The organism is Haloferax sp. Atlit-109R (assembly GCF_003665865.1).
In the GTDB taxonomy this organism is placed as follows: domain Archaea; phylum Halobacteriota; class Halobacteria; order Halobacteriales; family Haloferacaceae; genus Haloferax; species Haloferax volcanii.
In genome coordinates, this window is sequence record NZ_QPLO01000005.1 from 54,323 (window position 1) to 111,993 (window position 57,671).

Genomic DNA, 57,671 nt, shown 5'->3' on the forward strand with positions numbered 1-57,671 from the left:
ACTGTCGCGCTGGAGGCATTCACGAACCGAAAGCGAACCCGATCGCCCTCCGTTACGTCGAACGTCGGGGGGTTCTCGGGCAGTTTACCGTTGATCAAAAGCCCTTCGTATGGTGGTCGAACGTCTCCCATCATTCCACCCATTCCACCGCCACCCATCCCACCGTCCGACGGAAGACGGGGTTCTCTAGAGAGGTAATCGTCAAGCACGACGACATACTCGCGGTCGTACTCAACGTGTGGGTCTCGTTCTTCAACGATCAGGGGGCCGAGTAAGCCACGATCGAGTTGGAGTCCGACGTGGCTGTGGTAAAAATACGTTCCAGCGGGTTCGGCACGGAACTTGTATGTGAATGTATCACCGGAGGCAACCGGCTCTTGCGTCACGTTCGGGACACCGTCGACCGGATTCGCAACAGGAATCCCGTGCCAGTGAATCGTCGTCTCCTCCTGCAGGTCATTAGCCAGTTCTACGCTGAGCACGTCACCTTCCTGCACGCGCAACTCTGGGCCCGGATACTGTCCATCGTATAGCCACGTAGTCGTCGACGTATCCGAAGCTGGTCGAATGGTCCCAGATGTCGCAGTGAGGCTGACCGATGTATCTGGGTCAGCCGTGACAGTCGGACGGGGAGTCACCGCACGACCGCCACCATCGTCGGTGCCCGGTAGCGGACTGGCACACCCCGCAAGCGCTCCGAGAGTCGAGATCCCCGATAACTGGAGGATTTTACGGCGAGAAAGTCCCGAGGAGGTCATTGCCTTTGTTTTCGCGGTCAGCGAGTAAAGGCCTCGCGATGAGAGACATTCATACGAACATCCTCGTTCCGAGTTTAGTCGCGGCGATACGGTGAACAGTCACGGATTCCCGAGAATCCCCCGCTAGTTCGCCTGTTTCTGTTGTAAGTCGTCGCTCGGATAGATGCGATACGTTCGCCCTTGTCGCTCGCGGTACAGTAAGCCGCGCTTCTCGAGGGCACTCACCGTCTGACTGACCTTGCTTTTCGAGAAGTTCGAGCGATCCCGGAGTTCGATCTGTGTGATACCGGGCGACGAGAGGACCGGTTCGAGAATTCGGCGTTCATCATCCGGCAAGAGGTCCAATACGCGCGCCTGTGGCTGGGACTCCGGATTGATCTTTCCCTCTGATTGAACGGGCCCATCCTGCGATTCGATACTCTCCGAATCGGTTTGATTCGCCATGCCAGTCTGTGATCGATCGGTTCCCTCTGTGCTAGTGAACTCGTCTCGAACCACGAGATAGCCCCCACCAACGACAGCCGAGACAAGAAGCGTTCCGAGAACGTACAAGAGTGGGTTCGTTCCGTGAACCGCGCCCATCGACGTACCCATCATCGAGCCCATCTGCTCGAAGGCCTGCTGTTGCTGGTACGCTTGCCAGGTGAGCACACCACCGACGATGAGGACGGCAGCGACCAACGCACCGGCTACGGTATCGGCTCGCCGTCGATTCATCTTCTCCACCTCGATCCTCCGAGACACTTGCTCATATGTGTGAGTTCGTGAGACATTGCTGTACCAGTTTTGATTGGCCAACGCAATCACGGGGCTGGCAGCCCCGCAAATTCGATATCCCCAATCGATGTTCAATGGTGGTCATGATCCTGAGACGTTCCCGCCTCTGGGTGTTGATGGACGAATTCATCTGGGTCCTTTTCGAATGTCTCCTTACAGGTCTGCGAGCAGAAGTAGTACGTCTCGCCGTCGTGCGTCGCCGATGGCTCGCTATCGTCAGTCCGCATCCCACAGACAGGGTCGCGGTACTGGCCGGGCGCACCGAGACCGCGACGATAAACATACAGCAGGAACCCGGAGAGCGCGAACGCGATGAGGTTGAGATAGAACGTGTAGTTGAGTTTGAAGTACGTCTGCTCGGTCGCCGTCTCGCCGCCCGCCAGATCCGGAACGATTCCCAGCGCGTCGAACAGCAGCTCCATGAGGAAGCCGGTGAACGCCATCGTCACGAAAAAGACGCCGAGGATGTACAGCATGATCTTCCAGCCGTAGTACTTCCGGTAGACGTTCAGCACGGGGATCGTGATGAGGTCGGCGTAGACGAACGCGATGATCCCGGCGAAGCTGACGCCACCGCCCCACAGCGCGACGGCGAACGGGACGTTACCCATACTGCCAACGAAACTGAGGACGGCTATGGTGACACCCATAATTGCGTTCTCGGCGGTCACGAGCAGGCCGTCGCCCTGAATGAACAGCGTGTTCCACACCCACTGCGGGACGAAGACGATGACGAACCCAGAAATAAGGAAGCCAGCGACGATGTCCTTCCAGATCATCGACCACTCCTTGCGGTACTGATTCCCGACTTTGTACCAGCCACCCCACGACAACAACTCGTCACGCCACCCGCCGCGACTCGACGTCTCCTGGCGGTAGGTCTCCATACAGCCCTCCGAGCAGAATTTGAGCGTCTCACCGCCGTCAGTCGTGAGCGTGTACTCGTCTTTGCCTTCCATCCCGCAGGTCGGGTCTTCGGTGACGCCCGCCTCACGGTCGCGCTCGTTGAGCGTTTCTCGAACTTCGGCAAAGAGATTCTCGGGAAGCGTGAGGTGGACGATCACCGCCATCACGGCGATGAGGATGAGGCCACCCAGCAGTTCCGCTAGGAGGAACTCCCAGCCGAGCAGAATCAGAATCATCAGCCCGAGTTCTACGATCAGATTCGTCGACGCGAACATGAACGCGAGAAAGTTGACCGCGTGCGCCCCCTTCTTGAACAAACCTTTCCCGATGGCTACGGCACCGAAGCTGCACCCACTGCTCGCCGCCCCGAACGCAGTCGCCTTGGTGAGCCCGCTCAGATCACCGTCGCCCAGCACCTGTGCCATTCGCTCCTTGGAGACGTAGACCTGGACGAGACTCGTGATCGTGAGTCCCATAATGATCGCCCACGCCGCCGTCCAGAGGAACCCAACACCGATTCGGAGGGCTTCGAAGATGCCCTCGACCATCGTCACCTGCATAGATGTATCGTCGTACGGATCATCTTTTGCAGTTTTCCTTCAGATAGTTCAGGTTAGAGCCGTTGAGAGTGTGAATTCAAAAGATTAGCGGTGGGTGGAACACGCAGGTCGAAGGCACAACCGCATTGAATAGTTAGGACGTAGTATTACTTGAGACCCAAACTCACGGAGGGATCACAATATGCCGACAAATTCAGACGACACGCGACTTGTTACGCTCCTCCTCGTTATCATCGGCGCCGTATTCATCGTCCCACTGTTCTTCATGGGCTTCGGGATGATGGGATTCGGCCCAATGATAGGCGGGATGTGGGGCGGTCACATGTGGGGTGACGGGACGATGCCTGGCTGGATGTTCATCGTCGGCATCGTGATGCAGCTACTGTTCCTCGCTGCCCTCCTCGGCGGTGGCTACCTCATCTACCGTGCGATTACGGGAAGTGAGAGTAGCTCAGACCAAGCCCTCGAGGAGCTCCGGCTCGCCTACGCCCGCGGAGAGCTGACCGACGAGGAATACGAACAGCGACGCGAAGCACTCGAACGAGATACCTGATTTCCACCCGGGAAACTTGAACGATGACCGGATTCTCCGACCGCCGTCAAGAGTCAACGCATCTGCAGCTTCCACCGTGGCTCGACCGATACACGACGCTGGGACTGTACGGACTACTCGTCGGGACAGTCCTCTGTCTGGTCGCGTTCCTCACGAATCCTGTTCCCGACCCCTCGTTCCCGTGGGCGACGCTGCCCGAGTCTCTACGATTACCGATTACACAGCCCCGCATCGAGCACTGGCCAGTGACCTACACTATCGGCATCTGGCTGTGGGTTTTCTGCTTCCCCGCACTCTTCCTCGCCGGATACCGGCGATACGGTGACAGGAGCCGTGGGGCAGCAGTATGGCTCGTCGGGTTGCCGACCCTGGCGATGCTGGGCTGGACCACGTACTGCCGGTTCTTCTGGCCGAAACTCCATCCTCCGACTTGGAACGCCCCAGCCTACACGTTCGTTTGCTGGCTGTACTGTTCGACCTACGACGTGCTCTGGAGCAACACGGCATACACAATTGCGCTATTCGGCATCGTCGCGACGCTCCTCGTCGTGCGACACCAGGATACAGACCGATATGCCCTTCTCGGGTTCGGGTTCCTCGCACTTCCGCTCGGATTACCGGCCCTGCACGAAGGGTATCGACGGGTGACGCGAACCAAGAGCTGAGGAACTGTGACGGGTGGCTTTGCAGCTCTGCGGGGGACATCTGTGGGTGATAATGCGGACTGGTGATTGGCATCACTCAGTACAGCCCGAGGAAACGTTATCCGTGGGAGCCTCCTCAACACAAGTATGTCGACGACCGTCTCAACACCCGAAACAGACGAGACGTGTGCGTACTGTGAATCCCGAATCTTCGACCACGACCCCATCTGCGTCCGCGACTGCGATGATGACTGTGGCTCGCCCAAGTACTTCTGTAACTACGCCTGTCTCTCCGCATATATCGACGAAAACAACCTTACTACCGGCAATGCGTGTGAGTGGACTCCCGACGACACCAGCTGTTGCTGATCGGTCCGTTCGAAGCCTTCAGAGACCATTATTCACGGAATCCGAGTAACCGAAGCCCGTTCAGTGAAACGAGGACGGTGGACCCCTCGTGGCCGACCACGGCCAGCGGCAGGGGGATGCCTCGCAACAGAATCGTCCCAACCATCAGGGCGATCGCACCGAAGGCGATTGTGAGATTGACCGTCAACGTCCGGCGCGTCCTGCGACCGAGTCCGAGCACGTAGGGGATCTTCCCGATGTCGTCGCCCATCAAGACGACGTCAGCCGTTTCGAGGGCAACGTCGGTCCCGGCGCCACCCATCGCGATCCCGAGCGTCGCCGTCGCCAAAGCGGGTGCGTCGTTCACCCCGTCACCCACCATCGCCACGTTCTCGTATCGCTCAACCAGGTCTTCGATAGTTGCCACCTTCTCTTCCGGCAGCAGTTCCGCCTGTACCTCGTCGATACCGACTTCGTCGGCGATCTGCTGGGCGACACGTTCGTTGTCGCCGGTCAGCATAACGATGTGCTCCACACCGAGAGACCGGAGATCCTCGATCATCTCTGCAGCCCCCGGCCGGACCGTGTCGGTGAACGCAAGCCATCCCAGTACCGTGGCGTTGCCAGCGTGCTCGCGGGCGACAAGGACACTGGTCTTCCCCTCCGCCTCCAGGGTCCGAAGCCTGTCGAGACCGGGATCGAGTCCCTCGATCGCAGCGTCTTCGAGAACCGTCTCGACGTAACTCCGATTCCCGATGTGGATGGTTCCGTCGTCGACGTCGGCGCGCACGCCTTTCCCGGCCTCCGACTGAAACCGTCGCGCGTCGGGGACGTCGAGGGCGCGGGCTTCGGCTTCCGAGACGGTCGCACGAGCCAAGTGATGCTCCGAACGGGCCTGGACGGAGGCTGCGAGCGAGAGCAGTTCGTCGGACGTCAGTGACTCATCCGCGAGGCCATCCCGGACGAACACGTCCGTCAGCTGTGTCTCGCCCCGCGTGAGGGTGCCCGTTTTGTCGAATGCGACCGCGTCGATGTTCGCCGCCGCCTCGACGTGTTCGCCGCCCTTGAACAGGACGCCCTGCCGGCCGCCGGAGGCGATCGCCGACAGCACCGCTGCCGGCGTGGAAATGATGACCGCACACGGCGACGCAGCGACCATCAGGGTCATCGCGCGGTAGAACGTGCTGGTGAACTCGCTTCCAAGCGCGAGCGGGATGGCGATCGCCGCGATCGTGAGTCCGAACACGCCGAGGACGTACGGCTGCTCGAGACGGTCGATGAGCCGCTGTGTCGGCGCCTTCTCGCTCTGAGCACGCTCGACCATATGGATGAGACGGCTGATCGCCGACTCGTGGGCCTGCCGCGTGACCTCGATTTCGAGGCTGCCGCTCTCGTTGATCGTCCCCCCGAACACCTCGTCACCGGGTTCCTTCGGCACGGGGACGGACTCACCGGTGAGCGACGCCTGATCGACCGTCCCCTCGCCGGACGTGACGACGCCGTCGAGCGGGATTCTGTCGCCGGGACGAACGACGAACACGTCGCCCACGGCGACGTCGTCGATGGGAACGGTGACTTCCTCCCCGTCGCGTAGCACCTGCGCTTCGTCCGGTCGCATCTCGACGAGGGACTTGATCGCTCGGCGTGAGCGGCCGATGGCGTAGTGCTGGAGCGTATTTGAGAGCGAGAACAGGAAGAGGAGCATCGCGCCCTCGAACGGGGCGCCAATCGAGAGGGCACCGAGTGCCGCGACGATCATCAAGAGGTCGATGTCGACCGCACGGTGGCGCAGCGTCTCGACCGCGCCTTTGAGCCCGTACCAGCCACCGAAGACGTATGCGACGCCGTACCCGGCCCACATGAGAAGCTGAGGTCCTTCGAGCCACCCCGTCACCAGGCCGACGGCCATCCCGAGGAGGGTCAAGCCGACGAACACGGCCTCCTGCCTGAGTTCCGAGCGGGTACTCACCTCATCCGTTGCTGTCTCAGATTCGTCCTGAATCGACACGTGGCGGTCGCGGACAGCGTCTCGAATCGTTTCTTCTGAGATGACGCTCCCCTCGTAGGTGATCCGGGCGTCCCCTGTTCGAAACGAGACGTCGACATCGTGGACGCCGGAGAGACGCCTGAGATGTCGTTCAAGTGCCCGTGCTCCCGCGTCGCCCCGACCACCCCGTCGTTCAATGTGGATCGTACACGTCGAGAGAGATGGAGATTCAGTAACAGCCACGTTCTCGGTACCTATGAGTTGGTTTGATTTCACGTTTGAGGTGGGCCCACGAGCATTCATCCGATCCTAATCCCGGCACACGAGTCGAGGCTTTCATCCAATGATGGTTACCGGGATCTGTGCTCGGCGAGTGACTGTCTCGGCAACACTTCCGAGGAACGTCCGGTCTAGACCTGACCGACCGTGGCTCCCCATAACGATCTGGTCGATGCCGTTGTCGGCAGCGTAGTCGAGAATCTCACGCGCTGGTTTCCCGACTTCAGTGACTGTAGCAAGCACAATATCGTGGTCCGCCGCGAGATCCGTCGCAGTCGTGTGAATCTCGGTCGCCCGCTCTTGGGCGGTATCGTACCAGTCCTCTGCGACTGGCAAGCCACCGGCCTCTACATCGATTACCGAATCGATCGGGTTGATGACGTAAATGGTGGTAATCGTGGCGTTCGGAAAGGTCTCGAGTGCGTAAATGAGTGCACGCTCGGCAAGCGGGGAGCCGTCCAAGGCGACGAGAATGTTGTCAGGCATGCGATAGAGTTCGAGAGGTGTTGAGAAGAGTGTAGTGCCGAAAACTCGGCACTGGGAGTACCGTTAATTACCCATCAATTTCTGAGAGCGCCTCTGTTGCAACGTCACCGAGTTCTCCGGCCTCGATGTGCGAATATCGCTCCCGAACCATCTCCTCCGAGTTATCGAGATAGCGAGCCGCAACAGTGTACCCGAACGCCCGGACTAGCACCTCGCCCATTCCACGTCGACCACCGTGGGGCGCGAGATAGTCGTGTTTCGGATGAGCGATGTCGATCTCTGCAGCCTCTGAGAGCCGTTGGAGAATCGACCGTGCGCCGTCCGTCGTGATCGATGGCGGTCGGATATCTTCATCAAGCGCCAGCAGGAGGTCGCGAGCGTACTCCTCACGCCGCTCAGTAATTGCTTCTGGGCGTTCCCCTCGGTCGGCGAGATCATCCTGGACGAGCCCTGCGAGCGTCCGTTGGTCGAACGTCGGAAACACGGGCCAGCGCTCCGTCGGTGGGTCCATCAGCTGGCGATAGCTCCGTAGCGGCGAAATCACCGGGTCGGGGAGACTCGCAGCGTCCCATTGCTGTTTCTTCCGGTAGACGTCCATACTCCCGTCGTCGAGGGAGAGATCCTCCCAGCGGACGCCACGCCGTCGCGGATCGTTCGGATCGCGGACGAGTTCGCCGACGCGGACGGCGGTGTACGCTAGGACGAACACCAGCGCCCGGTCACGAGCCGCCTTCAGCGCCGCGTAGCGCGCTCGCTGCTTATCGATGGGGTCAATATCCTCCGAAAGTGTCGTGTACGCCTCGACGGCGTCGCGGGCCCGTTCGTCGACGTGGCGGGTGAGGGCGTGGCGCTGTTCGGACGTCCAGGCCTGTTGGTCGCCGGGCTTGCGGCCGTCGTCCTCTGGCAGCGGCGCCATCGCACTCGCTCGCTGCGCGTAGTGTGCCTCGAGATACCCTTCGTTGACGCACCAGCCACACCAGGCAGAGATATAGCGGTAATAGGTTTGTACCGTGTTCTGCTTGAGTCCCCGATCGCCCACGAGATGCCGGGCGTACTCCCGGAAGACGCGTTCATCGAGATCTTCGAAGGTGGGTTGGCGGTCGACGTCATCGGGGACGATCCCGGTCCAGTCGTCGCCGCGGTCGCCAGCGGCCCACTCGGCGAACCGCTCGAGCTCGCGTGCAGCGTTTCGTCGATAGTTCCCGCCGTCGCCACCGCGGCCTTTCCCCTTGTCCTGGAGGTAGCGCTCGAAGGAACTCGCGAGTGACTGATTAGTGCGTTCTCGAGGTGTCATGGTTCTTCGTTCGCGTACTGGTAAGTCGGACGGACGTCCTCGAGGAGCGCTTCGACGATTTCCCAGAGGATTAGGGAAGGAGTCTCGTATTCAAATGTGATCCCCCAGCGGTCCTCCGTATTGGCGGCAGAGTACTGGAAATGCGCCCGTCCGAGATCGGGATGGTCCTCGTCCTGGTGCCAGCCGGCGTGAAAGCCCGTGTTCGGATCGGTGTAGTTGATACGGAACCAATCGTGTGGGTCCTGTCGATACCACTTGACGGTCAGTTCCGGCGAATCAGGGCCCGTTGGGGGATTAAGGCGGGCTGGATCAAAAACCGCCCGCAGCTGCTTGGCCTCGATATCGTCAGGAACGTACTCGACGGCCGTGATCTGGGGGACACGGTCGAGGACGTCCCGCTTCAATTGGGCGTAGAGGTTCGCGTTCGGGTCACCACCTGGATGCGGGACAGACATCCGTTAGCTGCTGGCCTCGGCAGGCTCTGTCGTTGGAGCGAGGAAGTCCCATTCGCGGATGGCGAAGCCAACGATCTGGATACGCCGTTGAAGGTGCTCCCACTCGCGGGCGATTTCACGGCGCCGATCTTCCTCGTCACCGTCAAGGGATTCGTCAGCGAGCGTCCCGCGAAGCTGGTTCGGTGACTCGACGCCGAATTCGTCCTCCCAGTCGCGGATCTGCGTCTTCATATCGGCGAGACGGTCCGTAAGCTCCTCGACAGTGTGTCCGCTGTCTCGAAGGCGCATCGCCTCCTGCATCGCTTGGCGGCGATAATCAGGGTAATACGTCGTGTGAGTACCGCTTTCGTCACGGTGGAGGATGCCATCGTCGACGAGCCGATCGAGGACGCGCTTAGTTGGTTCGTGTGACCAGCCCGCTTCGGAGGCGATCCAGTTGGCCGTCTGTGGCTCCGACAGCTGCCGAGCAACCATCCGCACGCGGTCTTCACCCGTGGTCTGGCGTTCCATCAGGCCCTCGGAGTTCGATTCGTCTTCGGTCATACAACACCCTTCGGACTGTGTCTTAATATAGATTGAGGTCATTAGTCCTATATCGAATCCTCTTTTTCGCCATCGCCCTGATCTCAGCTGAGGGTAGCCAGAGCAAACTCGGAGCCCGGTCTTGGCGGCTCTACCCCGGGGGAAGCGCCGTCGTGAGGTGGTTACAGCATTCGTGCTTACCCGACGGCGGCGGGGTACTTCAAAGTGGTCGTGATTACGGGCATAATCAGGACCACTTATTGTATTCGACCCATCGAGAGAATTCGGGCATATAGAGTCTCCTAGCGCCGAAATTCCGCACTACAGGAAATTGTATATCGTATATTGCTATACAAAATTCCGGCCTCGCTCTGCGCGGCGTCACTCCCCACCGAGTTCCGAAAGCCGAGCCTGGATTTCCTCGGCATCCGCCTCAGAGAGCGCCTCTACACCGAACTGGACGAGTAGCGGGTAGAAGTGGCGGTTCTTCTTGAACTCGTCCTGGCCCGCCTTACGGAGCTTCAGCTGGGACTCGAGGTAAGTGTCCTCCATCTCGTCGAGGACATCGTCGGGAATGTAGATCGTCCGCCCATTCCACTCGTCCTTGATGTTCGTCTTCGTTTTGCTCGTTTCGTTCGTTTCACTCGTTGAAGTCGATTCGGTCGTTTCGGTCGATGAACTGGTTTCCACCGGTTCACTCACCTCACTCGTTTCGCTGGAATCAGCCTCGTCGTCCTCCTCTTTGTAGTTACCCTCGATGCCGGAAGCATCGCCCCAGCCGTCGGTCATGCTTCCACCTCCTCAGGTGTGGTCTTCTCAAACGTCTCGTCGAACAGGTCGGCAATCTCATTGAACAGATCGCGTGCATCCTCGACGCGCTGGTTCTCCTTGCCGAAGCCGAAGACGGACACCCCCTCGCCGATCGACTGGGAGAGGTCGGTCCGCTTCGGGATCTCGAACACCGGGAGAGAGTACGCCGACTTGATCTCCTCGATGGTGTCCCGGTGTTCAGCGTTCTGCTCGACACGGTTACAGACAATCGCGAGCCGATTGATGTCTCCGTACGCCTGTTCGAGGGAACTCAGTTGCTTTGCGAAAATCTGGAGGCTGTTGGCGTTGAGCTTCTCGGGAATGACGGGGATGACGACGTTACCGGTCGCGACGAGGGCGTTGTCAGTGAGGACGTTCAGGGATGGCGGCGTGTCGACAATGATGTAGTCGTAGTCCTTTTCGAGTTCGTCGAGAGTCATCTCCAACCGCTCGCGACTCTTCGGTGCCTCAAGCAGCGTCTGGATGTTCTTGTTGTTCGCGAGCTTCTCGCTCGCGGGGAGGATGTCAAATTCCTCGTGCTCGAGGATAATGTCGTTCACCGACTCCATCTGATCGAAGTCGAGGACGTCGAACAGCGTTGTACGGTCGGTATCGTAGTACAGATCGTTGTAGCCAAGCGAGCAGGTGAGCCCCCCGTGGTAGTCGATATCGACCAGGAGGACGTCGTGGCCTCGGGCAGCGAGTGCGCCGCCAGTATGAATGACGTCGGTTGTCTTCCCCGCGCCTCCCTTCTGATTCGCCACGGTGGTTCGTGCGGTGTTGGTGTCGGTCATTTCTTTCGTTTACCTCGTTGTGTTCGTTCCGTTCGTTTTGGTCGTTCTGTTCGTTTGGTTCGGTGAGGGTGTTTCACTCGGTGAGAGGAATACTACGATGTTAAAACCAATTGTTCGTTTCGCTCGTTGAGTCAAACACTATCGTTGCCATCAATGCATTCGTTCTATTCGTTACGTTCGTTTCACTCGTTCTGTTCATCGAATGGGAGCCGGCCAGGTCATCCTCAACCAGTTCGTTCCTCAGAATTCGTTCAATCCATTCATTTTTCTCGTTCTGTTCGTTTTGCTCGTTGAATTCGTTATAGTCGTTCCGCGTGTTTTCAGTGGGGATCTGGACTACCTTCGAAACAAGTGGGGAGATCGTGCTTTACGGCCAGTCGAGTAAGACTTTTAACTGTTACCGGATTATTGGTAACCACCAGATGTATGAGGTGCTCGACGACACGGCGGCACAGACTATCCTCGCCATCGAGAGTGGTGACTCCATCCGCCGTGTCGCCCAACACCTCCACACGCCCTACGAGACGGTGAGACAGGCCGTCAATCGGCTGGAAGACGCAGGGTACGTTTCCTATGACGACGGCCTCTCAGTCGTCGACGAGCGCGTACACGACGCAGCGCTCCAGCTCGTCGCTGCCAGCGCCGGCGTCAGTCCACCCTCCATCGAGGAAACGTACGTCATCCCACAGTTCGGTGACTGGCCGTTCGCGTTCACGCGGATCGACGCCGTCTACGTGTGGACTCAGGGCGGCTACCAGGTCGGTCGCGAGCCCGACGACTATCCATTGTTCCTCGCTGTTCGTGAGCAGGACGTCGACGCCTGGGAGACATTCTTCGAGTCCTTCGACCTCCCCACCGCATTCGAGCGACAGCCCCGAGACGAGTTGAACGGACCGCTGCAGATCGTCCTTGAGCCACGCGCGTCACTCGACATCGAGCACGTCGAAGGGTACCCGGTGATCCCGAGAGCAGAGACGATCGAGTACATGCGCGAAAACTACGCCCAGTTCCAGTCGGCGCTGGCGATGCTCGACCGGATGTACGAGGACCTCGACCTCGGCGTCACGTATCGAGAGACCGAACGGGCGCAGCCATGAGCTTCAACAACCGAAGTGACGCGCTCATCGAACTGCTCGAGGAACTCACCCGAGAGGGCCATGAGTACGTCCTTGTCGGCGGTTACGCTGTCTCAGCGTTCAATGCTCGCTTCTCAACGGACCTCGATATCGTCGTCGCCCCGGACTCCAAGGGTGACTTCGTCGAATTCCTCGAACGACAGGGATTCGAGGAAACGGACAGCCACGCAAAGGAGTGGTTCTACGACACCGAAGTGATCGAGTACGAGAAGCGGCTCACGCCGCAACAGCCGATCGGCTTCGATCTCTTGGTAAACGGTCTCGGGTGTCGCCAGACGGAGGCACAGTGGTCGTTCGATTACCTGTACGACCACAGCCACCAACAGGAGGTGAGCGGAGGCACAGTAACGACGACAGCCAGAGTCATCGATGGGGCAGTCCTCGTGGCGGCAAAGCTCCACAGCGGCCGGGAAACAGATCTTCGGGACGTCCTGGCAGTGGCAGAAGAGATCGACCTCGACGCTGTCACACCCCACTTGCGGCGAGGGGACAACAATGCGCTCCGGGAGCAGCTTGAGCGTGGTCTGGAGATATTGGAGAGCGACGAACTCAAGCACGGATTCCGGAGTGACTTCGGGGCCTCAGCTGTCGCAGAAGAAACAGTCACCGCTCTCCAAGAGTATCTGTCTGCACAGAGTGACCACCTGAGCTGAAGCGGTCGAGACCCTCTTGATGGGAAGTGAAGATAGGGCCCTTCAGCGGTGCTTGCAGTCAGTCAAAAAATTGGAGGGGCGGTGTCAGTCGACCGTCGCTAACACACGGACGTCCGTGGCTGAGTGTCGTTCCCGTTCAGTACGAGCACCGTGCTCGCGGAGGAACTCATCAATACGGTCGGCAAGGGACTCCGCATCCTCCCTATCGACGTGGACGATCAGCGTCGGACGCTCCTCATCGCTGTTCTCAATCACGAGCGAGACATCCTTGAATTCGTCCGGCTGTCTATACGCCTCGAACTCATCGGCGACCTGGTCGGCCAGGTCGTCGAGTACCTCAATCGGTTCCTTTGTCATAGATTTCATTTCGGCTTTGGAAGGTTGTGCCATCACGAACGGGTGGAGAAGGCGTGACTTGACTTTCAGAACCACCTCCATCAGACAAACGCGAACGGAGCCTTCTCACACCGATGGTTTACCGAGAAGAAGACCGATCCACAGAAGGGACAATGGGTTAGAGTGCTCGCGGATCGCTATCGACGATGCTCGCAAACGCGACATTCTCCTGAACTTGTTCAATTTCGACGGTTGGCTCGTCGCCGGGTTGAGCGCCGGCAACGATCACGACGTAGCCACGTTCGACCTTTGCGATACCATCGCCCTGATCGCCGACTGTCTCGATGGTCACATCACGTACTTCGCCTTCCTCCACGGGAGGTCCTGAGAAAGAATGGCTCGCAGTCTCACGAGAAGGTGCTCTCTGTGACTCCTGTTGTACTGACGACTCCGTCGAGACAGGAGATTCCAGAATCGCTACGCGATACGTTTCGTCAGCTGACAACGCTTCAAAGTCGATTTCACTCGATGGGACCTCCACTATGTACCTCCCATCCTGCTCTTTAATTGGAGCACTGAACAGAGAGCGAAGGGAGTTGGGAATTTCGACCATTGAGTTTCTAGTGCTCAGTACCCACGAGACAAGTAATTTAAACACTATGTGTTACCACTAGCTCTCGAAGAGCTGCCTTATCGAGAGGGGTAATATTGTGCCGAGTGCCATCATCGGTGTAGAAAATAGACGCAGTAACCGACCGATCAGGATATTGGTCGGCGACGACATGGTAGTAGATACTGAGCTGTTTCCGGTATTCATCTTCTGCGTGCGTTGTGAGATCGGTTTTGTAGTCGATGATCTCAACACGGTCAGATGTCACGTGGAGCAAGTCGATGATGCCGCCGATCGTTACTTTCTCGCCGTCGACGGTAAGCGGAAGGAACGCATCGATCTCGGCTCTCGTCTCACCCTCGAGTGAGTCGAGTAACGCCTTGACGTGCTCTTTGTCAGGGTTATCGCCGGTTTCGACTGCTTCACCGAGAACATACCGTTCCGCAAACTCGTGGACGTCTGACCCGAACTCCATTCCCCGGCCGCCGGTATTCCCTTCGAAGACTGCGTCATCGATGAAGGTGTGTGGTGAGTAGCTTGCCGGTCCATCAGGCTCCGGAATATCGACCGTGTAGGTCGAATGCTCGCCGGGTTCTGGGTCGAACGCAGATAGATCGGGGTCGATATCTTCGACATCAACGGGGAGTGAATCGAGGAACGAATTTGGGTCAGTACCGCCAGTCAAGACGAGGTGGCTCTCAGCACGCGTGACAGCCACATAGAGAAGCCGACGTTCCTCGTCGTAGTTCTGGGGGAGGCAGCGATTAAGAACGTCAGTCTTCCAGTCGTCGTAGACGTGTGGAACGCCGTGTGCGTCCTCTGAGTACACCTTCCGCTGACGGAGGCCAATCGGGTCGGTGTAGGCGATATCGCTTCCGCTGCCACCGGAAGACGGGAATTTGTTCGCGTTCATATTTGCGAGGATGACGATTGGGTATTCGAGCCCTTTCGTCGCGTGGATCGTTTGGACAGTCACCGCGTTCGTCCCAGCCCCGGCGTCGACGTCGTGTGTACTCCCATCAGCAATCGCCTCCTCGATGAATCGGATCAGCTCTCCACGGGTGAACGTCGTCGTCCCGTGAACCGACTGAATAGTGTCGAGAACGACGTCTGCGGTCGGGCCGGAATGGCCGTACTGTTCGAACACGCGTCGGGCGACGCCGCCGAACGTCTCTAGCTCTCGGAGATCCTTTCGGAAGGCGACCATGGCTTCGGGGTACGCCTCACGCTCGATGATCGCCTTCGCCTCGTCGATCGTGTAGCCAGCCTCTTCGAGGACGAGTGCCCACCCGCGTTCAGCGTCACGTTCGAGGATACGCAACCACGCTAACACCAGCTTCGCGGCGTCGGTCCGGAAGACCTCGATCCCACCCTCGTAGGCCATCGGCAGACCGAACTTACTCGCCGTATCGAGCAGATCCCGACCGAAATCGCGGGTTCGCGTCAACACAGCGATGTCGCCGTACTCCGGAGCGCGATACGTGCCGTCGTCGCCTTCGACGGCGTAATCATCGTTGTCGACGATTGCGTCGATCTTCGCGAGAATGGCCTCGTGTTCGTCCTCACTCGTGAGCGCCTCGATGTAGCTATCATCTCGGTCTGTATCGGCGATGAGTGGTGTTACCTGCTCGGAGATAGCCTCCACATCCAGCGATTCGTTCTTTGTCGCACAGGCAGTCAACGCGTGGGTAGAGAAGTCCAAGATGGACTGCGTCGAGCGGTAATTCCGCGTCAGTTGCTTGTCGTCGACCGGCGTGGTCGGGAACGTGACTCGATCTGCGTCCCGATTCAGCTCCGCGGCAAACCGTTCGAGCCGCTCGTCGAACTCGCGGATGTTGTCGACGTCTGCGTACTGGAAACTGTAGATGCTCTGTTTCCAGTCACCGACCACGCAGATGTTGTTCGTGCCGGCGAGCAGCAGCGTGAGTTTGAACTGGATCTCACTGGAGTCCTGGAACTCGTCGACCATCACGTACTCGTACCCCAGCTGCTCTCGGAGGTCGTGATCCTCACACAGAAGCACGAACGCGAACAGCTGAAGGAACCCGAAGTTCAAGTAGTTCCGCCGAAGCGCGAACTCAAGATAGGCGTGATATACGTCGTGGACGAACCGCTTGAGAGCCGTTCGGTCCTCCTCGAAGACGCGTATAGCGAGGTCCGCCGGGACTTGCTTGCCATCGCCGCGAATGTCCCACTTTGCGGGCGCCTCCGGGAGATACGTCTTGTCTTCACCATACTGATAGAGCTTCTTTCGAAGCTTCGATTGCTTGCTCCCGCCGTTCCGTGGTTCATTCCGGGCGGTGAACAGCGTCTCGAACGCCTCAAAGTCCCCATCGAGGTGTGACTCACTGTCACGGTACCAGCCATCCGCAGTGGGGAACACACCCTTTGCGGACAGTTCCTTGATCAGATCGAGTAGCTCCGACGTCTCCGACAGTGCCGTGAAGAACTCGTCATACTCTGGGTGATTATCGATGAACTGGCCGACGAACTCACGAAACAGCGCCTGTTCGATGATTTCGTCTTCGATAATCCGTGTCGAGCCAGTGATCGTCTCATCAATCCCGAGGGACATCGGTGCGTCGTGTCCGTATTCGTCGAGCAGGTCGTGTGACAGCGAGTGGAACGTTTGGATCGGCGCGTTCGCGAGTTCCCGCATCCCGTACTCGCTGTGACGCACAATCCGCTCTCGCATCTCCTCGGCCGCGTTGTTCGTAAAGGTCACCAACAGCACGTCTTCGGGATCGACGCCATCTTGGGCGACAATGTTTGCGTATCGCCGGGTAACGGTGAACGTCTTCCCGGTGCCAGCACCCGCGTCGACGAGATAGAGGCCATCAGTCGCCTCGATGAGGTCGCGTTGCTTCGGGTTCGGGTCGACGTCGCTCATTTTTCACCCTCTAAGAGAAGGTCACGATTGTCCACCCGTCGGTAGTTCGGCTCACCGGCGAGCCCCTCGATTGGGAACGCCTCGTCGCCAGTGCGGCGTCGATTGAGTTCCGTTAGTCGCTCGTCGACAAACGATTCGAACGCATCGAGATCACGTTTGAAGAATGCACCCTTCTGTCGGTCAACGATTGCTCGCATCACCTGCTTGCTCCCTGTTGTCACGTACTTGTACTCGCCAATCTGGGCTTCGAGCCGGTCAATCATCGTCTCTCCGAACTCCGATTCGATGAGTTCGTCGCTGTCGGTGGTCTCGACAAGCGGCGCAGCATCGAAGAGCGCGGCGTATGTCTGATAGTCGATCTTCGAGAGGATCTTCTGGCACTTCTGTGCCCCCTCCTCACGGAGATACTCGAAGAACTCCTCACGTTGCACGTGCTCGGTGAGCGATTCAGGGTAGTATGTTACAGTCGTCAACGCGTCGTCGATGTCGGCGTCGCCGGCGATCACGTCGTCGACGAGTTCGGTGACATAGAAGAAGGTGAACGAGAGTTGGTCACCCGGACGTTGTGATCGCCAATAGGAGAAATAGAGTGCTGCCTGAAAGTCAGGCTCGTCTGTCGGCTCGTCAATCGCTGCGTGTTTGACGATCGAGGTGGCGCTGCTCTCGCTACCGCTCTTGTAGTCAAGCAGATCTCGCTCCGACTGAACGAGATCGATCATTCCGTTGATGCCCAGTTCTTCATCAGTGAATCGGCGTTCAGTCACGGGGGAGTCGACATCCCGGTCGAAGTGAGCAGCGACGGCATTATCACCGCCACTGGACGGCGTCAGAAACGCGCCCTCGGTCGGCTGGTTCGCGTCAAAATATGAGACGATCGTTTCGAGGCTCGCACGATATTCAGTGCGCCGGGTCCGTTCGTCGACGGAGCGAACCAGCGGACGGACGTCCTCAAGCATGAGTTCGACGACCTCCGATAGTGTGTCTTCGCCAACCGCGTCCGGATGGTTGACGTAGAACTCCGCAAAGTCATGGAGTAGGTTTCCCTCGGTGAGATACGCCTTCTCCGGACCGTCGACGATCCGGCTGAAGTAGTAGTCCCGCGGTGAGTTCACGTAGGTGTTGAGACTCGACTTGCTGATCGTCTCGACCGGGTCGGAACTCACGCCGACGGGGTCGTTCTCGAACCCGTCACCAGCTCGTGCTGCGGATTGGATCTGATGACTTGTCGAACGCAGATCGGAGAACCGGTCGTACTCCGGTTCGAGGAGCTCTTCGAAGTACAGGCATGGCGTAACGGGTGATCCGCCGGTCGCGTCTTGGACGAGATAGTGTTGCTGGCTGCCGCTCTGTAACAGCAGCTGGAAGCTCTTGAGATTCCTTGTGAACTGGGCGTCCTGGTCGACCCACGGACGGCGTGGTGCCGAGTGGGTCCAGCGGTCGTCGAGCCCCAGGTAGAAGACAACCTCACGACCCACGTAGGACGCCGATTTCGCGTCGGCAAGCAGGACGCCGTCGTTTTCTCGGTCGACAGGGACCTCGTAGGTCTGGAGATAGAACGACAAATCGTCGAGGCGCGCTTCTGTAATAGATTCGTCGGCGATAGTGAGTGTCTCCAGTTCCTCGCGGAAGGCGTCAAGCGTGTCGTCGGCGTGGCGTTCAAACACTGAGAGCGCGTCCGAGAACGTGTACTCTTGGACATCGTGGCAGAAGTCGATTAGCCACTTAAGGTCTCCATCGTCAAGCTCGTGCAGTCGCTTGTCTGTGTCAGCGTCATCGACGTCGCAATCGAAAACCGTCAACAGCGACCGGATCTCGCTTATTCGGGTATCAGTCCCCCGGTGGGCGGTCCGGAGGAGGTGGAGGAACAACCGGTGTTCGCTGCGATCTGTGAACCCCGGCCCGCCGAAAAACGGGATATCGGCCGCTTCGAGCGCGGACTCGATAAGCGGTGAGTACTCGCTTTCCTGGTCGAGAACAATCCCGACGTTATCAGCGTTCTCGCCATCGACGGAATCGACGATGGTCTCGACGATCGCCGTCGGCGAATCGTGTATACGGAACGGCGGGAGCTCGAACTCGGTATCAGCGAAGAGGTCGACCGTGTCGTACTCGGCAGGCAGATACGCGCGTTCGAGTTGGGTGAGCATCGCCGGTTCGACGACGACCACGTCGAGATTCGAATCGATGGTCTCGTTTGTGAGCTTCATCGAGGCGGTCTCGAGTTCCGCGATTCGCTCCACAGCTCGTTCGGTGGCGTCGTCGACGTAGCCGTCGTACTCGAAAATAGCGTCGTGTGACCCTCGGTGTTCCCAACACTGGAGGATATTCCCAACAGCGTATGCACAGCGCTTCCAGGAGAAGTCCTCGTGATCAAGCATACCGAGGAAAGCGAGACGGTCCTCGGACTCTTGGCGCCGACCGACTGCAAGTCGGCGTGGTGGGATCGCGAACGGACCGAGATGCGAACGATCGAGGTGGCGGTTGAGAGCACTTGCAAGTGGCCCATCCGGAGTAATCACCCGGTCGTACGATTGAACCTCTTCGTAGAGTTGGCCTGGCGATTTGGCGCGGGGAAATGGCACGCACAGAGAAGGTCAGCGATGTCGGTTAAATCTTTGTCAGATGAGTTCGTGAACAGGTGAAGTATATACAGATTCTCCGTATCAAGATCCCGTTTGCTCGCCTTCTAAACAATTTCAAAGTCGTTTCCTATCTAGATGGCACCAACACGAGAGAAGTCACTTAGTGAACGCGAGTTTGAATTACTGTTAGAAGGGGCAGGACGTATCGACGAACCCGTTCAACGACTCGAATCGCGGGCTGCGATTCTAATCGGTGGACGTCTCGGACTAAGACCAGGTGAGACAACACATCTGAGTTCGTCGTGGATCGATCACGAGCGACAGATGATCCGCATTCCCGAGCACCACTCTTGCACCAAAGGAAGGGATGGTGGCCTCTGTGGTTATTGTCGTCAGGCAATCGAACAACGCCTACGACATAATCCAGATAGTAGATTCGAAGATTTTGCTGAATTGTATTGGCTTCCAAAAACAGAAGCGGCTGCCCGAACGGTACCATTTCATTTTTCGTATCGGGTTCGAGTTGCGATCGACCTCCTGATTACGGAACACGGTGGCTGGCCGTACTCCTTCTCCACATTACAACGAAGATTGAATACTGCCCTTGATCTCGCTCCGCGTCTTTCTAGAAACACCACTTCATTACACGGTCTTCGAGCGACTGCAGCCTCCTACCACGCCAGCAGAGGCTTAGACTTAGCAGCACTCCGAGCAATGTTTGGTTGGGAAGATATTGCTACAGCTCGGCAATATCTCAACGTAGACGGAGCGATGACTCGTCGGGCACTCAACAATATTCACTAATGCGAGTTGGTCAGTGAGCTGTATTCAGAATATGTGTTTCTATAGCTTCGGCCCTTCTTTTTTAAGTGTATTGTATTTCTCAAGCACCATGTCGAAGTAGTCTTCAGTCATTATTCGAGGGTTTGAGACCCTGTGGAAATCCTTAAGTACAAATTGAACTTCCATATGTTCTAGACCGTAAGCGTGGAATGCCGCTGCGTCAATTTCGGCCTGAATTTCACGCCTTGCTTCTTCAGTCGTTGCAGGATCAATTCCTCCGAGACGGTCGCGCATTTCGGCGAATTCATCACCGTAGCAACTCAGCTGAGCAGCCCGTTCTGAAATATAGTGGAACCAATTATCATCCTCAGAAATATCAGGCATCTGTGATTCTTTAAACTTATACATGACAATACCGGTGTCCACCTTAGTTCTAAGCAGGTAATCAAGCGGGATCGAGTTGAGAAGTCCGAGCTTAGCGAACAGTTCCTCGTCAGTGAACATCCGGGTATAGAAGTTATGAAGTGGGCTTTCTGAGAGTCCTTCCTCGTAGGGCTGAATCAGGTAGCTGGGGATAGTCAACAATGTGTTGTGACAAACGATGCCCTTCGGCAGTACCGAGGCTATGAGTGTCCGCTCATTAGTGGAGTTCGTAATTCGACGAATACCGATTCGATATTCAGTGGAATCCAGAAGTACGTCATTCTCGGTGAGTGGTTCCCCACGATGTTGCTCCAATAGGTCATTGACGAATCCTTTCTGAGAGCCCGTGCCATCAAACGCTTCATAGATAGCGGATTTGAGATCGCGAACAGTCTTCTCCCGCATTCGTTGCTTGGCACTTCGCTCTGGGTCGTCATCTTCTTCGACACTCCAAAATTCGGGTTCCTGTACGTCTGTTATGAATTCTGGAGTATGGGAATATTGATAAATATTCTTACCACCGTAGACAGGGTAATCGGCTTCGGACTTATCCACGAAACGGTCTGCATCACTCGTACGACGGAGTCCCTGATACGGCTCCATATATCCGGTCGGAGCGTCCTTTGGAGCGATGGGGGGGTTTTCGATAATCGATTCGAGAACACTGAGTTTCTGTTCGGACTCAATAAATGGGAAAATGCCAGCCTCTGGAGAGTACAATTCTAACACGTCCCGGGGGATGTGAATCGCCTGATTATCGAAATCATCAAATATTGAAAGGTCACCCTCCATATACTTCCCGGCGACTTGGTTCGTTGAACCACTGTTTTTGAAGACTACTACCCCGAATTTGTACTGGCCGTGAACCTGCTCAAATATTTCGTGATTCTCAAAGATCGTCAGTACGTCAAGGGTAGTGTTATTCAACAGGTGGGTTCGAAGGTCTTTGCCTGATGCTCCGTTGAAAACCGCGCCAGGGAGAATTTGAGCGACACGAGAGGAGTCACTAGCAAGCTTGAATACGCGCTCAAAAAATAGAGATGAAAGATCATTCGTACTGGGATTGACCCGCCCGTCAATTACAGGACGCTGTAGGTCATATGCAGGCGTGTTCTTGAAGTACTCTGCGCGAAGTTCCATTTCATCCTGGTATTCCTGCCACCCCTCAGCGATATCATCCTCTTCTAGAAGCTCTTCTTGGACTCTATCTTTGTCGTCGGGTAGTCGTGTTCGAAATGTCTCATCGTATTTAGAGAAATAGTCGTCACGAAGCGGCTTGATACGATCCCATGGAGGATTTCCGATGACAACATCGAATCCGCCATCTTCGTACACAGGGGCGAACTCCAACACCCAGTGAAATGGACTGAATTCCTGTAATTTCCCTTTATCAACTTCGTCAAGCCCCGCAGCGTGGAACTGGTCTAATACTTTCTCATTCAATTCCTGGCTATGAGAATCAACTAGCGATTCAGCAACCTGACGTGCATTTTGCGCCTCAGCAGTACTGGTGGCCTTTTGATGGCGTTTGATCGCGTTGATTACATCCTCATATAACTCCTGTACCCCAGTTCCGACACCACCGCCCCAATTGGTGAGGGATGCATCCCCGTCGTCAGTTACTTCTACTAAATTTGTGAACCCGACAAGAGAATTCCCTTGTCGGATATTGAAGTCAATGTTCGGCAGCGGCTCGACCTCATGTGGCTCATCCTCAAGATCTGCGACCATCGAGAGCCACAATCGGAGTTTACAGATCTCAACAGCCCCTTCATCAATGTCTACCCCGTAGAGATTATTCAGAATAACTGTCCGCTTCGCGTATAGCGAGGGCCCCCCCTGTCCTTTATTGACCTCTTCTAGCTCATCACGTGTGCGGGAATCTAGCTCCCACCCCTTACCTTCACTTTCGAGTTGTTGGAAGTACTCGAGACACTGCATATAGATATCTACCAACACATCCTGTGCAGCGAGCAGAAACGCACCACTACCGACTGCTGGATCAAGGACGTGCGCCCCTTTCAGTATGTCGTGATACAGCGTTTCGACGTGCTTTGTGTCTACGTTCTCAGTGGGTACCTGCTGAGTCATCGTTCCGCCATCTGCTAACGCCACTTCACTACTACTGGATTCTACACTTGGGAACCCAAATACGTCGTCAATTTCGTTGTATTCGGCATCAACGACGTCGTTAAGTTGGTCAAGCAGGTACGGGTGAATCGTCCGGCGGGACATGAAGCCAGTAATCTCCTCAGGTGTGTAGTACGCGCCCATTTCTTTCTGGTTGACCGTCTGTTCGAAGATATGCCCGAGAATGGCAGGCGAGAGGTTCTTCGGATCAACGATATCAAGTCGTTCGTCCACATTCCAGTTCCACCCCGACAGGAAATTTAAGATCTCGTCGAAGAGCTCGTTCGTCTCCTGAGCGGACTGACCAAGCTTTGCGTCAGGGAATTCTTCCTCAACAGGGTTCTTGGCGAACAGTCCACCGTTCAAGTACGGGAGGCTGCCGAAGTCGGGATTCTGCTTGTCTTCTGCAAGGTAGTCGAAGAACAGCGGCTGATAGAAGTTTTCGTAACGGTCTTCGCCGTCAGGCACTACCTCGCTAGGCTGTTCGTGAAGGTAGTTTGGGTTCCGGTCTAGCAGGCGCTTTTCCTGTATGAAGTACAGGAAAATCATCCGATCAAGGATAACTTGCACGTAGCGTTGCTTCGCATCGCCCCGGTCACTTGGGATACCGTAAACTTCCTGAACGAGATCGGTGCGGAGGTCTTCGAACTCCTCGTAAAATTCTTTGACTACTTGTTGCGTATCGTACAGCGTATCGTAAATCGCAGCTGAGGAACCGTATTCGATCGAATTGAGCTTCTTCAGAACGGTGTTCTTTTCTCCACTATCCCTTGTGAACTGTTCTTTGGTGAACGAGATTTTCTGGTGCTTGATACGACCGTGCTGCTGACCTTCCCAACTGCGCGTTCGGGTGAGAAAAGTAAACTCATTGAAATTGTTCGTGGCGACGAGGTTCGTGTGTCGGGAACGGTTGTCTGGTTTAAAGTCGGTCGCTGATTCACCAGGGCCGGCGTTGACGAGTACGACGAATTCGTCATCGGCTAGTTGGAGGACAAGTTCGTTGTCCTCTCCGAGATTCGGACGGGGTTTCAGTCCACGTTTCTCAAACGAGTCTGCGATATCCTGTAGAGAGTCCCAGCTCGCGATATCGGTCGCGGTGATTTGCTGGAGAGCCATGGGTCATTGAAGAAATCATAACCTAATGAATGTACGGATAGCAACGATTCAGTAGAGTTCTCACGAAGTCTTTTCCCACAGAACCCATCTCTATTGATTAATCCAGTTTGGCTATCGCTATCTGAGGTCCGGTAATGCAGCTGAGCTATAACCCCATAATTGCGTTATGATAACTAACCAAACGTGATTACTGTGGGGTAGACATTGATGAAGGGGCTGTTGAGATCTGTAAACTCCGATTGTGGCTCTCGATGGTCGCGGATATCGAAGACGAGCCCAACGAGGTCGAACCGCTGCCGAATATCGATTTCAATATACGCCAGGGGAATACACTCATTGGGTTCACGGATGTCGAAGAAGTAGCCACTGAGAGTGGGGATGCATCTCTTTCGAACTACGGGGGTGGAGCTGGGACTGGCATCAAAGAGATGTACGAAGGGGTGATCGAAGCCATTGAGCGTCACCAAGATGCGACAAGCTCTAAAGTCGCTACAAACGCAAGGAAGCTGGCAGAATCACGGATTGATTCTCACAGTGAGAAACTGAATGAAAAAATCCTCGACCAGTTCCACGATGCTGGTATCGAGAAGGTTGATGAAAAGACGCTAGAAGAATATCACCCGTTCCATTGGGTGATTGAATTTCCTACAATCTACCGGGATGGTGGGTTCGACATCATCATCGGAAATCCACCCTGGGACGTACTCACACCGGATCGAAGTCATTTCTTCCCCAAGTACGACGAGAGATTCAGAACCCGACCACCAAGTGAAAAAGACCGAAAAGAGGAGGAGCTTCTATCGGATCCTGACATCGCAGCCGAGTATGAAGAATTCAAGAAAAATATGCAGATCCGGTCTGATTATTATAACTCATCAGACCAGTATGAACTACAGAAACCCACTGTCGGTGGTCAGACCGTTGCCACTGAAACAGATCTTTCACTCCTGTTTTTTGAGCGAGTTACCCAGTTAGCTGGAGACCAATCATATGTTACCCAGATTATGCCGGGTAATTTCTTCCTTGGAGCGACAGCCAAGGACCTTCGGGAGTATATTATCAATAAAACTGAATTGGAGCACTTCGTCCAGTTTGAAAATAAAGGAATTTTCAACAATGTGGATGACCGCTATCATTTTGCTATCTGTACTTTTCGAAACTCCGGCTCCACGGACATAGTAAACGGCGGCTTTGCAAGCGGAGATACCTCCATTCTTGTCAATTTCGATGGGAGTTCAATTGATATCCCATCAGAAGTTCTTGCTGAATACTCACCTGAATCACGTATCTTCCCCTTCTTCCGGTCACAAGAATTGATCGACTCACTGTCTAAATTCGTAGACCACCCTCCAATTGGAGAGAAAGTAGGAGACGATTGGTTTGTCTCTCTGTACATGAAGGAGCTTGACCGGGCAAATGACTCCAATCTCCTCATAGAACAAGAAGAGGACGGCGATTACCCAATCTACGAAGGAAAGAATATGCACCAGTTCGCCTATGATGACACCTCCGTCTTCAACATCAACCCTATATCTCTATGGGGAGTGGACGAAGGCGATCCAGACCGAAGTGCGAAACACAGAGTTCGGATGAAGAACTTCCGGTCACGTGATCCTGATGCAAGTTTGAAAAAGGCGATCTACAACAAATTCGATGGATCAGGCTCGCAGAAGTCGTTCGTCAACGATCTGCTTGAGCAACATGGTCGACCAGAACTATCGAAGGAAGATGTGCTGCTTGACTGCACGAAATACCGAATCGCTATTCGAAAGATTACGAACAGCACCAATGAACGAACATTAATCGCGGGGGTCATTCCAAAGGACACCGTTACTGTACACAGCATCGCCACAGTCCGCCCCCATGTTGTGGAACCGACAGAGGATGATCTCGGTGATTACCCGATGCACAGCGCCTACGAAGAGGTGTTTACCAATGAGGAATTATTCGTCGTTCTTGGATTATTGAATAGCATCCCCATCGACTACCTGATGAGGACAAAGATCGACACCAATATGGTCCAATACAAACTTAATGAGACGCAACTTCCTCGACTCACTGCCGGTGACAACTGGTTCAATTGGATTTCTCAGCGTGCGGCGAGACTGAATTGCTATGGAGACGAATTCTCCGAAATGCGCGACCGCCTCGGAGGTATTGATCCAGCTATTGATACACAAAAACGCCGGGAGTTACAAGCGGAGATCGACGCTGCTGCATTCCATGCCTATGGGATGAACGAAGAAGAGACAAGATTCATACTCAATGATTTTTACCAGGTAGACAATCCAAAGCTAATGGATGATCCCTATTTCGATCTCGTGTTTGAGAAGTACTCTGAGTTAGATGAAGAGGGGCCTTACCCGTAGGTCCCCTCACTACAGGTTACCGAACTTAGTCAGGTTCCGATAACGCCCCAACACATTAGTCTGGCCTGTACCTCGCTTTCGCCTACGAGTTTAGCTTGGTACTCTGTTGAACTTTCTACGTTTTCTTCAAGGAAGAGTTCAAGCTGCTTCAAGAATTCTACAGGGGGCCACTCAGGGAACGAGTCATACTGATCGTTATGCCGAAATGTATTCCGAAGAATTCGGTCTTCGTCAGTATTTGCTAACTTCACATCTTGAAGCGTCTCACGAAGGTCACTAGCCCACTCTTCAAGGGTCTCGTAGTCATCTCTCTGAACAGATATCTCACCGTGGTTTGGCTGTAGGTAGTGAGCAATAAAATCGAGGATGGTCTCTTGCTCTTTCGAGAATGCCTCCCCCTGCTTGAATGCACCTTCGACTTGCCCTTCTCGAATCGCTTCCAAACGGTCATCGAGAACATCCTGGATTGCCTCACGGTTTGACAGCACGTTCTCAGCGTCTCCAGTGATCGGTTCACCACCTACCGATGGATCAATCTTGAGCGTACCAACAGGACGCTCCTTGACGTCGTCAGTGAACGGTTTGTAGTAGAACCCCCGACGAACACGCCCAAGTGGTGGGTTGTGATCTTCGTCATCAAACCAGAGGTGAGCAAGAGCAAACACGCCGGGCCGTGGCCCTACATCGTGGTCGGTTACGTTCGTGTACAGGCGTTCGCGCTCCTCTGGGGCCTCTTCGAAGTAGTCTGCCGCGTATTCGAAGTCGTCTTCTGAAAGTCCGAAGTCCTCGTTCAGTTCCTTCTTGAGCAAGAATCGCTCGTAGGCCGCGTGCTCGTTACTCCCCGCATTTCGAAGGAGGGGATTCTTACTCGTGTCATCAAGCTCGTTCACGTCATCGATTTCTCGGGACTTCTGAAGCGAGTCTTCGATCTCATCCACCTGAAGTTCACCAATCGTCTTTTCGGTGTCGACACCCGTCTTCTCCAGAATCTGGTCCTCATTCGGGTCTAGAATATTGTTCTCTTTCCCGACGATGAGCGCGATGTCGTTGATCTTTGCCTGCAGCCGCTTCAGGAGCTTAATCGCAGCTTCGATATCTCCATCAGGATAGAAGTTGTGGACGTACTTCTCCTCAGTACTCCCGATCCGGTCGATACGCCCCACACGCTGAACGATCCGCATCGGATTCCACGGAAGGTCAAACGAAATTTGAACTGCGACGTCCTGGAGATTGACCCCCTCGGATAGGGTATCGGTTGCCACGACGTACTGTAGTTCCGATTCACCGGACTCAGCTAGCGTTTGCTGATACCCCGAGGCCTCCGGTGCAAATCGCTTGATAACGTCTTGTTTGTTGTCGTCACCACCTTTGACGACGGCACTATTCGCCTCTGTTACCGGGGAGTCAAGGTTGTTGAGGAGCGTTCGATGAACGTAGTCCGCGGTGGCACGGTACTGGGTAAAGACGAGGACCTTCTCGTCATCGTATCCATTGAGTACGTCCGCGAGCCGCTCAACCTTCGGGTCACGAAACTCCCGTAACGAGAATACCGCCTCATAGAACTCTCTCGTCGCCTCATCAACGTCAGTCAGGTCACTTTGCGGGTAGAGGATCGGGTTTAATTCCTCTTCGGGGACGTCCGGAAGGACACCGACATTGTGGTCGTGAAGCCACTGCCGTGTCGAAACAGCTTGATCGCTCACATCGCCAGAATCCTGTGCGATATCGCCGATGAACTGCGACAAGAAGTAGGCGAGAAGCGTCAAGTCCTCTCGAATGTAGGTCTTCACCTCACCGATTGTCGCATCCGTCAATTCGTCTGGAGTATCACTCTCAGAGTCCTCATCGGCACGAACAGCGGTTGTATCGAAGCCGAACTCTTCCAGTGTCTGTTCAAGATCTTCAGCGGCATCACTCCCCTCCACAAAGTCATCAAGCGTCTCAGTTTCTTCGTCGTCCTGTGCCGCGCGCAGCATATCGATCTGCTCGTCTTCAGGAAGCCCATCGAGAAGACCGAGAAGTTGCCTTTCACTCTGATGGAGGGTTTCAATGGACTGTACAAACGCGTACGTCGAAGACTCCAGACGCTTGAGCAGATTCAGCTTGTATAACGCTTTCAGTGTGCCACCTGCTTTCGGGTTCTTCACCGTGATATGCGGGAGATGAAGCGCATCCATTACGTCCGGCAACATTCGGTATACGGGCTGGTACGCCGCCGGGAGCGAGTATTGCTCCTTGCTTAGCGTTGGGGGCTTGAAACTCATCTCGAAGTCCTCCCCATCTTGGATCTGGTCTTTGACGTGCTTCCGCGTTCGAAGCACCATCACTTCGTTCAGAATCTTCGAGATCTCCTCCGAGTGCCGCTGGAGTTGCTCGGTTATTTTCCGTAGGTCTTCCTCACTGGCTTCCTCCTTGCCAGCAGCGATCTTCTTCCGAGACTCCGAAAGCTCGATGTACTCCTCGAAGGCATCGAAATCCAGCGACGCCTTGTTCCGTAGTTCCTCAGGACTAGTGAACAGACTAATGAGGTTCTCTAAGTCGGTCGCAGAATTATTGATCGGTGTTGCTGTCAGCATGATCATTGTCTTCCCGCGGAGCTGTCGCAGATTCGCATGTCGACGGGTTCCCTTGTAATCGTCCTCGTCATCGGGGTCCGGCCTCCACTTGCCGTGGTTCCGGAAGCGATGGGCTTCGTCAATGAGTACGACATCGAATCTGTCTTTGAGGTCCTGTACCTCCTCGTACGCGAGATTCTGGAACTTGCTAATACTCATTACCTCTAAGTGGGTCCCATCAACTTCGAGACCGAAGTACGGATTGCCGTCTTCATCAGTATCGTCTTGAAGAAGGTCTTCCCACTGTTCGGTGAGGTTCGCAGGTACGATGAGGAGGCAGTGATCTCCTCGTTGACGATAGTCGTGGAGAAGCTCACCGCCAATGAACGATTTTCCGAGCCCGACGGAGTCAGAGATGATACAGCCGTTGAACTGAGAGAGTTTCTCCTTCGCGCTTTCGTATCCGAGTGTCTGGAAATAGTACAGCGGGCTATCCCGGATGTTGACGTTCCCGCTCAGTTCGTCGTATGCGAGAATTTTGTACAGCTCGAATGGTTCAATATACGTGCCTAAGTCATCAGGCGTTTCCTCATCATCTGATTCCTCTTCCTGTTGTTCCTGCCAGTCCTGGTACTTGTCACTGTTCTCGATGATCCGGATGATCTCTTCACTGAAGTCCTCGGCATTCGCCCACTGGTTATCGTACCAGTCTTCGAACGCCTCAGCTTCAGGACGATCTTGACTCGTAAGATTTAGTTCGATATTGTTTCGGTGGCCACTCGCGGTGAAGTTTGAGGACCCGACAATCGTCGCACAGGGACGGGTATCCGTATCGTCGTCAGTTGCCCAGTCATCATCGTCCTGTGGCGCTCTAAATGAGGCTCCTTTGGCGTGGAAGTAGCCGTTCTCTGGATTTCGCACACGGACGCTAACCTTGTTTTCAGCTATGAAGTCTCGCAGCCGGTCCAACCGTCCTAACTGTGCGTTGTTGAGCTCGTCAATGCTCTCTTCGACCTCATCTCTGAGTTCGTCACGTAGGCTTTGTCCTTCTCCGATTTCATCTGCTGTACTCTGATTCGTTTGTCGCCCCATCAATATACGAAGGGGCGCGTGACCAAGTTCGTCTGGGTCAGCGAGTTGTTCGAGATCTTCGCGATACAGATCGAATCCAGAAAGGTAGAAGTAGCCGGTAGCGATTCGTGCTTCTTCGATTTGTGGAATAATCTTCCTGTAGACATCTTCGACAGTCCGGTTGGCGTTGTCGACGAGGGGAGGGAGAGAAATCATCGTGTTGCCGAATGTATCCCTCAAGGTGACTTAGTGTTTGGTGAGAAAACTCAAGTCCATCTATCGGCTTCCCATTGACAGAATTATGTGGTGGTAGTGAGCAAGTCCGGTCGAGACCGAATTAATGAATGATCGGGATTGGAGAGGAGGGCTCTCAGCGTGGACTCATTCCCTCATAGTTCGATCTGTCCTCCTTACGCTAACCGCGGTTGCGGTAGTTGCGCCACGGACTTCCTTCCTCAATCGGACTGTTGAGTTCGAGAAAGACATCTACGAACGGACGGAGTACCTCCGGGAGCAAGAATGACGGATCACCAGTACGAGGAAGGAGACCGCGTCCGAATCGATATCCCTGACGAGACGGATCCAGACTACGACCGGCTCCACGGACGCTACGGCGAGATTATCGCTATCTTAGAGGACGATGCCGGCTTCGTCACGGGCGATACTCGCGATGCTGTGCTGTATCGTGTTCAGCTGGAGGATGGAACGAAAACGGATGTCCGTTGGCGGGATCTCCGGCCATTCTGAGGTATTGTTCTAACGTAATCCCGGAAGTTCCTGGAAGCCTGGGTTTTCCGCAAAATAAATCGCGTTGCAACGCGGGAATCACCACAGACAGAACGGGCTAATTGAATCGTTTCCGGAAACGACCCGGTCACGCTTTTAGTACTAGCCGGAAACCAGTCTATCAAGCAAAGATGATCCGCGATGCTCGTGTTCTCCGTGCCGGGTTCGTTCCTCGGGAAATTGAGCATCGCGACGCCGAAGTCAACCACCTCTCTAGCGTTCTCGAGCCCATCACGAACGGTGAACCCGCCGACACGGCCATCGTCACTGGACCCAGCGGCGCCGGCAAGACCTGCATCTCGAAGTTCGTCACCGAACGACTTCGGGAAGAGGTCCTCGACGTCGAGACCACCTACGTCAACTGCTGGCGTAACTACACCCGATTCCGGACGCTCTATCAGATCCTCGACGATCTCGGCGCCACCATCGACATCCACCGGCAGTCGACGCCCCACGACGAACTCGTCGACCGACTCCAACAGCACGACGGCCCACGAACAGTCGTTATCCTCGACGAGGTCGACCAATTGGAGGACCCCAGCGTCATCTACGACCTCCACAGCCTCCCACAGTTCGCGATCATCTGCATCGCGAACAAGGAAGAGGAGCTGTTCGGTCGCGTCGACGATCGTCTCGTGAGCCGACTGCGATCCAGCGAGCACGTCCGGATGGACAAGTACCACGACGAGCAGCTGTACGACATCCTGAGTGCGCGGGCGAAGTGGGGACTCGACGAGAACGTCATCACCGACGACCAGCTTTATCGGATCGCCGACGCCGCCGCCGGCGACGCCCGCCTCGCAATCGGCATCCTCCGAACGGCGGCCGGCAAGGCAGATCGCGAGAACCTCGAGCGCATCACCGACAACATTCTCCTGGACGCCGCCGAGGATGCTCGGGCCCAGATCAAGCAGAAGAGCCTCGACTCGCTCACGCCGCACCAGCGCGTCGTCTACGACATCGTTCGCGAGCACGGCCCAGTCGGGCCGAGCGAGATTCACGAGCGCTATTCCGAGGAGGTCGATAACCCACGGACGAAACGGACTGTTCGGGCATATCTGTCAAAGATGACTCAATACAACCTCCTCGAAGCGGACGGATCCAGCCGAGATCGGGAATATACAGCCATTGACCAGCCATCTCCTACACTCGCTGAGTAGGTGGCTATGGATCTGATAGGCCGTGTTTAGTTTCGTGTAAAAATGTGTGGAGTGACCTTATCGAAACCTTCACTCGGTAATAGATTTCACCGATCGTGCTGACTAGAGACTCTAGTCAGAATAGAGGTTAGGAATTCACTCAAGGTAGAGTTCTATACTACACGGATTAAGCATATACGGGGTTACACACTACCCGAAGGTCGTCACGTATTCATTCCCGTCATTAGATTCCAGCTCATCTACTTCCGCCAAAGAGTCACAGACTTCTGCCACCGTCTCTACATCAGTCTGGGTGTCCATCTCCTCAAGCAACTCTTCTGGAGTGAATGAACTTCTGAAGAACCGGCTGGCCCGGACCACATCAATTACTAACGAATCGTCTTCAGAGATTTTGGCTGCGATATCTTGGTTGCGTGACCCCAGAGCATCGTTAATCCGGTTAATTTCCTCGACAACGAGTTGTCGGTGATTTGACCCACTCGAATAGTCATTTCCGTATTCATCGATCTTGTCTAGAAAGGTGACCAGCGTCGTAATTGTCCATTCGGCCTCATCTGTTATCGACACCTCGTCTGCTACAGCCACAATCTGTTTTGACTTCGCATCCTCCGTTGCGAATTTTTCACCAATCAATCCTAATGATAAAATACTTCGTTTGGGATTTCCACTCGGTATGCGGAGTCGGGCTTCTACAATTGACCGCAATCCGTGCGTTATCACTCGTGCTGACCTGTAATCATCTTGGTCGATTGACTCAATAGCAAAAGCCAAACAGTGGTCCACAAAGGAGAGTTTCATCGCGCCATTAATCCGGGTATGCGGAGAATCAATGTCTTCAGCAACAACACTAGCTATTGAACTATAGTCAGATGCCACCGAATGCCGCTGGCTTCGGTCACACTCCACGGCATAGTCAGTCGTAATCCGACCAAACAACCGGAAGAAGACTTCAGGAACATCTCGATCTTCTGCGTACCACGAGATGATTGATTCACTAAGAAGTGTGATGATCTCAACCGTTATGATATGGTTGTCGTGTTTGAGAGCGTGTCGGAACACATCTTCAAGAGGAGCATAGACATACCAACAAACCAGCTGAGACTTACTGTGTGAAGTTTTAAATTCCCTGTACCGGCTATTGATTGTAGGTTCCAATCGGTCAACGTATTCATTGAGCACGCGCTTCGCGGTTCCGGTGTCTTCTTCGGCGATACTGGAACGGACAATATCCGAGACAGCATCTACGGGATCGTTTTCGGTAGTTTGAGAATAAGTAACTTCCTCGTAGATCTTATTTCCTTTAGAACGTGAATCATCGAAGAACTTCTCCCGCTCGTCATCCACGATCTCTTCAACCAGTTTCAGGTAGTCGTCATCAATCTGATTAATTGATGTCGTGAAAACCGTACTCGGAGTTAACGACCCAAGTAGCCAAAGTAGAAACGGGAAAGTACTGAGAATGGCGGCGACACTGGAAAATATCAAGAGGCCGAATACAATCGGGTTATACTGGCCTGAGGATAAGAGAAAGACACCGAGAAGAATCGCTAATAGATGGGGCGAAAAATGGAGTCCAATCGGACGTATTTGAAGTACTGCTGAATCCAGCCGATGTGAATACCGGTTTGATGCAAGCTGTATCCCCATTGTAGTGATAGTGAGACTAATAGTGAATAAGGTGATAACTCCTACAAGTAACGAAGCCACCACTGACTGGCGCGTGATGATGTTTGACAAAAAAGTTGAGACGCCAGCAACAAAAATGGAGACTAGGAATAGTCCGAGCCAAATTCGTGCAATAAGAGGGTGGTTTACAGCTGCGGATCGGACCTTTGCTACGTAAGATGAAATTCGGTTTTTAAACCGACTGATGAGTAGAGCCACTCAGGAAATGTTCTCACGGAGTAACAAACTACTTTCGTCAAAGAAAACGAACCATCCGAACGTATCTCTCGAAGATGGAGCAGTGAATCGCCCAGAGTCAAGTTCCGAGGCTTCCTGTTTCCACGACGCGCTTTGCAGACACCGAATCGGTGTCCGTAGGGAGCGCAGTCTCCACAGGCGTGTCTTCGGGCCATCCCAGCCCTAACTCAGCAAAGCCGCGTTTAAGCACATTCATCGCTGCGTTCGCGTCCCTGTCGGCCTCGAACCCGCACGACGGACAGGAGTGTTCCCGAACCCAGATGGATTTTGCCGTCTCCACACCACACTTCGCACATTCTTTCGTTGTCCCAGCAGCTTCTACCTGCACGACGTGCGTGCCATACAGCTCGGCTTTGTACTCGAGGAGGGAGATGAACTGTCGCCACGCAGCATCCTGGGTGTTTCGCGCGTGGTGCGAATCCTCCAACATCCCCTTCACGTCCAAATCCTCGACGAAGACGGCGTCGTACTCACGGACAAGCCACGTCGTAATCTTATGCTGGAAGTCCTCGACCTTCCGCTTGATGTGGCGCTTGACTTTCGCTACCTCACGACGCTGCTTCTCGTAGTTGGACGACCCCTTCTGCTTGCGAGACAGCTTACGTTGCTCGCGTCGGAGGCGCTCGTATTCGCCTTCGAGATCGAGCCAATCCACGGTCTTGCCATCAGATGTGTGGATGTAGTTGAGGATGCCGAGGTCGATACCCACGCTGTTGCTTGCGTTCAACGAATCCACGTCGGGCTTCTCGGGGAGATCAGCCTCGTCGGTTTCGAGGGCGAAGGTGACGAACCACTCACCAGTCGTCTCCTTCTTGATCGTGACCTCCTTGATGTCGGCTTCATCGGGAAGGGGACGATGGTAGCGGATCGGAATATCTCCGATTTTAGAGAGCCAGAGCGTCGCACGTCGGCCACTCGTGTTTTTGAGTTTGAAGCCGTGCTGCGAGTACGTTATACTCTGGAACTCTCGTGGTGATTTCCACTTGAGATTCCCGACCTTGTTCCCGTTCTCTTTTTGCTGAGAGAGGTTCGAGAGGTTGTCGTAGAACCGGGTGACGGTTCGCTGAAGGGCTTTCGCGTTCACCTCTGTGAACACGGGGAACTCGTCCTTCCAGTCCGGGAGACGACTGTGGTGTTTGTATGCGGACCCGGTACTGTCAGCATCGAGGTGCGTGTACTCGTATCGGGTGTAGTTGTACGCTTGGCGATGAATGTCGATGTGATGTTCCAACTCAGCCGCTGCCTCTTGTGTCGGGTACGCAGGGTAGCGGTGAGTGTACTCCATCGCTGTCCTTTCATTAGAACGTGTCCGGCAAATGGTTTGTGGGACGGACCATCGAGTTCATCCCCCGGAATTCAAGCTCCCGGGACAGTCGCCTCAACAGTCAGTACAACCTCCTCGAGGCGGAAGGGACGAGTCGGGACCGAGAGTACTCGCTCGTCGATTCAGCGGCGGCGTCGCCGATGCAGTAACGGTGACCCCGTCAGCCATCAGGAACTGAACTCGCCGAGGCCCGATTGCTCGTGGTCTAGCGGCTCGATGACCTGGGGATCGTCGTTGCCGGGGTTGTTGACTCGCGTCGAAATCTCGTAGGCGTCCAGATCGTCCTTCGGGTACGGCTGGCACAGTTCCTTGCGGGTGTCCGGATCTGCGGCGAGCCAGTCGGACTCAGCGTCCTTTGGGAGGACGACCGGCATCCGGTCGTGGATTGAGTTCATCAGGTCGTTTGGCTCCGTCGTGAGAATCGTGACGCACGAGATCGTCTGGTCGTCGCCCTCCCAGACGTCCCAGAGCCCGGCCATCGCGAATGCAGGGTCGTCCTCCCGGTAAATCCGATAGGGCTGTTTCGACCCACCGTTCGGCGATTTCCACTCGTAGAAGCCTGACGAGGGGACGAGGCAGGGACGTGATTCCCATACCCGCTCGAAGACGCGTTTCTCGTCAGCAGTCTCGGAGCGAGCATTGATGATGCCTTCCTCGGGTTCATCCGCCCAGAACGGAATCAGCCCCCAGTGGTAGGCGTCGATCTCGTCTGGAGCCTCGTTCGTGATGATGTGAAGGTCGTCGCCAGGCGCGATATTGTATCGGGGTGTGTACCCGCCGTCCGCGACGACCTCGGCATCGAAGCGGGCCTCGAGGTCTGCTTGGTCGATGAAGAGCGAGTTCCGGCCACACATACTAGAGAGTTCGGAGGGAGGCATCTTCAACGTGGTCGCACAGGAACTTCGTGGAAACAACGTACTTAACCAACATACGCGCCGTCATCCATAGAGCGTTGGTTAACGGAGGCAGTACTTGACAAGCCTGATTCTGGAAACTTCTTGGAACCGAGCGCACAATCCCAAAAATTCGGCGACTAACTCACCCACACCGTAACTCAGCAGTTCAGCCAAGCCTTCGAGTTAATCCGGGGGAGAATACACCCGGAATTCGATGGGCGACGACAGAGTATAAATACTCATCTTCCGTTCTGGTGACCATGTCCAGACAGGTCTCGGATTATTTGTCTGAAATAAACGACCATATCTTTCTTCCCGGCCTCCAGCGGGAGTTTGTCTGGAATCCCAGGCAGATTGAGGAACTGTTCGATTCATTGATTCGAGACTATCCGATCGGAGCCATAACTGAATGGAGAGTTCGAGCGGCCAATATCAGCGACTACAACTCGTATAATTTCCTGCGGATGTATGTTGCCGATGACTATCGGCCACCGGATCCAGTTTTGGCGGAATACGACCTCTACAATCAGGAGGTTGAAGACAAAGAACCGGAGATTCTGATTATAGACGGCCAGCAGCGCTTGAACTCGCTCTATATCGGTGTCGAGGGTGGAATAACAGTATATAATGGCGGACGGGGGAAGCCCAGTGATGAGCTCCAGTACTGGGAAGGCCAGCGGCTGTGTGTTGACCTATTCGGTCACCCAGAGTACGATCGCGACGATACAGCAGGCGACTACGAGTTTGAGTTCAAATCGACAGGGAAGTTTGGAGGAACGGACGAGACGGGCTATACCATGACCGGCGACACGCGACACCTGTGGATGCCGGTCGGGGAGTTATGGAACGGAGGCGACGAAGGGAGCTCCGGGAACTCCACGGTACTTGAGGGAAGATCGCTTAGCGAAGTCGTCGATGAATACGTGGATACCGCCGAACTGAGGGCGGACAACGAAACCCGCTACCAACTGCGCAATATTTCGATGGCCGTCGCGAGAGACATTACGAGCAACGTTCTACAGGACGATCTCGAAACTGACAGTACGAACAAGGATAGATCCGAAATCCCCGAGATATTCACGAGGCTGAACATGGAGGGCTCTGATCCGAAGCCCTACCAGCTCCTCCTCTCAAAGCTCATGAGTTATTGGCCGTACGCCGAAGAGGAGGACGAGCGAATCAATCCTAGGGAGGTCATCCAAGATTGGATTGACGAATTTAAACAGAAGTTCCCTGAGTATGAGCAAGAAATCGACCGGAAGCTGTTCCTCCGGTATACAGCATACTTAGTCGGAACAGACCTCCTCCGCAGCAATCTTAGCAGTATCGACGAAGAAAGAATGGACGAGATGCGCGAGCGGTGGCTGTATAATGAGCCCGTCGTCGCCGGACGGCGCTTCGAGTGGTTTCGGACATCGCTCGAGAAGGCATTCCAGACAGTAATCGAGAGCGGGATTCGGAGCTCGGTTATGAACACGATGCCCATCTTCGCGCTACTTGGCGTGTTCTATTACCAGAATCCGGATGCTGAGGTCTCCGACGCGAACCGCGAGAGTGTTTTCCAGTTCGTCGCAAGAGCCCTCTTGCTGAACAAGTACTACCAAGTTCTGACCTACGGCAAGTGCCGCAACTGGATGCGATACCTTCGCGAGTGGGAACCAGAACCCAACGAACCCATCGTTTTCCCAGGCGAGGAGCTATTTGAATCAGAGAACATCAGCCCATCTGCTGAAGATATCCGTCGAGTCGTAGCCAACGCTCGTTACGAGAGCAGTCCAGGAGAGCCTGTATTTACCGACACAGACGTCACGGCAGTACTCGGCCTCATCGAGGAATCGTATACGCAATCGACGTCCACCAGTATTGGCGACTACTCGGTTGACCACATCTACCCGAAAAGCAGGAAAGAGTCCGTATCTGAATCTATTGGAGAGACTGTTGATCTTAATCGAATCGGGAATCTACAGCTGTTGCCACACGAGATGAACGAAGAGATCAAAAGCGACCAGTGGCCCCACGACTGGTTGGACGACCTCGGCAACGCCGAGGCTGAGCGTATCCAACGTGTCAATCAGTATCCCGATATCGAGCCGACCCCGGAGAAGGCACAGGCGTTTATTCAGGCTCGCGAAGAGCAGATTACCGACTACTTGATAGACAAATACGTGAAGTAAAGAGAGAACTGCAAGTCGGAGTTTCCTTAGAATTTTCACAGAAATCAAAACTGAGACACCGGGCTATTGAGCTCCCCACGTATTAACCAACAGACAGAGGGCGTATGCATCCGATTGTTGGTTAACGGAGGAGGCGCCTCATATCGGAATTGTTCTCGGAAGTATTCATCCTAACACGAAAACACGCAAACAGCGACGCCACTCGTTGTATTTTGATCGATTCCCTGAAACGCGGAAGCGACACGCCGCGGCTTATCCGGAATGTAGACCTCTAGTCGAGTATGGGAGAACACTCAACGTCGAACCGATTGGCGGTGGACCAGCCGACACGGAGCGCTGACCGCAATCAGGCCTTTGCTGACCAGGCCGATCCAGCTACGGACGAGATGCTGCTGCTGCAGCTAGACGACGGCATCACGCTGCTCGATGTCGAGGGAGGCCGCGGCGTCCCGATCCTGCAATCGCTCGTGCTCGACCATCTCCTCCTACACGACGGGCCCGCCTTCTGGGTCGACGCAAACGGACACGCGACAACGACGACACTCGCTCAAATTACGCCCAGTCAACGGCTGCTCAACCGAATTCACGTCGCCCGCGGATTTACTGCGTATCAGCACTACGGCGCCGTCTGTGATCTCCCGTCAGCGGTGAACCAGTCAATTCAGACATCCACGGCCGATACTAGGGCGACCGATCGACGGGCATCAGATCGTGACGAGGACACGTCACCCCACACGCCCGCTCTCATCATCGCGCCGGCCGTCGACGCCCAGTACCGCGCCGACGATACCCTCGGCGGGGCCCACGCGAAAACCCTCCAAGCCCGAACTCTCGCCCGGTTGGCGACCTACGCCGACGGATACGACATCCCGGTGCTCGTCACACGGGCGCAGCACGACGACTTCACGGCGCCGGTCGCGACGGCCGCCGACCACCACCTGGAATGTGAGCAGACCCGGATGGGGCCACGGGTCGTCGGCGAGGACTTCGAGACGCTCGTCTATCCCGTCGACGACGGCGCGTACTACCAGACAACGTTCGCGTACTGGCGGCAGCTGCTCGCGGCACGCGCCACGCAGGTCGGCGTGGAACCGACGACGCCGACGCCGTCGACGCCGACCCCGGAGGGTGTCGGCACGGGGGTCACAACTGACGGTGAAACCGTGGCGGCGACCGCGGATCCCTTGCTCGATGCGTGGACCGCGACCGGGACAGGAGGCCGATAGCGATGGGGCGCACGAACCCAACCTACCGTGATGCACTGCGGGCCATCGAAGAGCGGTGGGCGGAGTTCCGCCGGGCACTGCGGCGTCGCGACCAGCCGCGCTTCGACCGGCTGTTCGAGTACGCCCGCGAGCACGCCGACGCGAGCGGGCTGTTGAACCACCAGAACCCGCTGCTGCCGGCGCTGCTCAGCATCGATCTCGAACAGGAGGGACGCCTCGACGACCACGAAGAGCGCCTCGAGGAGCTCGAAGCCGTAGTTGCGCAACTGGACGCACAACAGCCAGAAACTGCCTCGGAGAAACGAACTAGAGAGTCACAATGACGGAACTCAATACCGTCGTCTTTGATATCGAAACGACGGGGTTCGAGACATCGGATCAGCTCGCAGTCATCGACTTCGATTCGACTGTCGCCTCCCGAGTGTTTCTCAATACGGATGGGACAACGGCTACGGCCACCCTCGAGGCCGAGCTCAATACAGAGTTGACTACGCCGTTCAGCTTTCTGTTCACGATAGCGACAAGAGCTATTGAACGAGATGGCGACGTTCGTGGCGTTGATACTTACACAGCGTGATGTGAAGCTCGTCGCCGACATCCTGGACGGTGTCGAGGACGCACTAGTTCATCCCGACCTCCAGCCGAGTATCCGTGAAGAGCTCGCCGAGACTATCTCCACGCAGAAAATAGAGATTGAGGTGTCGAATCCGCCTATATCGGTACAAATCGAATAGTTTTGAGCCTTATTCCGAGTTTGTTGTATTTTCTATATCATCCTCAGATGAATCTACTGAAGGCGTATCTAACCGACTCTCCAGAAACATCTCGTTCAGGCCCTTATACGGGTTATTTTCTCCACCCTGTTTCTGTATACTGTAATACTCATCAGATAGTCGAACCAACTCTCTAGCAACGCGCTCAACGGTACGCTCGATGTCACGGACTTCCTCCCGGGTAATAGTCCGAAACCCGCCATGAATGATTTCTGAACGTGTTTGATACCAGTCCTTCACATGATAATAGAACTCAATTTTGTCAGAGACATCATATTCCTCCTCCATTGCCTCTAGCTCCTCTCGATTTGGAGAGAGTAGTTGAACAGTTTTCTCAGCCATCTTCCCTGCCTTTGGGCGTTCATATTTTGTCAGAAGTAATCCCTCAAGTGCAGCAACAAGAGTTAGGAACGAGTGTTGGTTCCTGTAGTTCTTGCTATGGAGATTCAGTAACTGAAGTGAGCCCAGGATATTTTCTTCCAAGGGCGTACGCTCTCCCCGCTCCTTACTCAACATATCCGAAAAGTCTGATAGCGTCGGTTCCGCAATTCTTTCATCATATCTGGTCCAACCGGATGGTTCATGATCGGGGGTGAGATACCAGACCAACCCATTGTTATTGTCTATCGCGCCAGCGAGATCCTGAGGGGTGGCGGTCTTTCCAATGGCGACTTTTAGAACACCCAGTACCTCTTGAAGCTCGTCAAACAGCTCCTCCTTAATGTATGCTCTCCGCTTATATGATTTGAACTCAAACTTAGCCCAAGTTCGCCCCTCATACAATCGGGTATAGTGTTCATGCCCTTGGAATGAATTGTTCATGCGTTCCATTAGGCGGTCTCTGTCTTCCGGTTTCTCGATAATCTCTAAATCCCCTATCTCCTTGCCAACGGGCATTTCGACTAGTTCGGGAAAATACAGATAGGCAGAGAATTGCGTTTCCGTCCGAAGATCGTCAATTACCTCCTGAAAATACCGCTCCAACTCATCATCATCACTCGGCCTATAGAACGGGTCAAGCGCTTCGTGAACTTCCTTTCTTATTGTCCTCTCAGATAGATCCCAGTCTTCCTGTAGAAACAGCTCGGTGAGTTCCTGCTTTGTCTCCTGCCAAAGGCCGTGAGTATCTTCTTCATCACGTTCATTGGAATCTCTCTCACGACGAAATTCTGTGAGAATTTCAGCAGCTTCGGTGGCTAATGGCATATAAGGGAGCTTGCGTTGGTGGTACAAACAATATTCGCTCCCACATTTTTGTTTGCGTACTATGACTGGCCAAGGAACTCGTGTGGAAGATACTACAAGCAATTATAGAACGCTCTTCTGTAGGAGATTGTTGATGAAGCCGAGGTCGCCAGAGTGGAGGTTCAATAGTCATAATGCCGTTCACAATCGACTTCCTGGACGACGGCCACCTCATGGAGTGGGAGGCGACCGCCGACGGCGCCGTGGCAACCGAGCGCGATGACACGTAGCGAGCGGAGCCAATATCTTCAGGGGTGGTCTGACCGCCAATACGGCCCTGTCTATTCACTGACTACGACTCGTCTGGACGTTCCACCGCTTCCAACCCCGCTTCGATCACCTCTCGATACGCCTCACTCAGACTGTCCACATCGGCAGCCTCCTTGTAGTCCTTCACGCGTCCAGCCAGCGTGTGGCTGATGTCGATATTCGGTCTCATCGTCCAAAAGACCTTTAGTCAGAAAATGATAAGAAACTGTTGTCGTGAAGCGAACCAACATCTTCGCGGTCAGACCGCTTACTGACGGCGACGAGCGGCTACTCCACGAGTTGTTGGACGCCTCCGCCAGTCTCTGGAACGAACTAAACTACGAACGTCGCCAACAGTTCTTTGATGGCAAGTCAGTGTGGGACACCGCCGACTACCGGAAACAGTACGTCGGTGTCCTCGGCTCTGCCACCGCTCAACAAGTAATCCGCAAGAATAAGTCGGCGTGGAAGTCGTTCTTTGCTGCCCGTGAAGACAGCGAGGATGCCGCTCCGCCCGGTTACTGGGGTAGCGAAGACGCTGGACGTGAGCTACGTACGTTTATCCGGAACGACCAGTACACGCTTGAGCTCGGCGAGCGGAGTCGAGTCGAGATCCCCGTAGGGCAAGATCTGAAAGAGAAGTACGGACTCGGATACTACGAGCGACTCCGTCTGGAACTTGTTGGGAACCCGAAGTGGGACGGCGAGAAAGGGCAGCTGGAAATACAGTACGACGAAGTGAGCGACACGTTCAGAGCCTTTCAGCCCGTCACAGTATCAGATTCGCAACGGGATTCACCATTAGCCGACGAATCGGCTGCTTTGGATGTGGGCGCAAACAACTTCGTCGCCTGTACGACGACGACCAGCAAACGGTTTCTCTACGAGGGTCGCGAGTTGTTCGCTGACTTCCGTGAGACGACCGAAGAGATCGCCCGTCTACAATCTAAACTCCGCGAGGGTCGGTACAGCAGTCAACGAATTCGCCGACTGTACCGTAAGCGAACGCGTCGCCGTGACCACGCGCAGGAAGCACTCTGTCGTGATCTGATCGAACGGCTGTATGATGAGGGCGTATCAACGGTGTACGTGGGCGACCTTACTGACGTGCTCTCGACACACTGGCACCCAGAAGTCAACGAGAAGACCCACCTGTTCTGGGCACACCGCTCGTTTGTCGACCGTCTCATAGACACTGCCGAGGAGTACGGAATCCTTGTCGAAGAGCGGTCAGAGGCGTTCACGACGGCAACCTGTGTCGAGTGTGGCGAGCAGGTGGAAACAGAGCGTTATGGCGACGTGTTTCGGTGTTCGTGTGGACACGAGAGCCACGCTGATCTCGACGCCTCACGGACGTTTCTTGAACGGGAGACTGGCACTGAATTCGAGACAGGGTCGATGGCACGGCCCGTGCGCCTCACGTGGGACGACCACACTTGGTCGGAGTCACCACGCTCTCCCGAGAGGGCAAGTCCCAACGAGGAGCGCACAGACCGGAGTACCCGCACGGGGAAACTTGCCTCCGTGGGGACGGCATAGCCCACAGCCTCACCGGAGGAATCCCACGGTTCAGCCGTGGGAGGATGTCAATACACCCCACGCTTCTACGTCTTCCCTCACGCCCCAGAGGCCGACCTCGACCTTACAATCCTCCAGTCGGTGTACGACCAGCATCCGTCGTCGCCACGACCGAGGAGATTGCGAGAAAGAACATCGTTCTCTGAAATCCGGAAGTGACACGCCATCGGTTATCCGGAATACCAACTATTGGGTCTACAGGAATGCCGTTCACAATCGACTTTCTGGACGACGGCCGCGTCCTGGAGTGGGAGGCGACCACCGACGCTGCCGTCGTAACAGAACGGGACAAGTACACCCCACGCTTCTACGTCGCCGCTCGCGACCCAGCGTCCGACCTCGACCTCACGACACTCCAGTCGGTGTACGACCAGCACCCGGACGTCGTCGCGACCGAGACGGTTGCGCGACGCCCCGGCTTTCGACGGGACGAGGAGACAGTCCTCGCCGTCGATGTCGCCCACATCGACCGCGTCACTCCACTCGCCCGACAAGCACGCCAGCTGTCGGACTATCCAGTCGGGGATCTCGCCTGTTTCAACGTCGACTTCTCGCGGGAGTTCCGGTACTGTCTAGAGACCCGCGCCGATCCGACGCCGGCGAGCGGGCTGTCGACGCTCCGGCTCAGCGTCCCGGTGACCGAAACGAGCAACGACGTCTACGGCGAGCTGTCCGTCGCCGGCGACACCGTCACCGGCTCGCCGACGGATCTCCTGACCGCCGTTCAGGGGGCGCTCGACGCTCGCGATCCAGATGTCTTGGTCTGCTCGACGAGCGAGATCGTCCCGACGCTGTACGAGATGGCGACGAACGCCGGCGTCGACGACTTCTCGTTGAGTCGGTGGCCGGACGTCGATTATCAGCAGCTCGCGAGCCGGTCGACGTACTCGAGCTACGGCCGCGTCGGTCACTCGCCGGCGCGGTACAACGTGCCCGGCCGGGCGATCATCGACGAGTCGAACACGTTCTTCTACGGGGAGACGAACCTCGACGGCGTCCTCGACCTCGTGTCGCGCTCGAAAAAGCCCGTCCAGGAACTCGCGTGGGCGTCGATCGGGAACGTGCTCACGGCGATCCAAATCTGCGAGGCCCACGACCGCGGCGTCCTCGTCCCGTGGAACTCCTGGCGTCACGAGTTCTACAAGCCGATGGGGACGCTCCACGATGCCGACCGCGGCGGCTTCATTTTCGCGCCCGAGGTCGGCCTCCACGAGAACGTCCACGAACTCGACTTCTCCTCGTTGTATCCGAACATCATCTGTACCCGGAACGTCTCACCGGACGTTATCCGGTGTGACTGCCACAGCGACCGCGACGACGTCCCCGGCCTCGGGTACTCGATCTGCGACGACCGGGGCTACCTCGTCGACGTGCTACAGCCGATCATCGACGCGCGCGACGAGATCAAGGCGGCCATCCGTCGCGAGAAGGAACGGGACGACCCTGACGAGGACCGCCTGGCGGAGCTCGAGGGACGGTCGGGAGCGCTGAAGTGGATCCTCGTCGCCTGCTTCGGCTATCAAGGGTTCAGCAACGCGAAGTTCGGCCGCATCGAGTGCCACGAAGCGATCAACGCGTTCGCTCGCGAGATTCTGCTGACGGCGAAACAGCGACTGGAAGCCGGCGGCTGGCGGGTCGTCCACGGCATCGTCGACTCCATCTGGGTGACGCCGGACCCCGACGTCGACGACGAGGACCGCGAGGACCTCCAGACGCTCGCGACGGAGATCACGGAACGCGTCGAGATTCGGCTCGAACACGAGGCCCACTACGATTGGGTGGCGTTCGTCCCGCAGCGCGAGAGCGACGCCGGCGCGCTAACGAAGTACTTCGGGAAGGTCGCCGGCGACGACGACTTCAAGATCAGGGGCATCGAAGCCCGACAGCGTTCGACTCCGCCGTTCATCGAGAACGTCCAGCGGGACTGTCTTGACCGGCTCGATGCCACGCGGTCACCGGACGCGGTGCTCGGACGGCTCGAACGAGCAATCGACGAACTGCAGGCGGGCAACGTGGCAGTGGAGCGGCTCGTCGAACGGAACCGTGTCTCGAAACCCCTAGAGGGGTACTCACAGAATACCCAGAACGTGGCCGCCTTGAAGCGAGCCCGCGAGCAGGACCTGGCAGTCCACCCGGGCCAGGATATCGAGTACGTGGTCGTCGACGACGAGAAATCCTCGCGAGACCGGGTCGCCCTCGCCCACGAGAAGATCGAGACCTACGACGCCTCGTACTACGAGACGCAGCTGGTTCGAGCGATTGAGAGCGTGCTGTTGCCGCTGGGGTGGGATCGTACAGATATTCGACGGAGACTCGCGGAGACACGAGAGGTGGAGCTGACGGAGTTTACAGCAGCCCGGAACGGATGAGTAGTCACAAATCTCTTCTGAGGTGAGCAAAATCACAAGTGGGCGACGAGGTCGATCCCATTCACACTCTGGGGGGTCCTGCTCTCTGGAACACCCCCCGGAGTGTGAATGGAGGCAAATCAATCACACCGAGGGTGGACAACCTATATGTGAATGGGGCGAATTGGTCCGCTCATGCCAAACAACGATTCCACACAAACCACCGTCGACGAGATATTAAATGTCGACGAGGGGGATAGCGAAGATGAATCGGATATTTTTGAGAAACCGTGGTTGCTCGAGATCGATAACGTTCCTGACGCCAATCGAATTGTCGGACGAGACGACCATATCACGTTCTTGGCCAAGAATCTCCGAAAAATGCGGACAAATAGCGTCCCGGATAACGTCCTGGAGTGGGGCGAAACCGGGACGGGGAAGACACTAGTTGCAAGACACGTCTGCGAGCGGCTTGAAGCAGCAACTGCAGGAACGGACTCCCCCATCGTTACTGCCTACATTAACCCAGACCCCATCTCTACGTATACCTCCACCTTCCGAAAGATTGCAGAGCAGGTGAACGCGAAAGCAGAGAATCCGCTTGATGTCCCCTATCAGGGCCTCTCAGCCGAGCATTATCGGGATCAGAAATTGTGGCCCGTTGTTCAGCGGGAGTTTTCTGGCGGTCTTGTCGTCATTATCGATGAAATCGACAAGCACGGAGAAGTGAACGAAGTCCTCTACACGCTATCACGGTCACAATCAAAAGACGACGTTGACTTCCCAGTCCTTACAATCGGGATTTCGAACGACATCGAATTCAAAGGAGAAATCGAGTCACGGGTTCAATCGACTCTCCAGCCAGAACACCGAACGTTCACACCGTACGAAGAAGACCAGCTCATTGCAATCCTCGAAAATCGACGGGACGCATTTTACGACGGTGTCCTCGATGACGAGGTGATTCCAACCACGGCTGAACTCGCAGCTGAAGAACACGGTGACGCTCGACGGGCAGTCCGATTGTTCCGGAATGCGGGCGAGATCGCCGACGAAGAAGGCGACGATATCGTGACCGCGAATCACGTTCTCGAAGCTGACGAACTCGTCGAAGTTGAACTCTTTATGGAGATGGTGAAAGGGACTCCGTTGTCCGGGAAATTACTCCTGTTTGCTCTCACACGTCTTGACCGGAATAACCCGGAGAAAGAATGGTTCCGGACGTCAGAGATTCACGAGGTTTACCAAACAGTAGCACGGGACGTCGAAGTAGAGCCCAAGGGGTACAATCGTGCGCTTGAGCTTCTGAACAAACACGTGACGACAGGAGTTCTCGAATCGAAAAAGAAGGAAGGCGGAGATCAAGGGAAGTTCAGGTCGTATTCGCTCCAAGGAGACGTCGAGAGTACACGAACTGGACTGATCAACTCGACGCCGGAACTCCAGACGTTGATGGGATGGTGACACCCCCACCCCTCGGTGTGAATGGTCCCCCATAGGTCGCGACTGTAGGAAAGACGGAGCTGGACTCAATCCGTAGAAGCTGTGTCGTCTGTCTGAGTCCCATTACGGCACGGAAAGCGGCTTACACGTTCTTCCTCGGCAGTTGACCCGACCTGCTACTGCACCGCACCGCAGCTGTAGTTATCTTTATTATACTGCAGTCTAAACAGCCCTCCGAGTAGATATATTCTGAAAGGCGAGGCCTTGTGCCGAAGCCGAAGGTTCGCCAATGAGGCGAGAACCCTCCCTACGGCGTGAGGACTTCTGCTGTTAATGCCTTCTTAATCGCGGTACCCTGGGTGGTGGACCATTCACACTGAGGGGTGTGGGGGTAAACGAGGCGTAATCTATCCGCGTGTTGCTCTGTCTTCTCTCGGCGTGAAGTCTCGTTAGAGATCGGCGGTTGGTAGCCCATTCACACCGAGGGGTGTCGGGTAAACCGATCCCATTCACACTCTGGGGGGTGTCATCTGCTACGCTACGAATCACGTTGAAACGAACAGCAGGCTACAGTTCCATCTCGTCTATTCGTCGGGATTCACCGGCCCTTTGTACTTCGACGTCACCGAATCGCCTTCCCGCCACTGCCAGTAGTAGTAGCGGTTGTCGTTGATCTCCTTGATCGTGATCGTCGCCTTCGCCGGCACGTCGTCTGGGAGGTCATCGGGGCGCTCCTCGACGTCGGCGTCGTCCGCTTTCTCCTCGAGACGAGCTTCCCGCTCTTTGTGTTTGGCCAACGCCTCGGCGTAGCTGGCAACGTCCCGAAGATGCTCCGGTGTGGCTTCATTGAGCGTGTTGACGATCTCCGCCGGGAGGTTCGCCGGTGGGGTCGGGGGTTCGTAGGACATCGGCTACTCTCGTGTTAACCAACACAGCCGATGAACCCATAGTTTTGTTGGTTAAGACGATTGGGACGGTTCTCGCGATTGCTGGCTGTAACACTACTCGAAACTTCTTTATATACAAGTTTCGTACTATGTTACACCGTGCTCCGGCGTATCGAACTCGAGGTCCTCGCCACGGTCGACCGTGGCGACACGATCTCCGAACTCGCGACGAAGCTCGATCACAGCGAGAGCTACCTTTCTCGTGCCGTCGGCGACCTCGTTGAGAAAGGGCTCGTCTACACGGAACGCGATGGCCGGCGAAAACGAGTCGTTCCGTCGGATGCTCGCGCCGTCGAACTCTATCGGGACCTCGTCCGCCAGCACTCCCACATCGAGTTCCCCGAGCTGCTGACCGGCAAGGCACTCGAGGTGCTGTACTACCTCGACCAGCCGCGAACTGTCTCCGAGATCGCCGACCGGAGCGACAACTACCGCAACACGGTCAACCGCATCCTCAAGCGGTTTCGCGACCGTGGTCTCGTCGGGACGGCCGACGGCCGCTACGAGTTCAACGCCGACTTCGACCGCCTCCACGAGTTCGCCCGTGAACTCGCACACCATCTGCATCGCCACCGCCTCGAAGCCGTCGCCCCGAAGGGGACGATTCTCTGGGAGGACTACGACGAATTCCTCGCCCAGGCCGAGAGGGAGATCGATGCGGAGGCGTTCCACGAAACCGGGCTCGCTCGATTTGCAGCCTTCGACCTCCAGTTTTTGCTCACCGGCCACCGCTACTACGTCTACTCCGAGGACCTCGACGCAGTCTCGCCGGCGGAGCTCTGCTGTCACACCCTCTTGATCGACGACGGCAGCCGCCACCGTTCGTACTGTCTCCTCCTGCTCAGTCACGTCGACGTCGACGAGGCGGCCCTCCGAGCGCAGGCGGCGAAGTATGGCCTCGAAGACGAAATCGACGCCTTGGTCCGCTACCTCGAGACGCACGGCGAGGTCGACGATGACCGGCTCCCGGAGTGGGACGAGTTCCAGGAGCTGGCGGCTGACTACGAGGTACCACTACCACAATGAGACCAACATTCGGACGCGAGTACATCGAGAACGAATTCCAGCGAATCGGGGATGGGTTATCTGAACCGCTCACAGTCTACTTGATCGGTGGTGGCGCGATGTCGCTGCGCGACCTCAAGGGGGCGACGAAAGATATCGACCTTGTCGTTCCAGATGGCGACGCGTACGGCCAGCTGTGGGCCGTCCTGATGGACCTCGGATACGCGGAGGTCCAGTCGCTGGATCCAGATTACCGGGCGCTTGGGGCGACGAGCTGCGTCGAGAACGACGATGGGTGTCGCCTCGACATCTTCAACCAGCAGGTCGCGAACAAGCTCGTGCTCACCGACGGGATGCAAGAGCGTAGCGAGCCGTTCCTCAACCTGGATCGACTGACGGTCCGGCTGGTCAGCAACAAGGATATCTTCCTGTTCAAGGCGATCGCAGGCCGCGACGACGATATCGAGGACATGAATATGCTCGTACAGGCCGGTCTCGATTACGACGTCGTCCGGGATGAACTCGAAGCCCAGATCGAACGCCTGGGTGACGATCAGTTCGCCACGTTCGCGAACGAGGCCCTGGTCGAACTCGAGGAGCGGTACGGAGTGACCACGCCGATCGAGGGGCGCGTTCAGGAGCTGACGAACAGGTACTACCGGGGGCTCGAAGTTCTCCAAGCACTCGACGAGCCGATGACCGTCGACGAACTGGCCGCCGAACTGGAGCTGGACACCGACGAGGTTCACGACCGGCTCGCGTATCTCTCAACGTTCGACCGGGTCCGTCGGGATGGCGACACAGTCCGTCCCGTGGAGTAGTCTGGTCACGACTACGGGGAGGGAAGGCGGCCGTCTGGTCGGGGCACGCGGCCCCGTTTGATCTCGTGATCGACGCGGCGCAGGTGCTTGCAGCCGCCCTCGGGTGAGCGCTGCTGCCAGTCGGGACAGGTACACGATTCGTCGATAACGTCGACTTCGTACCGGTTCCCGGACGCAGACTGCACCTCGTAGCGGCCACCTTTCGAGAGGAGCGAGACGTCCATCGCTTCGGCGACGGCACGCTTCGTGCGGGGCTCGAGTTCATTCTGCGACTGTGTGTTCTCGTCGACGACCAGTCGGTCGCGAACGTCGCCCGTTCGGCCACCGTCGGGAGCGACGGCTACCGCAGGGCCACTGAGCCGCTCGTGGAGCACTTCCTCAACCGGATGGCCTTCCGGCCAGAGGTAGTGGACCTCGCGGCGCTCGCGATGGTCGTAGGAGCCACAGGCGGCTGCGCTCCCGGTCCACACTTGCCAGGCACCGATCGCGGTCATCACGTCGACGATGTCACGGGGAACCGTCTGGTGGTCGTCCGGGAAGAACACCCGAAAGCGGGTACACGCTTCTTGCGGCGGGACGGTCTCCCACCAGTCTTCGCTGGAGCCCCAGCTGTCGTACATCGCGTCGTCGCTCCCGTAGCCGACGGTCACGCCGTCGATCGGCGTCCAGTCCGCCGGGAGGTGTGCCGACTCGCCTTCGAGCACCCGAAGAACGGCGTATCGGAGGTATTCGTGGGCTTGTTTGTCTGTCGTTCGGGCGACCTGATCGTGCTGCTCGGCGACGTGCTCGGCTTCCTCGAGGACCGTTGTGAGATAGTCGTCAGTCATGGTTCGCGGAGGTCAGAATGCGCCTCCACCCCTCTGCGGGCGCAAAAAACTTAACCAACGAAAGAGGGAGATTCGGGCAATTTGTTGGTTAACCGATTTAGGGAGCAGGCGGCTCTTCGAGCACGTCGATGAGCTCCTCTGCCGTTCGACTAATCCGTCCGAGGCGCTCGCGAACGACCTCGGGATCGTCGGACTCCCACGCAGCGAGGTAGAAAGCTGACCCGCTAGTGTCGAGTCCGCAGTAGCGTCCGACGACGTACGCGACGGCTTCGGCCTCGACTTCGCGTTTCGCCCGCTCGGTGTCGTCGTCGACGTCGAAGTGGAGCTGGGCGTGTGCGTACTCGTGAATCAGCGTCCGCGCAAGGTCGGCATCGTTCTCCCGATCACGAACCTCGACACGCGGCTGCATATCGATGAGACTCAGCTGCTCGCAGATGCCCTTCGCCTCGCCGTGGGTCCACTCCTCGGCTGGAACGATTCGAACCGTCACACCGAGTTCATCTGCGGCGTCGGTCAGCCGATCGATAAGGTTGCCGGCGTCCCCGGTCGCTGCCGTGTCCAGGTCGGGAAGCGGCTCGCCCTCGGTCTGGGAGACATCGAACACCGGCGCGGGCTTGAATCCGACGAGGCCCTCGGACCACTCCTCGGGCGGCGTCTCGTCGTACTCACAGTCACTGTCCTCGTGGTAGCTCGGCGAGTTCTCGCACTCCGGGCACTGCTTCGTGATGATCGGCGCCCAGATCCAGATGGCCGACTCGCCCTCCGTGACGTGACGATCGAACTCCTCCTGCCACGTCCGGTAGCCCGCAACCCGGCTCGCCTCGGGACACTGCCGCTTGATGAGGAGCGTGTTCCGGTAGGAGTAGTCGTGAAAGCGACTCTGGACGTCGAGCCACTCTTGGAACTCCTCGCTCGCCTGCGCGTCGTCAACGCCGGCGACGAGCTCGTCGATCCACTGTTCGATGGTGCTGTTCATCTCGTCGTCTCGCGTGTCGGTCTGATCGAAGGAGACCGACGAGTCTCTGGTCGTGGACATCGTGTTCACCGAATCGAATTCACGGCGACTGCGTCTGTTCAGACCGCGCCGCACCCCTCTGGGGCGAATAAAAAATCGCCCTCTTGGTTAGCGGAGTTCGTGGGTCTCGTCAGCGAAGCCGACCGTGACGAGGTACTCAAGGAACTCGTCGAATCGATCGACGTCGCTGGGCGTGTCGGTCGCTAGATGACGCGTCCACTCGATGGCCCACCTGAAGGCGGGATCCGTTCCACCCTTGCCATGGATGTACCACCAGCGAGCCGCTTTGAGAACGACCAGGGGGTTCGTCGGCGGCTGTTCGCTCGCTAGACCACGGGTGATCGACTCGATTTCGTCGGGGACATCGGCGGGATCGATATCCCCGGACTGGGTGTTCGAGATATCGATTGGAATCTCATCGACTGAAACGTCGTCTGCAGTTTGTTGCTGACTCACGGAAAGTCACCTCTGGACGAAGGTTCACGACCGAGCCTCCGCCCTCTCCCGGGGCTCGAAAAACAGGTCGCTAAGTCACGCCGGCGGAATGTAGACGCTCTGCTCGCCGGCGATTTCCTCCAGGTTGTTCCGGTGACGGTGACTGAAGTAGCACTCGTAGCTGCAGTATCCACAGATAGCGCCGGTATCATATTCGGCGACGTACGGGCCGCGGCGAGTTCGCCAGACATTCGCCCCGCACTCGGTACAGGCGGCGCCCTCGAGATCGGCAGGACTCGGTCCCTCGTACTCGACGTTGAGCCCCTCGTCTTGCGGTGTCGATTCGGGCCAGATTCCGTGAGTCCTCCAGAACTCACGGACGCGAGCGAGGCTGTGGCGCACCGTCTTTCGTACGGTGACGTGGTCGGCGTCGCGACCGCTGTCGTCCCAGCCGTCGGCCGTCCAGAATTCACCGAACTGTGCGCCACGATGCAACCCGTTCCAGTCGACGCCGACGATGTCGGCCGGTGGCTCGTCGGTGAGTGTCGGTCGGGTCAGCTGTCGAATGGCGTCGAGCTGCTTGGACGGACTTCCGCCGAGGATGTGGACGCGCCGCCCTCTCCAATCGGCTGGGTCGGAGAACTCGTGGGCCAGGCGGTCGGCGTATCCCCGCGAATATCCGAGGACGAGGTTCTCGGGTATCGCGTCGATCACCGCCCGCGCCTTCGGAACGACGATGAGCTCCGCCTCGGGATAGCTCGCTTGGATCTCGCGAGCAGCAGCGACGTGGGCGTCGACGTCGTCGATTTCGTCGACGTCTCCAATGACCCCGACCTGTGGTTCATGCTCGAAGAAGCGGTCGACGAATCGGTCCAGATCGGGATTTCGGAAATCGTTGTCGAGCATCCCAACGGGAAGGCTGAGGTTCTGATACTGCGTCTCTTGGTACCCACAGTCCTCGCGAAACCCGGGAAGGAAGCCGAGGGCGAGAGCATCGCCGGCAAAGGGAGCTCGGTGGAGGAACGCCACGAAGTCTGTTTGTCTGGCGGCGGAGATTTCGCGGGCGGTGCTGGCGCTGGAGCTCAGCTCGAGGGACATGATTTGGCTCGCGAGGTCGCTGCTGGCTGCCCCGCACCCATTCAGGGGCCCGATAAACCGAGGGACAGTCTGTTAACCAACAATAGGGGAACCCACGCGGAATATGTTGGTTAAGAACAGAGCTTACTCTTCGTCCTCACGCAGCTCTTCGGCCTTCCACTTGAGCCGGCGCAGAATCTGCGTTCGATTCTGGTGGGCGTTCTCGTAGGCAACGCACTCTTGGAGGGTTTCCATATCCGGAATCGTCGCGATCCCTGCCTTGATCAATCGGTAATTCGGTGCTTCAAGACGTTTCTCAGGGGGGAATTTATCCTCACTCCCGTCGCTAATCGTGGACTGTTCCATCTCGGTTGGCCTCCACCCCTCCAGGGCGAGAAAAACAGAACAGACGACTACGTCACCGATGCGGCGTCAGGCCATCGCCTCTTGGAACCGCTCACGAAGCGCGTCCTCCCGCTCTTCGAACTGGTCGACCTTCTCCTGCAGATTGTCGCTGACGCGCTCGATGTTTGAGAGCCCCCGTTCTCGCCCGCTGGTGATGCTTGTAACCTATCGGCGCCTTCTGCCTCCGGATGTTACTATAGAATCTGGGACAATAGACTCGATCGGATGTTCTTGCCTTTCGGAAAACGAACTTAGGTCGGATTTGGAATTTGACTCTTCGAGAGCTTTTCGATTACATCCCGTCCAGACAGTAGCTGTACCTCTACACCTTTTGTTTCCATAGCAGCCCGCCTTGCGTCCTGCGTAAATCCAGACGATGTTGCGACCACGCAGACATCTGCGCCTTCTTGTACTGTCGCCCCGATTGCGTTTCGGACCTCTGGACCAGACACGTTCCCGGCCCCGTTAGGATCGTAGCGTTTGGCCTGAATAGCGATTGTTCGCTGGCCGTTGCGTGCAATAGCGTCAATTCCTCTATCTCCCGATTGCTGTGTGACCTGGACGTCGTATCCATTCCTTTGATAAAGCTGTCCCAGAACCTCTTCAAACTGCGTTGGCGTTAATGAAAGCAGATCCGATGGCTGCCACGTCGAGTCAAGCTGGGCCATTACTTCATCCCTGATTGATTTGATGCGAGTGTAGTCGTTAGTGGCGCGGGCTTGGTCAACCCGATTCTGGACATCAGTCGGGTCGATAGAACTGTGAGACAAGTCCGTAGTTGCGAACATCTGTGCCACTTCCTGCTCGGCGACCCATGCCTCTGCCTTCACCATCGCCTTCTCGATGGCATCTAGATCGCCCTCCCGAACCGCATTACAGGCGTCCTCGATCGTTGTATCCTGTGCTTGGCCAGCTGATAAGGGATGAGACGACCCACTGTTGCTTCGTAGTGGTTCGGTCTTAGCTGCGAAATCTTCAACCGCCTTTGCTTGCTCGCAGAATTGATCGAGAGTTCCTTCAGTCAAGATGGTATCAAGACGTTCCCAGATCGCTGTTGGCTCAACCACTTGGCTATCGACACGAACAGCCAGCTTACTTTTCCCCGAGTCTGCCGGACTACTACTGGGCTGACTCCACTGTTCGACGGTTGCTCGGGCGTCCTCGAATCGATTTATCTCTGCAGCAGCCTGTTCAAGCTGGTCATCTTCCGAGGACGGAAAGTCAGCAAGGGTTTGGTCAAGCAGCTTGGCCCCATCGTAGCTTTGGCCACGAATTCTAACTTCAAAGCCAATATCAATCCCCGTAAGCACGTCATTTAGATCGCTCGCGGTTGCGGGATCGTTGTCACTCCACGTCTGGGCTGCGAGTGACCGAACCTTTGTCCTTGCAACCGGTAACTCCTCGAAAGGAAGTCTTGAGAGCGTCTGGTCCAGTACTGCGAACTGTTCCAGCCTCTGACTCCAATCCTGAAGATTCTCACGCGGAGCTGCTTGAATAGACTGTTCAACTGGTGATCCCGCGCTGGCTGTAGTCTCTGTGTCGAACTTGTCGTCGAGTCTCTGTGCTTTGGAAAGGAGATCCTGGCGCCATTGTCGATCAGCGTAGCGTTGCACCGGTTCGGCGAGACGGTTACGAACCGACTGGTTGAACGTCGGTAGTGTTGCACCTAGGAGAACTATTGCAGCGAGCAGTCCCCATGCCCGTGGCCGTTCCCAGAACGGTCGATATACTGTGTAGGTTCGAAGTATCTCAAAACGATTGGTTCCAGCGTTTGACGCCGCGTAATAGTATAATGTCGCCTCCGTAGGTCCGACCCCTTTCGGTGCGATTGACGCTGGCAAGTGTAGTACTCGTTCGAACGTCGCGTATTCGCCCTGCTCGTATGTGGAAGTGTTCGCAAAGAGGACTGTCCCCTCTCTGGCCGCCCGTTCGGGTCGCCATGATGTCGGTGCGGCGATAACGGCGACTTCAAGCGGTGCTCTTGGCGGGCTCTCTGTGTTGGCATATGGATTCCCCCACCCGGTCTGCATCCGTATCCGGACACTTCCGTTTGTAGCGACGCCAGTTGTCGGAGTCGTGATTTGGATATCGAAAGTCCCGTACTCGGTTTCTCCTCCTGTAGTCGTATATTCAAGCGGTACTGACGTTGAGCGCGTTACAGGATCAACTTGGTCAAACGTCCCCGTAACGGGGACTGAATAGACGAGCAGACATAGTCCGAGGACGACGAGGATAGCCCGTGTCGCTTTGAAAGGAAAACCGGGTAGGTATTCGGAACGGTCCGTGGGGATATCCATATCTGATTATTATCTGATTACCAGAGCAGTCTGGTAATTCTGGCGGTAATAACTGTGCTTGGGTCGCGAATCACTCCTCCCGGTCGTTGTATCGCTCCAGTTCGCGCCCGATTTTCTCGAGCGCCTCGACACCACGTTCGAGGAGCTGATGGGTGGCTCGCGCCAGTCGAAGCGTCTCCATCAGTGCTCCCCCTCCGGGGATTCGATGAGGTCGTTGCTCTCTTCAGCGAGTTCTTGGATTACCCGTTCCACGTCACCCTCCTCGACAACCGTCCGATGTGCGAGCGGGGCAGGATATGCACGGTCGCCTTGGCTGCAGAGTACGACCAGCCACTCCTCGCTCCCATCCCCGAGTACGATGTAGTGGTCGCGATCAGCGCGCTGGAACACTCTTCGATCAGGGCGGGAGACGGTTCGCCAGTTCTCGGGAAGCGTCGGTGACGGCCGTCCGCCGTCGGCGAGGGCGACGACGTCGTCGGTAAGGGTCGCCATCGCGGCGTCGATCTCCTCGCCGGGGAGGTGCCAGCACGCCGCGGCACCGTCGCACTCCAGCTGCGAAACCACCTGATTCCGGAACGCGATGTAGTGCTCACGGGCGAACTGCTCATCGTCGTAGTAGTCGAGGAGGAGCGCGCACGCGAGCTGGGCGGGCCCGCTACCACTATACCCGACCTCGAAGCCACTCGGACTGTGATTGACGAGCTTGAGACTGCGGTCGGGCGTGAGTTCTGTGTCCTCGGGACGGCGAGTGACAACGAGCTCTCCTCGTTGACGTCGGCCGACGTACGCCGTCGTCATTTGAATCGCCCCCGTTCGTCCCGCTCGCGATCGGACACGTCCCACTCGTGGTCTGTTGGTTTAATCTCAGACCCGAAGCCGTGTCGTTCGGCGTGTTCGGCCCGACTGAGGAGTTCGAGGTTTTCTGGCCTGTTGTCCCACTGGACGCCATTCTTGTGATGAACGTGCTTGTCCGCGACGGCGTCGAACCCGCACTCTGCGACCATTACGAGCCGGTGAATCCCGACGGAGTCTGTGGTTCCACGATAGTTCGAGGCGCAGATGATGTAGCCACGGTCGGTGAACACGGCGGGATGCCGTCGCCGGTTCGGGGCCGCCTCGCGTGCGTCTCGACGAGGAATGTCGAATCGCTGCATCCACTTCGAAACCGTCTGTTGTGTACAGCCCAGTTTGTCCGCGATCTCTACAGTGCTAAACTCCTGTTCCCAGTAGAGTTCGTAGAGGCGCGATTCGTCTCGCCAGGGGTACTCTGAGTCGGTCATGGCTCGGTTGAGGGGAGTGAATTCCCCCGCACCCCTCTCGGGGGCAACAAACACTACCGACCGGAATCGTACTTGAATTCCAGATCGATAAATAGCCTACAGGAAGCCGGAAACAGCTCGATGACCTACCAACGTACTACGGGTGTTTCTATCAGTTCGTAGAATAGTTCTGCGAGTCGTGCTGAATTCAGAGGTTGTATGCAGCAGTTGGTCGTCGTTTGTTTCCTCCTATCATCGACGAAACAGCCGGTTGGGTAGGTATGCGAATTCAGCAGTTGGCCCGAGCCACGAGCAAGGTTCTTCACCGCTTCGTGTCAAGCGCAAATTGCGATAATGTGGCTCTGTTGAAATCCTTCAGCGTTGACATTGCAGAGAGCGCTCTTTCTGGCTAGTTTCCGTGAATCACAGTGAAAACTAGTCTCTCAACAAATCGCAAGACGGCAAGAGGGTTTCAACAGAGCCGATAATGTTCAATTTCATCTGGCAAAGCACTCTCTTCAGCGTTCGTCGATTGATTTTCTGTCTAGTCATCACCGTCTTTGTCGTGGCTACTGACGTACTCTTCATCCACCTCAAAGACATCCAGACGGCTGCTGACTTTGCTACCGAG

The 57,671-nt window shown here is 56.3% G+C and carries 50 protein-coding genes (2 of these 50 running past the window's edge); 21 read left to right on the forward strand and 29 right to left on the reverse strand.

Annotated features, from left to right (window positions below; translation table 11 throughout):
- From DVK03_RS19110 to DVK03_RS19120, 3 genes are all read right to left on the reverse strand, one after another.
- A protein-coding gene (locus tag DVK03_RS19110) for a multicopper oxidase family protein (protein WP_115803913.1) crosses the window boundary here: on the reverse strand, window positions 1-758 show its 5' portion. Its footprint begins 658 nt before the window's first position; the window shows 758 of its 1,416 coding nt (coding positions 1-758); the start codon lies at window positions 756-758; its stop codon lies off the left edge, out of view.
- Window positions 759-881: 123 nt separating this feature from the next.
- On the reverse strand, window positions 882-1,475 hold the full coding sequence (locus DVK03_RS19115) for a MarR family transcriptional regulator (protein ID WP_115803979.1): 594 nt from the start codon (window positions 1,473-1,475) through the stop codon (window positions 882-884).
- Between the two features lie 131 nt (window positions 1,476-1,606).
- Window positions 1,607-3,001, reverse strand: a complete 1,395-nt coding sequence (locus tag DVK03_RS19120; protein WP_115803912.1) for a permease — start codon at window positions 2,999-3,001, stop codon at window positions 1,607-1,609.
- 181 nt (window positions 3,002-3,182) lie between these two features.
- On the opposite strand from DVK03_RS19120, the gene DVK03_RS19125 reads away from it, so the two are divergent.
- The 3 genes from DVK03_RS19125 (at window position 3,183) to DVK03_RS19135 (ending at window position 4,567) form a co-directional block, all read left to right on the forward strand.
- Window positions 3,183-3,554, forward strand: a complete 372-nt coding sequence (locus DVK03_RS19125) for an SHOCT domain-containing protein (protein WP_115803911.1) — start codon at window positions 3,183-3,185, stop codon at window positions 3,552-3,554.
- 23 nt (window positions 3,555-3,577) lie between these two features.
- Window positions 3,578-4,219 carry a hypothetical protein gene (locus tag DVK03_RS19130; RefSeq protein WP_094529625.1) on the forward strand — a complete coding sequence of 214 codons (642 nt, stop codon included), beginning with the start codon at window positions 3,578-3,580 and terminating at the stop codon, window positions 4,217-4,219.
- Between the two features lie 126 nt (window positions 4,220-4,345).
- A complete protein-coding gene (locus tag DVK03_RS19135; RefSeq protein ID WP_094529627.1) occupies window positions 4,346-4,567 on the forward strand; it encodes a hypothetical protein in 222 nt (73 codons plus the stop codon).
- 28 nt (window positions 4,568-4,595) lie between these two features.
- On the opposite strand, the gene DVK03_RS19140 is transcribed toward DVK03_RS19135, so the two are convergent.
- The 7 genes from DVK03_RS19140 to DVK03_RS19170 all read right to left on the reverse strand — a co-directional run bounded on the left by DVK03_RS19140 (window position 4,596) and on the right by DVK03_RS19170 (window position 11,173).
- Complete coding sequence (locus tag DVK03_RS19140) at window positions 4,596-6,776, reverse strand: cation-translocating P-type ATPase (protein ID WP_115803978.1); 2,181 nt, start codon at window positions 6,774-6,776, stop codon at window positions 4,596-4,598.
- A 93-nt stretch (window positions 6,777-6,869) separates the two neighbouring features.
- On the reverse strand, window positions 6,870-7,298 hold the full coding sequence (locus DVK03_RS19145; RefSeq protein WP_115803910.1) for a universal stress protein: 429 nt from the start codon (window positions 7,296-7,298) through the stop codon (window positions 6,870-6,872).
- Window positions 7,299-7,365: 67 nt separating this feature from the next.
- The gene (locus tag DVK03_RS19150) at window positions 7,366-8,592 is read right to left on the reverse strand and encodes a phage integrase SAM-like domain-containing protein (protein WP_115803909.1); all 1,227 of its coding nucleotides are present in this window, start codon (window positions 8,590-8,592) and stop codon (window positions 7,366-7,368) included.
- A complete protein-coding gene (locus tag DVK03_RS19155; RefSeq protein WP_115803908.1) occupies window positions 8,589-9,047 on the reverse strand; it encodes a hypothetical protein in 459 nt (152 codons plus the stop codon). The genes DVK03_RS19150 and DVK03_RS19155 overlap by 4 nt, the downstream gene beginning before the upstream one ends.
- Window positions 9,048-9,050: 3 nt before the next feature.
- Complete coding sequence (locus DVK03_RS19160; protein ID WP_115803907.1) at window positions 9,051-9,632, reverse strand: hypothetical protein; 582 nt, start codon at window positions 9,630-9,632, stop codon at window positions 9,051-9,053.
- A gap of 318 nt (window positions 9,633-9,950) precedes the next feature.
- Window positions 9,951-10,358: a hypothetical protein gene (locus tag DVK03_RS19165; RefSeq protein WP_115803906.1), complete on the reverse strand. Its 408-nt coding sequence runs from the start codon at window positions 10,356-10,358 to the stop codon at window positions 9,951-9,953.
- Window positions 10,355-11,173 (reverse strand): ParA family protein, encoded by an 819-nt coding sequence (locus tag DVK03_RS19170; protein WP_115803905.1) that lies wholly within the window; start codon window positions 11,171-11,173, stop codon window positions 10,355-10,357. The genes DVK03_RS19165 and DVK03_RS19170 overlap by 4 nt, the downstream gene beginning before the upstream one ends.
- 422 nt (window positions 11,174-11,595) lie before the next feature.
- On the opposite strand from DVK03_RS19170, the gene DVK03_RS19180 reads away from it, so the two are divergent.
- Both DVK03_RS19180 and DVK03_RS19185 read left to right on the forward strand, forming a co-directional pair.
- Entirely contained in the window at window positions 11,596-12,270 is a 675-nt protein-coding gene (locus tag DVK03_RS19180; protein ID WP_115803903.1) for a helix-turn-helix domain-containing protein, read from the forward strand.
- Window positions 12,267-12,962, forward strand: a complete 696-nt coding sequence (locus DVK03_RS19185; protein ID WP_115803902.1) for a nucleotidyltransferase family protein — start codon at window positions 12,267-12,269, stop codon at window positions 12,960-12,962. Before DVK03_RS19180 ends, DVK03_RS19185 begins: the two co-directional genes overlap by 4 nt.
- Window positions 12,963-13,046: 84 nt before the next feature.
- On the opposite strand, the gene DVK03_RS19190 is transcribed toward DVK03_RS19185, so the two are convergent.
- The 4 genes from DVK03_RS19190 to DVK03_RS19205 all read right to left on the reverse strand — a co-directional run bounded on the left by DVK03_RS19190 (window position 13,047) and on the right by DVK03_RS19205 (window position 19,380).
- On the reverse strand, window positions 13,047-13,319 hold the full coding sequence (locus DVK03_RS19190) for a hypothetical protein (protein WP_115803977.1): 273 nt from the start codon (window positions 13,317-13,319) through the stop codon (window positions 13,047-13,049).
- A 157-nt stretch (window positions 13,320-13,476) separates the two neighbouring features.
- Window positions 13,477-13,911 (reverse strand): TRAM domain-containing protein, encoded by a 435-nt coding sequence (locus tag DVK03_RS19195; RefSeq protein ID WP_115803901.1) that lies wholly within the window; start codon window positions 13,909-13,911, stop codon window positions 13,477-13,479.
- Window positions 13,912-13,948: 37 nt separating this feature from the next.
- Complete coding sequence (locus DVK03_RS19200; RefSeq protein ID WP_115803900.1) at window positions 13,949-16,798, reverse strand: exodeoxyribonuclease V subunit beta; 2,850 nt, start codon at window positions 16,796-16,798, stop codon at window positions 13,949-13,951.
- Window positions 16,795-19,380, reverse strand: a complete 2,586-nt coding sequence (locus DVK03_RS19205; protein ID WP_115803899.1) for a PD-(D/E)XK nuclease family protein — start codon at window positions 19,378-19,380, stop codon at window positions 16,795-16,797. The genes DVK03_RS19200 and DVK03_RS19205 overlap by 4 nt, the downstream gene beginning before the upstream one ends.
- A 135-nt stretch (window positions 19,381-19,515) precedes the next feature.
- Here DVK03_RS19205 and DVK03_RS20580 point away from each other — a divergent pair, with 135 nt between their 5' ends.
- Entirely contained in the window at window positions 19,516-20,184 is a 669-nt protein-coding gene (locus DVK03_RS20580) for a tyrosine-type recombinase/integrase (RefSeq protein ID WP_115803898.1), read from the forward strand.
- Window positions 20,185-20,223: 39 nt separating this feature from the next.
- Here DVK03_RS20580 and DVK03_RS19215 read toward each other — a convergent pair whose 3' ends face one another.
- Window positions 20,224-23,832 carry an Eco57I restriction-modification methylase domain-containing protein gene (locus tag DVK03_RS19215; protein WP_121593844.1) on the reverse strand — a complete coding sequence of 1,203 codons (3,609 nt, stop codon included), beginning with the start codon at window positions 23,830-23,832 and terminating at the stop codon, window positions 20,224-20,226.
- A gap of 203 nt (window positions 23,833-24,035) precedes the next feature.
- Between DVK03_RS19215 and DVK03_RS19220 the strand changes: the two genes are divergently transcribed.
- Window positions 24,036-26,201, forward strand: a complete 2,166-nt coding sequence (locus tag DVK03_RS19220; protein ID WP_121593845.1) for an Eco57I restriction-modification methylase domain-containing protein — start codon at window positions 24,036-24,038, stop codon at window positions 26,199-26,201.
- Between the two features lie 29 nt (window positions 26,202-26,230).
- On the opposite strand, the gene DVK03_RS19225 is transcribed toward DVK03_RS19220, so the two are convergent.
- Window positions 26,231-30,043: a helicase-related protein gene (locus DVK03_RS19225; RefSeq protein ID WP_115803895.1), complete on the reverse strand. Its 3,813-nt coding sequence runs from the start codon at window positions 30,041-30,043 to the stop codon at window positions 26,231-26,233.
- Between the two features lie 303 nt (window positions 30,044-30,346).
- Between DVK03_RS19225 and DVK03_RS19230 the strand changes: the two genes are divergently transcribed.
- On the forward strand, window positions 30,347-30,574 hold the full coding sequence (locus tag DVK03_RS19230; RefSeq protein ID WP_115803894.1) for a hypothetical protein: 228 nt from the start codon (window positions 30,347-30,349) through the stop codon (window positions 30,572-30,574).
- A 170-nt stretch (window positions 30,575-30,744) separates the two neighbouring features.
- Complete coding sequence (locus DVK03_RS19235) at window positions 30,745-31,773, forward strand: Cdc6/Cdc18 family protein (protein ID WP_115803893.1); 1,029 nt, start codon at window positions 30,745-30,747, stop codon at window positions 31,771-31,773.
- A gap of 189 nt (window positions 31,774-31,962) precedes the next feature.
- Here the strand turns inward: DVK03_RS19235 and DVK03_RS19770 are convergent, their stop codons facing one another.
- Both DVK03_RS19770 and DVK03_RS19245 read right to left on the reverse strand, forming a co-directional pair.
- On the reverse strand, window positions 31,963-33,483 hold the full coding sequence (locus tag DVK03_RS19770) for a hypothetical protein (protein ID WP_147438236.1): 1,521 nt from the start codon (window positions 33,481-33,483) through the stop codon (window positions 31,963-31,965).
- A gap of 271 nt (window positions 33,484-33,754) precedes the next feature.
- Complete coding sequence (locus tag DVK03_RS19245) at window positions 33,755-34,981, reverse strand: RNA-guided endonuclease TnpB family protein (protein WP_115803891.1); 1,227 nt, start codon at window positions 34,979-34,981, stop codon at window positions 33,755-33,757.
- Window positions 34,982-35,019: 38 nt separating this feature from the next.
- On the opposite strand from DVK03_RS19245, the gene DVK03_RS19870 reads away from it, so the two are divergent.
- Window positions 35,020-35,169, forward strand: coding sequence for a hypothetical protein (locus DVK03_RS19870; RefSeq protein ID WP_158298462.1), 150 nt, complete (start codon window positions 35,020-35,022; stop codon window positions 35,167-35,169).
- An 18-nt stretch (window positions 35,170-35,187) separates the two neighbouring features.
- Here the strand turns inward: DVK03_RS19870 and DVK03_RS19250 are convergent, their stop codons facing one another.
- Window positions 35,188-35,874: an SOS response-associated peptidase gene (locus DVK03_RS19250; RefSeq protein ID WP_115803890.1), complete on the reverse strand. Its 687-nt coding sequence runs from the start codon at window positions 35,872-35,874 to the stop codon at window positions 35,188-35,190.
- A gap of 302 nt (window positions 35,875-36,176) precedes the next feature.
- On the opposite strand from DVK03_RS19250, the gene DVK03_RS19255 reads away from it, so the two are divergent.
- The 5 genes from DVK03_RS19255 (at window position 36,177) to DVK03_RS19875 (ending at window position 40,050) form a co-directional block, all read left to right on the forward strand.
- A complete protein-coding gene (locus tag DVK03_RS19255) occupies window positions 36,177-38,090 on the forward strand; it encodes a DUF262 domain-containing protein (RefSeq protein WP_115803889.1) in 1,914 nt (637 codons plus the stop codon).
- A 281-nt stretch (window positions 38,091-38,371) separates the two neighbouring features.
- Window positions 38,372-39,316: a hypothetical protein gene (locus tag DVK03_RS19260; protein WP_369333267.1), complete on the forward strand. Its 945-nt coding sequence runs from the start codon at window positions 38,372-38,374 to the stop codon at window positions 39,314-39,316.
- A gap of 2 nt (window positions 39,317-39,318) precedes the next feature.
- Entirely contained in the window at window positions 39,319-39,639 is a 321-nt protein-coding gene (locus tag DVK03_RS19265; RefSeq protein ID WP_115803888.1) for a hypothetical protein, read from the forward strand.
- Window positions 39,636-39,893, forward strand: a complete 258-nt coding sequence (locus DVK03_RS19270) for a hypothetical protein (RefSeq protein WP_115803887.1) — start codon at window positions 39,636-39,638, stop codon at window positions 39,891-39,893. The genes DVK03_RS19265 and DVK03_RS19270 overlap by 4 nt, the downstream gene beginning before the upstream one ends.
- A 1-nt stretch (window position 39,894) precedes the next feature.
- Window positions 39,895-40,050 (forward strand): hypothetical protein, encoded by a 156-nt coding sequence (locus tag DVK03_RS19875; protein ID WP_158545165.1) that lies wholly within the window; start codon window positions 39,895-39,897, stop codon window positions 40,048-40,050.
- A gap of 9 nt (window positions 40,051-40,059) precedes the next feature.
- Here the strand turns inward: DVK03_RS19875 and DVK03_RS19275 are convergent, their stop codons facing one another.
- A complete protein-coding gene (locus DVK03_RS19275; protein WP_121540826.1) occupies window positions 40,060-41,295 on the reverse strand; it encodes a hypothetical protein in 1,236 nt (411 codons plus the stop codon).
- Window positions 41,296-41,817: 522 nt separating this feature from the next.
- Between DVK03_RS19275 and DVK03_RS19280 the strand changes: the two genes are divergently transcribed.
- From DVK03_RS19280 to DVK03_RS19290, 3 genes are all read left to right on the forward strand, one after another.
- On the forward strand, window positions 41,818-43,122 hold the full coding sequence (locus DVK03_RS19280; protein WP_115803975.1) for an RNA-guided endonuclease TnpB family protein: 1,305 nt from the start codon (window positions 41,818-41,820) through the stop codon (window positions 43,120-43,122).
- A 242-nt stretch (window positions 43,123-43,364) separates the two neighbouring features.
- Window positions 43,365-45,530, forward strand: coding sequence for a type B DNA-directed DNA polymerase (locus DVK03_RS19285; RefSeq protein ID WP_115803974.1), 2,166 nt, complete (start codon window positions 43,365-43,367; stop codon window positions 45,528-45,530).
- 174 nt (window positions 45,531-45,704) lie between these two features.
- The gene (locus DVK03_RS19290; RefSeq protein ID WP_074878724.1) at window positions 45,705-46,973 is read left to right on the forward strand and encodes an orc1/cdc6 family replication initiation protein; all 1,269 of its coding nucleotides are present in this window, start codon (window positions 45,705-45,707) and stop codon (window positions 46,971-46,973) included.
- Window positions 46,974-47,536: 563 nt separating this feature from the next.
- Here DVK03_RS19290 and DVK03_RS19295 read toward each other — a convergent pair.
- On the reverse strand, window positions 47,537-47,860 hold the full coding sequence (locus tag DVK03_RS19295; protein WP_115803973.1) for a hypothetical protein: 324 nt from the start codon (window positions 47,858-47,860) through the stop codon (window positions 47,537-47,539).
- 138 nt (window positions 47,861-47,998) lie between these two features.
- Between DVK03_RS19295 and DVK03_RS19300 the strand changes: the two genes are divergently transcribed.
- On the forward strand, window positions 47,999-48,925 hold the full coding sequence (locus DVK03_RS19300) for a MarR family transcriptional regulator (RefSeq protein WP_115803972.1): 927 nt from the start codon (window positions 47,999-48,001) through the stop codon (window positions 48,923-48,925).
- Window positions 48,922-49,725 carry a DUF6036 family nucleotidyltransferase gene (locus DVK03_RS19305; protein WP_115803971.1) on the forward strand — a complete coding sequence of 268 codons (804 nt, stop codon included), beginning with the start codon at window positions 48,922-48,924 and terminating at the stop codon, window positions 49,723-49,725. Before DVK03_RS19300 ends, DVK03_RS19305 begins: the two co-directional genes overlap by 4 nt.
- Before the next feature lie 11 nt (window positions 49,726-49,736).
- On the opposite strand, the gene DVK03_RS19310 is transcribed toward DVK03_RS19305, so the two are convergent.
- From DVK03_RS19310 to DVK03_RS19345, 8 genes are all read right to left on the reverse strand, one after another.
- A complete protein-coding gene (locus DVK03_RS19310; protein WP_115803970.1) occupies window positions 49,737-50,552 on the reverse strand; it encodes a hypothetical protein in 816 nt (271 codons plus the stop codon).
- A 97-nt stretch (window positions 50,553-50,649) separates the two neighbouring features.
- Window positions 50,650-51,588 (reverse strand): ArdC-like ssDNA-binding domain-containing protein, encoded by a 939-nt coding sequence (locus DVK03_RS19315; RefSeq protein ID WP_115803969.1) that lies wholly within the window; start codon window positions 51,586-51,588, stop codon window positions 50,650-50,652.
- A gap of 87 nt (window positions 51,589-51,675) precedes the next feature.
- Entirely contained in the window at window positions 51,676-52,023 is a 348-nt protein-coding gene (locus tag DVK03_RS19320) for a hypothetical protein (protein WP_115803968.1), read from the reverse strand.
- Between the two features lie 75 nt (window positions 52,024-52,098).
- Window positions 52,099-53,100 carry a DUF6610 family protein gene (locus tag DVK03_RS19325; RefSeq protein ID WP_115803967.1) on the reverse strand — a complete coding sequence of 334 codons (1,002 nt, stop codon included), beginning with the start codon at window positions 53,098-53,100 and terminating at the stop codon, window positions 52,099-52,101.
- Between the two features lie 123 nt (window positions 53,101-53,223).
- Window positions 53,224-53,445 (reverse strand): hypothetical protein, encoded by a 222-nt coding sequence (locus tag DVK03_RS19330; RefSeq protein WP_115803966.1) that lies wholly within the window; start codon window positions 53,443-53,445, stop codon window positions 53,224-53,226.
- Window positions 53,446-53,735: 290 nt separating this feature from the next.
- A complete protein-coding gene (locus DVK03_RS19335; protein WP_158599095.1) occupies window positions 53,736-55,097 on the reverse strand; it encodes a restriction endonuclease in 1,362 nt (453 codons plus the stop codon).
- Between the two features lie 864 nt (window positions 55,098-55,961).
- Window positions 55,962-56,579, reverse strand: coding sequence for a DUF6166 domain-containing protein (locus DVK03_RS19340; protein ID WP_115803964.1), 618 nt, complete (start codon window positions 56,577-56,579; stop codon window positions 55,962-55,964).
- The gene (locus DVK03_RS19345) at window positions 56,576-57,061 is read right to left on the reverse strand and encodes an HNH endonuclease (RefSeq protein ID WP_115803985.1); all 486 of its coding nucleotides are present in this window, start codon (window positions 57,059-57,061) and stop codon (window positions 56,576-56,578) included. Before DVK03_RS19345 ends, DVK03_RS19340 begins: the two co-directional genes overlap by 4 nt.
- Before the next feature lie 544 nt (window positions 57,062-57,605).
- Here DVK03_RS19345 and DVK03_RS20360 point away from each other — a divergent pair.
- A protein-coding gene (locus DVK03_RS20360; protein ID WP_233521852.1) for a hypothetical protein crosses the window boundary here: on the forward strand, window positions 57,606-57,671 show its beginning. It continues 78 nt past the right edge of the window; only the first 66 of its 144 coding nucleotides appear in the window; it begins with the start codon at window positions 57,606-57,608; its stop codon lies off the right edge, out of view.

Excerpts from the sequence above, each read along its gene's own strand:
- DVK03_RS19200 (WP_115803900.1), bottom strand. The coding sequence starts at position 16,798 with ATGAGCGACGTCGACCCGAACCCGAAGCAACGCGACCTCATCGAGGCG.
- DVK03_RS19275 (WP_121540826.1), bottom strand. The coding sequence starts at position 41,295 with ATGCCATTAGCCACCGAAGCTGCTGAAATTCTCACAGAATTTCGTCGT.
- DVK03_RS19295 (WP_115803973.1), bottom strand. The coding sequence starts at position 47,860 with ATGTCCTACGAACCCCCGACCCCACCGGCGAACCTCCCGGCGGAGATC.
- DVK03_RS19150 (WP_115803909.1), bottom strand. The coding sequence starts at position 8,592 with ATGACACCTCGAGAACGCACTAATCAGTCACTCGCGAGTTCCTTCGAG.
- DVK03_RS19310 (WP_115803970.1), bottom strand. The coding sequence starts at position 50,552 with ATGACTGACGACTATCTCACAACGGTCCTCGAGGAAGCCGAGCACGTC.
- DVK03_RS19120 (WP_115803912.1), bottom strand. The coding sequence starts at position 3,001 with ATGCAGGTGACGATGGTCGAGGGCATCTTCGAAGCCCTCCGAATCGGT.
- DVK03_RS19215 (WP_121593844.1), bottom strand. The coding sequence starts at position 23,832 with ATGGCTCTCCAGCAAATCACCGCGACCGATATCGCGAGCTGGGACTCT.
- DVK03_RS19115 (WP_115803979.1), bottom strand. The coding sequence starts at position 1,475 with ATGAATCGACGGCGAGCCGATACCGTAGCCGGTGCGTTGGTCGCTGCC.
- DVK03_RS19245 (WP_115803891.1), bottom strand. The coding sequence starts at position 34,981 with ATGGAGTACACTCACCGCTACCCTGCGTACCCGACACAAGAGGCAGCG.
- DVK03_RS19315 (WP_115803969.1), bottom strand. The coding sequence starts at position 51,588 with ATGTCCACGACCAGAGACTCGTCGGTCTCCTTCGATCAGACCGACACG.
- DVK03_RS19160 (WP_115803907.1), bottom strand. The coding sequence starts at position 9,632 with ATGACCTCAATCTATATTAAGACACAGTCCGAAGGGTGTTGTATGACC.
- DVK03_RS19305 (WP_115803971.1), top strand. The coding sequence starts at position 48,922 with ATGAGACCAACATTCGGACGCGAGTACATCGAGAACGAATTCCAGCGA.
- DVK03_RS19180 (WP_115803903.1), top strand. The coding sequence starts at position 11,596 with ATGTATGAGGTGCTCGACGACACGGCGGCACAGACTATCCTCGCCATC.
- DVK03_RS19185 (WP_115803902.1), top strand. The coding sequence starts at position 12,267 with ATGAGCTTCAACAACCGAAGTGACGCGCTCATCGAACTGCTCGAGGAA.
- DVK03_RS19125 (WP_115803911.1), top strand. The coding sequence starts at position 3,183 with ATGCCGACAAATTCAGACGACACGCGACTTGTTACGCTCCTCCTCGTT.
- DVK03_RS19195 (WP_115803901.1), bottom strand. The coding sequence starts at position 13,911 with ATGGTCGAAATTCCCAACTCCCTTCGCTCTCTGTTCAGTGCTCCAATT.
- DVK03_RS19135 (WP_094529627.1), top strand. The coding sequence starts at position 4,346 with ATGTCGACGACCGTCTCAACACCCGAAACAGACGAGACGTGTGCGTAC.
- DVK03_RS19225 (WP_115803895.1), bottom strand. The coding sequence starts at position 30,043 with ATGATTTCTCTCCCTCCCCTCGTCGACAACGCCAACCGGACTGTCGAA.
- DVK03_RS19145 (WP_115803910.1), bottom strand. The coding sequence starts at position 7,298 with ATGCCTGACAACATTCTCGTCGCCTTGGACGGCTCCCCGCTTGCCGAG.
- DVK03_RS19255 (WP_115803889.1), top strand. The coding sequence starts at position 36,177 with ATGTCCAGACAGGTCTCGGATTATTTGTCTGAAATAAACGACCATATC.
- DVK03_RS19165 (WP_115803906.1), bottom strand. The coding sequence starts at position 10,358 with ATGACCGACGGCTGGGGCGATGCTTCCGGCATCGAGGGTAACTACAAA.
- DVK03_RS19235 (WP_115803893.1), top strand. The coding sequence starts at position 30,745 with ATGATCCGCGATGCTCGTGTTCTCCGTGCCGGGTTCGTTCCTCGGGAA.
- DVK03_RS19250 (WP_115803890.1), bottom strand. The coding sequence starts at position 35,874 with ATGTGTGGCCGGAACTCGCTCTTCATCGACCAAGCAGACCTCGAGGCC.
- DVK03_RS19265 (WP_115803888.1), top strand. The coding sequence starts at position 39,319 with ATGGGGCGCACGAACCCAACCTACCGTGATGCACTGCGGGCCATCGAA.
- DVK03_RS19170 (WP_115803905.1), bottom strand. The coding sequence starts at position 11,173 with ATGACCGACACCAACACCGCACGAACCACCGTGGCGAATCAGAAGGGA.
- DVK03_RS19285 (WP_115803974.1), top strand. The coding sequence starts at position 43,365 with ATGCCGTTCACAATCGACTTTCTGGACGACGGCCGCGTCCTGGAGTGG.
- DVK03_RS19290 (WP_074878724.1), top strand. The coding sequence starts at position 45,705 with ATGCCAAACAACGATTCCACACAAACCACCGTCGACGAGATATTAAAT.
- DVK03_RS19340 (WP_115803964.1), bottom strand. The coding sequence starts at position 56,579 with ATGACGACGGCGTACGTCGGCCGACGTCAACGAGGAGAGCTCGTTGTC.
- DVK03_RS19330 (WP_115803966.1), bottom strand. The coding sequence starts at position 53,445 with ATGGAACAGTCCACGATTAGCGACGGGAGTGAGGATAAATTCCCCCCT.
- DVK03_RS19190 (WP_115803977.1), bottom strand. The coding sequence starts at position 13,319 with ATGACAAAGGAACCGATTGAGGTACTCGACGACCTGGCCGACCAGGTC.
- DVK03_RS19325 (WP_115803967.1), bottom strand. The coding sequence starts at position 53,100 with ATGTCCCTCGAGCTGAGCTCCAGCGCCAGCACCGCCCGCGAAATCTCC.
- DVK03_RS19155 (WP_115803908.1), bottom strand. The coding sequence starts at position 9,047 with ATGTCTGTCCCGCATCCAGGTGGTGACCCGAACGCGAACCTCTACGCC.
- DVK03_RS19270 (WP_115803887.1), top strand. The coding sequence starts at position 39,636 with ATGACGGAACTCAATACCGTCGTCTTTGATATCGAAACGACGGGGTTC.
- DVK03_RS19260 (WP_369333267.1), top strand. The coding sequence starts at position 38,372 with ATGGGAGAACACTCAACGTCGAACCGATTGGCGGTGGACCAGCCGACA.
- DVK03_RS20580 (WP_115803898.1), top strand. The coding sequence starts at position 19,516 with ATGGCACCAACACGAGAGAAGTCACTTAGTGAACGCGAGTTTGAATTA.
- DVK03_RS19345 (WP_115803985.1), bottom strand. The coding sequence starts at position 57,061 with ATGACCGACTCAGAGTACCCCTGGCGAGACGAATCGCGCCTCTACGAA.
- DVK03_RS19230 (WP_115803894.1), top strand. The coding sequence starts at position 30,347 with ATGACGGATCACCAGTACGAGGAAGGAGACCGCGTCCGAATCGATATC.
- DVK03_RS19130 (WP_094529625.1), top strand. The coding sequence starts at position 3,578 with ATGACCGGATTCTCCGACCGCCGTCAAGAGTCAACGCATCTGCAGCTT.